This is a genomic window from Lapillicoccus sp., assembly GCF_025353065.1.
In the GTDB taxonomy this organism is placed as follows: domain Bacteria; phylum Actinomycetota; class Actinomycetes; order Actinomycetales; family Dermatophilaceae; genus Lapillicoccus.
Genome location: NZ_JANXRJ010000054.1, coordinates 1 through 41546 on the forward strand (window position 1 = coordinate 1; position 41546 = coordinate 41546).

General features: G+C 71.9%; 35 protein-coding genes and 1 pseudogene. 4 read left to right on the forward strand and 32 right to left on the reverse strand.

Annotated elements, in window-relative coordinates; genetic code table 11:
- From Q0R63_RS05175 to Q0R63_RS05220, 10 genes are all read right to left on the reverse strand, one after another.
- Positions 1-535 (reverse strand): DUF3180 family protein (locus Q0R63_RS05175; RefSeq protein ID WP_295694967.1); only part of this gene is annotated, 535 nt, incomplete at its 3' end.
- A complete protein-coding gene (gene folK, locus Q0R63_RS05180; RefSeq protein ID WP_295694969.1) occupies positions 529-1437 on the reverse strand; it encodes a 2-amino-4-hydroxy-6-hydroxymethyldihydropteridine diphosphokinase in 909 nt (302 codons plus the stop codon). The genes folK and Q0R63_RS05175, both read right to left, overlap by 7 nt.
- 47 nt (positions 1438-1484) lie before the next feature.
- The gene (gene folP, locus Q0R63_RS05185) at positions 1485-2336 is read right to left on the reverse strand and encodes a dihydropteroate synthase (protein WP_295694971.1); all 852 of its coding nucleotides are present in this window, start codon (positions 2334-2336) and stop codon (positions 1485-1487) included.
- A complete protein-coding gene (locus tag Q0R63_RS05190; RefSeq protein ID WP_295695041.1) occupies positions 2333-4126 on the reverse strand; it encodes a phosphatidylglycerol lysyltransferase domain-containing protein in 1794 nt (597 codons plus the stop codon). Before Q0R63_RS05190 ends, folP begins: the two co-directional genes overlap by 4 nt.
- Positions 4123-4695, reverse strand: coding sequence for a GTP cyclohydrolase I FolE (folE, locus tag Q0R63_RS05195; RefSeq protein ID WP_295694973.1), 573 nt, complete (start codon positions 4693-4695; stop codon positions 4123-4125). The genes Q0R63_RS05190 and folE overlap by 4 nt, the downstream gene beginning before the upstream one ends.
- 6 nt (positions 4696-4701) lie before the next feature.
- The gene (gene ftsH, locus Q0R63_RS05200) at positions 4702-6837 is read right to left on the reverse strand and encodes an ATP-dependent zinc metalloprotease FtsH (RefSeq protein WP_295694975.1); all 2136 of its coding nucleotides are present in this window, start codon (positions 6835-6837) and stop codon (positions 4702-4704) included.
- A 176-nt stretch (positions 6838-7013) separates the two neighbouring features.
- Positions 7014-7565, reverse strand: a complete 552-nt coding sequence (gene hpt, locus Q0R63_RS05205) for a hypoxanthine phosphoribosyltransferase (RefSeq protein WP_295694978.1) — start codon at positions 7563-7565, stop codon at positions 7014-7016.
- Between the two features lie 73 nt (positions 7566-7638).
- Complete coding sequence (gene tilS, locus Q0R63_RS05210) at positions 7639-8619, reverse strand: tRNA lysidine(34) synthetase TilS (protein ID WP_295694980.1); 981 nt, start codon at positions 8617-8619, stop codon at positions 7639-7641.
- On the reverse strand, positions 8616-9704 hold the full coding sequence (locus Q0R63_RS05215) for a zinc-dependent metalloprotease (protein ID WP_295694983.1): 1089 nt from the start codon (positions 9702-9704) through the stop codon (positions 8616-8618). Before Q0R63_RS05215 ends, tilS begins: the two co-directional genes overlap by 4 nt.
- A 55-nt stretch (positions 9705-9759) precedes the next feature.
- Positions 9760-11211, reverse strand: coding sequence for a D-alanyl-D-alanine carboxypeptidase (locus Q0R63_RS05220; protein ID WP_295694985.1), 1452 nt, complete (start codon positions 11209-11211; stop codon positions 9760-9762).
- 119 nt (positions 11212-11330) lie between these two features.
- On the opposite strand from Q0R63_RS05220, the gene Q0R63_RS05225 reads away from it, so the two are divergent.
- Positions 11331-11852, forward strand: a complete 522-nt coding sequence (locus Q0R63_RS05225) for an inorganic diphosphatase (RefSeq protein WP_295694987.1) — start codon at positions 11331-11333, stop codon at positions 11850-11852.
- Positions 11853-11979: 127 nt separating this feature from the next.
- Here Q0R63_RS05225 and Q0R63_RS05230 read toward each other — a convergent pair whose 3' ends face one another.
- From Q0R63_RS05230 to Q0R63_RS05260, 7 genes are all read right to left on the reverse strand, one after another.
- Complete coding sequence (locus Q0R63_RS05230) at positions 11980-12348, reverse strand: hypothetical protein (RefSeq protein ID WP_295694989.1); 369 nt, start codon at positions 12346-12348, stop codon at positions 11980-11982.
- 176 nt (positions 12349-12524) lie between these two features.
- Positions 12525-13958: a C40 family peptidase gene (locus tag Q0R63_RS05235; protein WP_295694991.1), complete on the reverse strand. Its 1434-nt coding sequence runs from the start codon at positions 13956-13958 to the stop codon at positions 12525-12527.
- Between the two features lie 408 nt (positions 13959-14366).
- Complete coding sequence (locus tag Q0R63_RS05240; protein ID WP_295694993.1) at positions 14367-15347, reverse strand: pirin family protein; 981 nt, start codon at positions 15345-15347, stop codon at positions 14367-14369.
- A gap of 88 nt (positions 15348-15435) precedes the next feature.
- Positions 15436-16890: an NAD-dependent malic enzyme gene (locus Q0R63_RS05245; RefSeq protein WP_295695044.1), complete on the reverse strand. Its 1455-nt coding sequence runs from the start codon at positions 16888-16890 to the stop codon at positions 15436-15438.
- A gap of 67 nt (positions 16891-16957) precedes the next feature.
- Positions 16958-17947 carry a BadF/BadG/BcrA/BcrD ATPase family protein gene (locus Q0R63_RS05250; protein ID WP_295694995.1) on the reverse strand — a complete coding sequence of 330 codons (990 nt, stop codon included), beginning with the start codon at positions 17945-17947 and terminating at the stop codon, positions 16958-16960.
- Positions 17919-18728 carry an SIS domain-containing protein gene (locus Q0R63_RS05255; protein ID WP_295694997.1) on the reverse strand — a complete coding sequence of 270 codons (810 nt, stop codon included), beginning with the start codon at positions 18726-18728 and terminating at the stop codon, positions 17919-17921. The genes Q0R63_RS05250 and Q0R63_RS05255 overlap by 29 nt, the downstream gene beginning before the upstream one ends.
- A gap of 297 nt (positions 18729-19025) precedes the next feature.
- On the reverse strand, positions 19026-19187 hold the full coding sequence (locus tag Q0R63_RS05260) for a hypothetical protein (protein ID WP_295695000.1): 162 nt from the start codon (positions 19185-19187) through the stop codon (positions 19026-19028).
- A gap of 296 nt (positions 19188-19483) precedes the next feature.
- Here Q0R63_RS05260 and Q0R63_RS05265 point away from each other — a divergent pair, with 296 nt between their 5' ends.
- The gene (locus tag Q0R63_RS05265) at positions 19484-21928 is read left to right on the forward strand and encodes a TetM/TetW/TetO/TetS family tetracycline resistance ribosomal protection protein (protein WP_295695002.1); all 2445 of its coding nucleotides are present in this window, start codon (positions 19484-19486) and stop codon (positions 21926-21928) included.
- A 5-nt stretch (positions 21929-21933) separates the two neighbouring features.
- Here the strand turns inward: Q0R63_RS05265 and Q0R63_RS05270 are convergent, their stop codons facing one another.
- From Q0R63_RS05270 to Q0R63_RS05325, 12 genes are all read right to left on the reverse strand, one after another.
- Entirely contained in the window at positions 21934-22530 is a 597-nt protein-coding gene (locus tag Q0R63_RS05270) for a hypothetical protein (protein ID WP_295695004.1), read from the reverse strand.
- 118 nt (positions 22531-22648) lie between these two features.
- Positions 22649-23830, reverse strand: a complete 1182-nt coding sequence (locus Q0R63_RS05275) for a cellulase family glycosylhydrolase (RefSeq protein ID WP_295695006.1) — start codon at positions 23828-23830, stop codon at positions 22649-22651.
- Positions 23823-25001, reverse strand: a complete 1179-nt coding sequence (locus Q0R63_RS05280) for a glycosyltransferase (RefSeq protein ID WP_295695008.1) — start codon at positions 24999-25001, stop codon at positions 23823-23825. The genes Q0R63_RS05275 and Q0R63_RS05280 overlap by 8 nt, the downstream gene beginning before the upstream one ends.
- Complete coding sequence (locus Q0R63_RS05285; protein ID WP_295695010.1) at positions 24998-26134, reverse strand: glycosyltransferase family 4 protein; 1137 nt, start codon at positions 26132-26134, stop codon at positions 24998-25000. Before Q0R63_RS05285 ends, Q0R63_RS05280 begins: the two co-directional genes overlap by 4 nt.
- Before the next feature lie 11 nt (positions 26135-26145).
- Positions 26146-26847 carry a hypothetical protein gene (locus Q0R63_RS05290; RefSeq protein WP_295695012.1) on the reverse strand — a complete coding sequence of 234 codons (702 nt, stop codon included), beginning with the start codon at positions 26845-26847 and terminating at the stop codon, positions 26146-26148.
- Positions 26837-30337 carry a hypothetical protein gene (locus Q0R63_RS05295; RefSeq protein WP_295695014.1) on the reverse strand — a complete coding sequence of 1167 codons (3501 nt, stop codon included), beginning with the start codon at positions 30335-30337 and terminating at the stop codon, positions 26837-26839. Before Q0R63_RS05295 ends, Q0R63_RS05290 begins: the two co-directional genes overlap by 11 nt.
- Positions 30334-30696: a phosphomannose isomerase type II C-terminal cupin domain gene (locus Q0R63_RS05300; RefSeq protein ID WP_295695017.1), complete on the reverse strand. Its 363-nt coding sequence runs from the start codon at positions 30694-30696 to the stop codon at positions 30334-30336. The genes Q0R63_RS05295 and Q0R63_RS05300 overlap by 4 nt, the downstream gene beginning before the upstream one ends.
- 171 nt (positions 30697-30867) lie before the next feature.
- Entirely contained in the window at positions 30868-32010 is a 1143-nt protein-coding gene (locus tag Q0R63_RS05305; protein ID WP_295695019.1) for a glycosyltransferase family 4 protein, read from the reverse strand.
- Between the two features lie 71 nt (positions 32011-32081).
- A complete protein-coding gene (locus tag Q0R63_RS05310; protein ID WP_295695021.1) occupies positions 32082-32780 on the reverse strand; it encodes a class F sortase in 699 nt (232 codons plus the stop codon).
- Positions 32777-33781 carry a DUF4397 domain-containing protein gene (locus tag Q0R63_RS05315; protein WP_295695023.1) on the reverse strand — a complete coding sequence of 335 codons (1005 nt, stop codon included), beginning with the start codon at positions 33779-33781 and terminating at the stop codon, positions 32777-32779. The genes Q0R63_RS05310 and Q0R63_RS05315 overlap by 4 nt, the downstream gene beginning before the upstream one ends.
- Positions 33778-35055 carry a glycosyltransferase family 4 protein gene (locus tag Q0R63_RS05320; protein WP_295695025.1) on the reverse strand — a complete coding sequence of 426 codons (1278 nt, stop codon included), beginning with the start codon at positions 35053-35055 and terminating at the stop codon, positions 33778-33780. Before Q0R63_RS05320 ends, Q0R63_RS05315 begins: the two co-directional genes overlap by 4 nt.
- On the reverse strand, positions 35052-35987 hold the full coding sequence (locus Q0R63_RS05325; protein ID WP_295695027.1) for a glycosyltransferase family 2 protein: 936 nt from the start codon (positions 35985-35987) through the stop codon (positions 35052-35054). The genes Q0R63_RS05320 and Q0R63_RS05325 overlap by 4 nt, the downstream gene beginning before the upstream one ends.
- A gap of 530 nt (positions 35988-36517) precedes the next feature.
- Between Q0R63_RS05325 and Q0R63_RS05330 the strand changes: the two genes are divergently transcribed.
- The gene (locus tag Q0R63_RS05330) at positions 36518-38389 is read left to right on the forward strand and encodes a hypothetical protein (protein ID WP_295695029.1); all 1872 of its coding nucleotides are present in this window, start codon (positions 36518-36520) and stop codon (positions 38387-38389) included.
- Positions 38390-39066: 677 nt separating this feature from the next.
- Here the strand turns inward: Q0R63_RS05330 and Q0R63_RS24500 are convergent.
- Positions 39067-39366 (reverse strand): annotated as a pseudogene (locus Q0R63_RS24500) (hypothetical protein); the annotation flags it as partial.
- 186 nt (positions 39367-39552) lie between these two features.
- Between Q0R63_RS24500 and Q0R63_RS05340 the strand changes: the two are divergent.
- The gene (locus Q0R63_RS05340; RefSeq protein ID WP_295695034.1) at positions 39553-39951 is read left to right on the forward strand and encodes a PaaI family thioesterase; all 399 of its coding nucleotides are present in this window, start codon (positions 39553-39555) and stop codon (positions 39949-39951) included.
- Positions 39952-40014: 63 nt separating this feature from the next.
- On the opposite strand, the gene Q0R63_RS05345 is transcribed toward Q0R63_RS05340, so the two are convergent.
- Both Q0R63_RS05345 and Q0R63_RS05350 read right to left on the reverse strand, forming a co-directional pair.
- Entirely contained in the window at positions 40015-40479 is a 465-nt protein-coding gene (locus Q0R63_RS05345) for a DUF6158 family protein (RefSeq protein ID WP_295695037.1), read from the reverse strand.
- Positions 40472-41389, reverse strand: coding sequence for an amidohydrolase family protein (locus Q0R63_RS05350; protein WP_295695039.1), 918 nt, complete (start codon positions 41387-41389; stop codon positions 40472-40474). Before Q0R63_RS05350 ends, Q0R63_RS05345 begins: the two co-directional genes overlap by 8 nt.
- Positions 41390-41546 lie beyond the last annotated feature (157 nt).

Here is a 41546-nt window from a genome sequence, read left to right on the forward strand (position 1 = left end):
TGCGGTCCAGCTGGTTGCGGTCGCGATGGTTGCGGTCGGGGTGATTCTGGCCGGGGTACTGGGGACCACCGGGGCGGTCGGGGCGGTCGTTGTCCAGGCGGCACATCCGCTGCACGAGCAGCCCGGCGACCGACAGGAGGATGGCTCCGACGCCGAGCAGGCCCAGCTCGAGGATCGTCTGCTGCTGCGAGGCGACGTCGGCGTCCGGGAGGAGGTGGATGATCTGCGCGACGTACCAGCCGAGGATGACGGCGCCGGTCAAGGCGGCGGCCTGTGCCAGCGCGAGGATACGCGCGGCATAGAGCGGGTGGACGGGCTTGACCGCCGTGCCGGCGACGAGCTGCTTCACCGGCCGACCGGAGAAGTAGAGGCCGGCCGCGGCCGCCAGGAGGATCGGGAGCGCGGCCCAGCTGACCACGGGGGCCGGGTGCCCGGAGTTCAGCCACAGCTGGAGGCCGATCCAGGCGATCGCGCCGGCGATGACGGCCACCGCCACCAGCAGTCGAGCCCGTATGCCGTGTGCCTGGGTCACCATGTCGGGCTCCATTCCGGTCCGGGACGCACCCCGGTGTCGTCGAGGTCAGCGAGCAGGTCGCCGATGCGGCGTAGGCCCGCCGAGGCCGAGACGTCATCGCGGACGAGGGCGTCGGGATCCACCATGGACCATGGCGCCAGCACGAACGCCCGCTCGTGCGCGCGGGGGTGCGGCACGGTCAGTCGAGGATCGCTCGAACGCAGCTCGGTCGACGTGCCGGGCCGACCGACCTGGATGATGTCGAGGTCGAGCGTTCTCGCCCCCCAACGGATCTCGCGCACGCGGCCGTGCGCTGCCTCGATCGCGTGCAGACCCGCGAGCAGGTCACGGGGCGCACGCGTCACGTCGGCGAGGAGCACCGCATTGAGGTAGACCGGCTGCTGGGGGCCCCCGACGGGGTCGGTCTCCACCAGTGGTGAGACGGCCCGCACCCGCACGCCGGGGAGGTCGGCGATCTCGCCCACCGCGTCGGTGAGCACGGCGAGCACGGCGGACGCACGACCGAGGTTGGCGCCGAGGGCGATGACCACCGGCACGCCCCGCTCACGGCGGACGTGGACGGCGACGTCGGTGAACGGCTGGCCGACCGGCGCCTGGGGCTTGTGGACGGTGACCTCGACGGCGTCGACGAGGGGCCGGTCGAGGACGTCGGCGGCGATGACCCCGGCCAGCCGCTCGATGAGGTCGAACGAGGGCCCGGTGATCCGGGCCATGACGTCGGTGGCGATGTCGGCGTAGGACACGGTGTCGTCCAGCGAATCGGTGCGACCTGCCCGAGACAGGTCGAGCTCCAGGACGATGTCGACGACGAAGGGCTGGCCATCGGCCTTCTCGAACGCCAGCACCCCGTGGTGACCGATCCCCTCGACCCCGGCCAGGAGGATCCGGTCGGAGCCGCTCACCGCGCGCCGCTCTGTCCTCGGCGGCTCTGCTGGCCGCACCGTCGTCATCACTGGTGCGCCGCCGTTGACGCGACAACAGCCAGGGCATCCACCGTCGAGGGCACGTCGTGGACGCGGACGCCCCACACACCGGCGAGGGCAGCGAGCACGCTCGTCGCCGCCGTCGCGGCGTCACGGTCCGCCGGGGGTCTCGGGGGTGCACCGTCGAGGACGCCGATCCGGCCGAGGAAGGTCTTGCGGGAGGCTCCGAGCAGGACGGGGTGGCCGAGCGCCCTGACGGCCTCGAGGTGGGCGATGAGGGACCAGTTGTGAGCCGGCCCCTTGGCGAAACCGAGCCCCGGGTCGAGCACCAGGCTCCCGGGCCGGATTCCGCCGGCCAGCAGGACGTCACGACGCTCGGCGAGCTCGCGGCAGACATCGGCGACGACGTCGTCGTAGACGGCCCGCGACTGCATGTCGGTGCTGTGGCCGCGCCAGTGCATGGCGACGTAGGGACAACCGACCTCGGCGACGAGCGGCACCATGTCGGGGTCGGCGAGACCACCGCTCACGTCGTTGACGATCGAGGCGCCCGCCTCGAGGGCCTGGCGCGCGACGACGGCCCGCATCGTGTCGACCGAGACGACGGTGCCGTCGGCCGCGAGGGCGGCGATGACGGGCAGCACCCGGCGCAGCTCCTCCTCGACCGAGGGACGCTCGGCGCCTGGCCGGGTGGACTCACCGCCGACGTCGACGAGGTCCGCCCCCTGGGCCACGATCTCGCGACCGTGGGCGATGGCGGCGTACGGCTCGAACGACTCCCCGCCGTCGCTGAAGGAGTCGGGCGTGACGTTGACGACGCCCATGACGACCGGGCGGCCCACGGCATACGGGAGGGGTATCGGGACGATCGTGCTCATGCCTGACCCTCCCTCAGCCGACGCCAGGTGGGACGGACGAGGTAGGCCTCGGCCTGCAGCGCCGCGATCGACACCCGTGGCAGATCGGCCGGCCCGGGGTAGACGAGGAAGCGGCTGCTCCAGTCGGGGTGGAACTTGGCGTTGAAGCGGTAGAGGCTCTCGATCTGGAACCAGCGCGACGCGAGGATGAGCACGGAGCGACGGGCGCGCAGGAGCGGACCGGCGCCGAGTCGCTCACCCCGCTCGAAGACGGCGCGGAAGGCCGCGAAGTTCAGCGACACGCGGCGCACGCCCAGCCCCGGCGCCGCGGCCATCGCCGCGGCGATGAGCAGCTCGTTGATGCCGGACGCGGCCTCGCCGTCACGCCGCATCAGGTCGAGCGACATGCCGTCGGACCCCCACGGGACGAACTGGAGCAGGCCTCGCACGCGACCACCCTCCCACGCCGTGACCAGCACCGCGTCCGGGTCGCGCGGGTCGGCGACGCGACCGAGGGCCATCGAGAAGCCGCGCTCGGTCTCGCTGTTGCGCCAGGCCCGGGCGTCCCCGAGTACGACGGTGCGCACCGACTCGGGCACGTCGGCGATCCGGGCGACCTGGGTCTCGTAGCCCGCTCGCCGGATCCGCGCCACCATCTGCCGGACGTTGCGCATCGCCCGCCCGTCCAGGCTGAAGTCCGCGACCTCGAGGATGGCCTCGTCGCCGAGCTCCATCGCCGACAGGTCGGCCGTCTTCGCCCACGCGAGACCGCCCACCTCGGAGCAGCCCAGCACCGCGGGGGTCCAGGCATGGGCCCGCGCCTCCGCGAGGAACGCCTCCATCGCGTCGGGCCACGCGTCGGGCGGGCCGACGGGGTCGCCGGTGGCGAGCATGACGCCGTTGACGACGCGGTAGGCGATGGCGGCCCGGCCCGAGGGCGACCACATGACGCTCTTGTCGCTGCGGAGGCTGAAGTAGCCGAGCGAGTCGGCCGAGTCGGCCAGCAGCAGCCGGAGGCGGTCCTCGTCGTCCGGGGTGATCTCGGGACGGGGCTCGGGCGTGCGCAGGGCCATGTATGCCGTGGCGAGGCCGGTCAGCAGCCCGAGGCCGGCGATCGCGGTCCCGACGACGTCGGCGACCCGCTCGTTGACGAAGGTCAGCGGTCCGTCGAGGCCGAAGAGGCCGGCGCCGACCTCGCCGAGCGCCTCCGTGAGCGCCGGGGTGCCGCCGGCGAAGGCTCGACGCGCGGAGTAGACCAGAGCCAGTCCCACGACGAGATCGACCACGAGGAGCTGGACGAAGACGCGGACGGCGCGCCACCGCGTCGTCGGGTCGCCGAGGGCCCGGAAGTCGTCCCGCCGCACGACGAGGGTCACCAACAGCGCGGCCGAGACCAGGGTCGGGACGGGCTCGAGGCGCAGCAGCGACGAGATGCTGCTCAGCGCGAGGAGGGCGACGACCGTGCGCCAGGCGCGTCGCTTGCGTCGGCGCAGCCCGTGCCCGAGAGCGAGCAGCAGCACCCCGGTAAGGATGGAGGCGGCGAAGGACACCGTGATGGCGCCCGGGACGACGTCCATGAGCGTGTGCAGCCGGGGTCGCCACACCCGCACCAGGCCGGTGCTGAGATCGAGGAGGCCGACGGCATACGTCATCGCTCCGAGCAGGCGGGGCGCACCGGCGCGTAGGTCGCCGGTGGAGGAGGTTGCGCCCCCGGGTCTCGCGGGCCCGGGTCCCGGACCCGCTGCTCGACCCGACGACTCGTCGGGCGGCGGGGTCGTCCCGGAGGAGCCCTGGCTGGTCCCGGTGGTCAGCGCTTGCCCCCGAGCAGCAGCGACATCGCCTCGGCCCGGGTCGCGGCGTCGCGCAACTGGCCACGCACCGCCGAGGTGATGGTGCGGGAGCCGGGCTTGTGGACACCGCGCATCGACATGCACAGGTGCTCGCACTCGACGACGACGATGACGCCCTGCACACCGAGGATGTCGACGAGGGCGTCGGCCACCTGGGTCGTGAGCCGCTCCTGCACCTGGGGCCGCTTGGCGAAGACGTCGACCAGGCGGGCGATCTTCGACAGCCCGGTCACCCGGCCGTCCTTGGCCGGGATGTAGCCGACGTGGGCGACGCCGTGGAAGGGCACGAGATGGTGCTCGCAGGTGCTGTAGACCTCGATGTCGCGCACGATGATCATCTCTTCGTGGTCGATGGCGAAGGTCGTCGACAGGACGTCGATCGGCGTCTGGTCGAGACCGGCGAAGATCTCGGCGTAGGCCCGGGCGACGCGTCCCGGTGTCTCGCGCAACCCCTCGCGGTCGGGGTCCTCCCCGACCGCGATCAGCAGCTCACGGACCGATGCCTCAGCCCGGTCCAGGTCGACGGGCACCGGGGGTCAGTGGTCCTCGGCCGGGTCCACCCGGCCACCGTCGGGGACCTCGACGACCTGCGTCCTCGGCTCCTGCTCGGCGAGCGGGTGCGCACCGGCGGCAGCAGCCTCGTCGATCTTCTTCCCGAGGTCGACGTTGCCGCTGGCGTCCTGGGTGATGTAGCCGTTCGACACCATGGACCCGTTCGGGCTGGCGAACCCGTTGGTCCCGTTCTGGGCGGCCTGCTCCGCGGGCGTCAGCACCGGCGGGCGGTCGCTGAGCAGCCGCGACTCGCTCGAGAGCCAGGTCGGACGCATCGGACGCTTGACGATGGAGGTGAAGAGCGCCGCCAGCTCGGCCTGGTTGAGGGTCTCCTTCTCGAGCAGGTCGAGGACGAGCCGGTCGAGGACGTCGCGGTTGTCGTTGATGACGTGCCACGCCTCGTCGTGGGCGTTCTCGATGAGCTTGCGCACCTCCTCGTCGACGACCCCGGCGATCTCCTCGCTGTAGTCGCGCTGGTGGCCCATGTCGCGACCGAGGAAGACCTCGCCGGTGGACTGGCCGAGCTTGATCGCCCCGACCCGCTCCGACATGCCGAACTCGGTCACCATCTTGCGAGCCATCGCGGTGGCCTTCTCGATGTCGTTGGCCGCGCCCGTGGTCGGGTCGTGGAAGACCATCTCCTCGGCGACGCGTCCGCCGAGGGCGTAGGCGAGCTGGTCGAGGATCTCGTTGCGGGTGGTGGAGTACTTGTCGTCCTGCGGCATGACCATCGTGTAGCCCAGCGCACGGCCACGCGGGAGGATCGTCACCTTGGTGACGGGGTCGGTGTGGTTCATCGACGCGGCGACCACGGCGTGGCCACCCTCGTGGTACGCCGTCATCTTGCGCTCGTGCGCGGACATGATCCGGGTGCGCTTCTGCGGGCCGGCGATGACGCGGTCGATCGCCTCGTCGAGGCCGGCGTCGTCGATGACCTTGAGGTTGTTGCGCGCCGTCAGCAGGGCGGCCTCGTTGAGGACGTTGGCCAGGTCGGCTCCGGTGAAGCCGGGGGTGCGACGGGCGACGGCCAGGAGGTCGACGTCGGGCGCCATCGGCTTGCCCTGCGAGTGCACCTCGAGGATGCGGTGGCGACCGAGCATGTCCGGGGAGTCGACGGCGATCTGCCGGTCGAAGCGGCCCGGGCGCAGCAGCGCCGGATCGAGGATGTCGGGACGGTTCGTCGCGGCGATGAGGATGACGTTGGTCTTGACGTCGAAGCCGTCCATCTCGACGAGCAGCTGGTTGAGCGTCTGCTCGCGCTCGTCGTGACCGCCGCCCATGCCGGCGCCGCGGTGCCGGCCGACGGCGTCGATCTCGTCGACGAAGACGATGGCCGGAGCGTTGGCCTTGGCCTGCTCGAAGAGGTCGCGGACCCGGGAGGCGCCGACGCCGACGAACATCTCGACGAAGTCCGAGCCGGAGATCGAGTAGAACGGGACGCCCGCCTCACCGGCGACGGCTCGGGCGAGCAGCGTCTTGCCGGTGCCCGGCTGGCCGTAGAGCAGCACGCCCTTGGGGATCTTCGCCCCCACGGCGAGGAACTTCGCGGGTTCCTGGAGGAACTCCTTGATCTCGTGCAGCTCCTCGACGGCCTCGTCGCACCCGGCGACGTCGGCGAAGGTGACCTTCGGAGTGTCCTTGGTCGCGAGCTTGGCGCGGGACTTGCCGAACTGCATCACCCGGCTGCCGCCGCCCTGCATCTGACCCATCAGGAACCAGAACAGCCCGACGAGGATGATGATCGGCACGATGCTCACCAGCAGCGAGCTGAACCAGCTGGGCTGGTCGATCTGGTCGGTGAAGCCCTGCGTCGGCGGTGTCGCGTCGAGTGCCTTGACGACGTCGGGGCCGCGCGCGGTGACGACATAGGCGTAGACCTTCGTCGCGTCCTTGACCTGGTCACCGTCGGAGTAGGGCGAGTTCAGGGTCAGCTGCACCTGCTCGTTGTTGAGCAGCACCGCCGACTTGACTGCACCCTGCTGGTTGATCAGGGCGATCGCCTTGGAGGTGTCGATCCGGGAGTACCCACCGCCACCGGAGAGGAGCAGGGCGAAGATGGTCGCCGCGATGAGGACGAGGATCCACACCATGGGGGTGCGAAGAATGCGCTTGAAGTCCATGTACGTGCGGGGCGTCGCCCCGACCTTCCACTCGGCGGATGATCGCGGCCGACGAAGGCCGCGGTCCCATTCTCGCAGGTGAACGAGCGGGGGTCACCCCATGTTCCGGACGGGGGTGCGCGGCCACGTGAGGGGGGTCACGCGCCGATCCGGTGGCCAGGGCGTGCCAACCGTGCCTAGGCGTAGACGGAGGCCGCCAGGGTGCCGACGCAGCGCAGGTTGCGGTAGCGCTCGTCGTAGTCGAGGCCGTAGCCGACGACGAACTCGTTGGGGATGTCGAAGCCGACGTACTTCACGTCGATGACCACCTTGGCGACCTCAGGCTTGCGCAGCAGGGTGCAGATCTCCACGGAGGCCGGGCGGCGCGACTCGAGGTTGGCCTTGATCCACGAGAGCGTCAGGCCGGAGTCGATGATGTCCTCGACGATGAGCACGTGCTTGTCGGTGATGTCCGCGTCGAGGTCCTTGATGATGCGCACGACGCCAGAGCTCTTGGTACCCGAGCCGTAGGAGGAGATCGCCATCCAGTCCATCGGCGCCGTGCCCGGCAGGGCGCGCATCAGGTCGGCCATCACCATCACCGCCCCCTTGAGCACGCCGACGAGCAGCAGGTCCTTGCCCTCGTAGTCCGCCCAGATCTGCGCTCCCAGCTCGTCGAGCTTGGCGATGATCTGCTCCTCGGTGATGAGGACCTTCTCGAGGTCGGCCCCCATGTCGGCGGCATCCACGGGCGTGCTCCTCGGGTCGGGGGCTGACTGTCTGTGCCCATCGGCCGGCGATCAGGTCGTCGGGCGGGCGCGCCTATTCAACCGGACGCGCCGCCACCATGCTCACGTGGTCTCCGCTCCTAGCCACCCGCACGTGTCCCGGGAGGTTGAGCGGACCCTGCCCGTGCCACGACGTGAGCAGCGCGTCGGCCGACTCGATGTGGGCCGAGCTCAGCTGGCCGCCCCCCGACCCGGCCTCGAGGGCGAGCAGGCGCCACATCCGGGTGCGCAGCGCCCGGGGCAGCTCGAGCAGCTGGTGCACCGACCACGGCTGCTCCCCGAGCAGGGGACGCAGGTCGCGGACCTCCTCGTCGAGCAGGTCGGCGTCCTCGCGCAGCATCTCGGCGCTGCGGGCCAGTGCCCCCATCACTCCCGGACCCAGCTCGTCCTCGAGCCGGCGGAGGAGAGCACGCGCCCGCACCCGGGTGAAGCTCGTGTCCTCGTTGTGGGGGTCGTGCCACGGCTCGATCCCGTATGCCGCGCACGCGGCCTCCGTCTCGAGCCGGGTCACGCCGATGAAGGGACGCACGAGCAGGCCCCGGCGACGCGGCATACCGGAGAGGGAGCGGGATCCCGACCCGCGGGCCAGGCCGAGGAGCACCTGCTCGGCCTGGTCGTCGCGGGTGTGCCCGACGAGCACCGCTGCGGCGCCGAGCCGCTCGGCAGCACGGTCGAGGGCCTCGTAGCGCGCCACGCGGGCGGCGTCCTCCAGCCCCGTGCCCCCGCGCTCGACCTCGACCCGGACGACCTCGACGGGGTCGAGGCCCAGGGTGCGGGCGTGCGCGGCGGCCTGCTGGGCGACCTGCCGGGAGTCGGCCTGCAGACCGTGGTCGACGACGAGCCCGGCCGCCTTCATGCCGACCCGGCCGGCCTCGAACGCCACCGCACCGGCGAGCGCGAGAGAGTCGGGACCGCCGCTGCAGCCGACGAGGACGGTACTGCCCTCGGGCAGGAGGGCGAGCTCGGAGCGCACCGCGACCCGGGTGGCGGCGACGGCCGGGGCTGGGCCCGTCATGACGGGATCGAGCGCCCGTGCACGCGCTCGACCCACGCCTTCGGCCGGGCGATCTCGGCGGGCGTGGGGAGGGTCTCTGGGGAGCTCCAGATCGCGTTGAAGTCGTCGAGACCGACGCGGTCGATGACGCTGCGGACGAAGCCGGCGCCGTCGGCGTACTGGCGCATCTTGGCCTCGAGCCCGAGGACCCGGCGGATCACCTTGTCGAGCCCGGAGACGCCGCCGCGGCGCTGGCTGAACTTCGCCCGGATGTCGGCGACCGTGGGGATGACCTGGGGGCCGACGTCGTCCATCATCACGTCGGCGTGGCCCTCGAGCAAGGACATGATCGCGGTGATCCGGGCGACGCCGTCGCGCTGCTCGGGGGTGAGGAAGACCTCGCCGATGCCCTGGCTGCCGGCCTGGAAGGCCTCGGGCAGCCGTCGCGCGATCTCCTGGATGCGCGAGCTCAGCTCGGCCGGCGTCGGGGCGAGGTCGGTGCTCAGCGTGCGGGTGCGGTCGATCATGTGCTGGCGCAGCCAGGGCACCGCGGTGAACTGCACGCGGTGGGTCTCCTCGTGCATCGCGACCCAGAGCCGGAAGTCGTGCGGGTCGACGCCGAGCTCGCGCTCGACCTGGACGATGTTGGGGGCGACGAGCATCAACCGCGGGACGCCCTCGGGTGCGAGGTCGTACTGCCCCAGCACCTTGCTGGCGAGGAAGGACAGCACGGCTCCCGCCTCCGCGCCGGTGACCTTGCTGCCGATGGCCGTCGCGGCCGACGGGCCCGACCGGCTTCCCGCAGAGACTTTCTCGATGATCGGCACCATCAGGGTCTTCATCGAGTCGATGTTGGCGGCGATCCAGCCGGGCCGGTCGACGACGATCGCCGACGGGGCGTCACCCGGGCTGTGCAGACGGGCCGTGCGGGCGATCGGCTCCTGGGCGGCGAGGGCGACCTCGCGCAGCCGTCCGACGATCTCGGCCGCCTCCGCGGCGCCGACCTTGGGGCCGGGGTTGACCAGTCGTCGGCCCGTCGCCTTGGCGAACTCCCAGTCGACGAACTGCGTGTCGCCGGCTCCTGCGCTGTCGGCCCTGTCCGTCATGCTGGTCCTCTGCCTGTCCTGGTCGTCCTGCTCGGCACCCGCTCGCACGCGACGCTCACGCTCGACACCCACATTGTGCGAGCGTCGCCACGAACTCGTCCAACGCGTCCCTCGCCCGCAGCGTTCCCACCCCGCTCGGCACGGCGTTGGCGATGACGACGAAGGTCAGCAGCCGTCCCTCGGCGGTGACGAGCGTGCCCGCGAGGGCGCCCACGCCGGTGAGCGTGCCCGTCTTCGCCCGCACGACGCCCGCTGCCACCTGCGTCTTCGGGTCGTCGAAGCGTGTGGCGAGCGAGCCGCTCAGCCCGGCGATGGCCAGCTGCCGGAGGGTGGCGCGGAAGGTGGGCAGCCGCGTACCCGTCCCGAGGGCGATGACGTCGGACACCATCCGGGCCGTCACGACGTCCTCCCGGGACAGCCCCGAGGCGTCGACGGCGGTGAGGCCGGTGACGTCGATGCCGAGCGTGCCCAGCGTCGCGCGCAGCCAGGCCCCGGTCGGCGCGAAGCCGCCGGTCACTCCCCTGTTGTATGCCGCCTGCCGGGCCAGCGTCTCCGTGAGGGCGTCGTCGGAGTCGCTCAGCGCGAGGGCCAGCTGGTCGCCGACGGACGCCGAGGTCACCGACGCATAGACGGGGGCGCCCTTCGGCGCGGCTCCGGCGCCGGGTGTGCCAGTGGTTTCTGTGGTGTCGATGGCGACGGTGACACCCGCGGTCCGCAGGGCCGACGCGAAGGCCGAGCGGGCGCTTTTCGCAGGGTCCGCCGGACCCGGCCGGCCCGGGACGGCCCGCTGCGTCGACAGCCCGATCGCCGAGACGGCGCCGGTGAGGCCGGTCGGCTGGTAGGACGATCCCCACGTCGGCGCGACGAGCGGGCCCGGGGCGTAGGACAGGTCGACCGACAGGGTCACGGCGCCGATCCCCTTGGCGCGCAACGCCGTTGCCGTCCTGGTGGCCAGGTCGCCAAGGCCCGCGCGACCGGCGACTGACGCGGGGTCACCGGCACCCGGTGCGAGGAGGGTGTCGCCGCCTGCGACGAGCACCAGGCGATCCGGGGTGGCGCCCTGGACCGCCCTTGTCGTGAGGGTGGCCCCGGCGGGAAAGACCGAGTCGACGGCCGCGGCCGCGAGCAGCTTGAGGGTGGACGCGGCGATGTGGGGCGTGGCCGCGCTCTGGTCGAGCAGCACCGCGCCGGTGCCCGCGTCCCGGACCACCACCGCGGGCGAGGCACCCAGACGGGCGTCCGAGAGGAGGCCCCGGAGGGCGGTCTGCAGACCGGCGCGGGTCGGCAGCGGCGCTGTCGTCGTGGTGCCGGCGAGCGGCATACCGGCGGGGGCGGCGTGGGGTTGCGGTCCGGTCGTCGCGGCGACCGTCGGCGTCGTGAGGGTCGGCGTCGGGGTAGCGAGCGGCACCCGGGTGAGCACCCCGGGGACGACGTCAGCAACGTCGAGGGTGAGGTAGCAGACCGAGAGGAGGACGACCGCGCCCACCACCAGAGCCGGACGACGCATGAACCCCCCTTGCCACGAACCGGTCACCATGCGGGACACTGGGCCCGGCTGCTCACCGAGCCTAGGTCATGTCCGCGTGCCGCAGTCGTCGCGCAGAACGTCGAGCCCAAGGGGGCACAGTGGAGTTCTACATCACCGTCGAGATCCCGAAAGGGCATCGCAACAAGTACGAGGTCGACCACGAGACCGGTCGGATCCGGCTCGACCGGCTGCTGTTCACCTCGATGAGCTACCCCGCCGACTACGGCTACGTCGAGGACAGCCTCGGCGAGGACGGCGACCCGCTGGACGCGCTCATCCTCCTCGACGAGCCGACCTTCCCCGGCTGCCAGGTCCTCGCGCGCCCGATCGGGATGTTCCGGATGCGCGACGAGGCCGGCGGCGACGACAAGATCATCTGCGTCCCGGCGGGCGACCCCCGTCAGGCGCACATCCGCGAGCTCGAGCACGTCAGCGAGTTCGACCGGCTCGAGATCCAGCACTTCTTCGAGACCTACAAGGACCTCGAGCCGGGCAAGTCCGTCGAGGGCGCCCACTGGACCGGCCGCGAGGGCGCCGAGCAGATCGTCATCGAGTCGATCGCCCGCGCCCAGGATGCCGGGATGTCGACCGCGCGGTGGCGGCAGCAGGACTCGCACTGAGCCGCTTCACGCCCAAGCCTCCATGCCGGATCTCTCGCAACGAGGGTGTGGCGCGAGTCGGCGGGCCGAGGTCGAGCGAGTCGGCACGCAGCCAACGAGTCGTGGTGTCCACACCCGGTCGGATCGACTAGCGAGGCACCTTGGCCATCAGCCACCCGACGGCCACAGCTGCGGGAACAAGGGTCCATGCGTAGCGCACCGCGACACCCACCCGGCGTCGCAGCGGATCTCGACGCCAGGGCGCCGTGGCGAGCAGCCCCGGGCGAAAGTAGAAGCCATAAGACACGCCCACCAGGGCGCCACCACCTACGGTCGCCAGTCCGAGCCACCGGAATCCGGCGCTTGCCCGGCCGTCGGTCATGGTCTGGAATCCCCAGCCGAGCATGCACAGAAGGACCAGCAGGACCAGGAGGACGGTTCGGGCGTTCGCCCGCAGCTCCTCGTCGAACCGCGGCACATGTGGCGGGACGGGTAACGACCCACGATGTCGCCCCATGCTCGCATCCTCCGCTTCGGGCGCCACACGCTCAGCGTGGCACACCCTCGACCGCGATGAGCCCCCATGACTCCTAGAACTCGCGGGCACTCGACTACGCCTGAACCACGAGACGCCTGAACGATGAACGGTAGATCCCGCAGCAGCTCCGCAACAGCCGGACGCGAGCCCCTTCGTCAGGGGCGGCCGCCGTAGGGCAGCAGGTCCGACATCGAGTAGATCGACGAGATCTGGACGACGGTGCTGGGGTTGGGCGCGTGGATCATCTGGCCGCCGCCGATGTAGAGGCCGACGTGGTGACTGTTCTCGCCGGAGGTGCCGAAGAAGACGAGGTCGCCCGGCTGGAGCTGGCTGATCGGCACCCGCGCCGTCTCGGAGTACTGGTAGCCGGTGTAGTGCGCGAGGCTCACGCCGGCCTGCCGCCACGCCATCAGGGTCAGGCCGGAGCAGTCGAAGGCGTTCGGACCCGAGGCGCCCCAGACGTAGGCCTTGCCGAGCTGGGCGTAGGCGTAGGCGAGGACGGAGGAGACTCCGCCCGAGCTGGGGGGCGGCGGTGGCGGCGTGTAGACGACCGGGGACGGCGAGTTCGAGCTGCCACCCGACGAGCTGCCGCCGTTGTTGCCGCCGTTGTTGTTGGCCCGGTCGGCGGCCTGCTGGGCGGCGTTGGCCGCCGCTTGGGCTGCGGCCCGGTCGCGCGCCGTGCGGGCCGACCGCGCTGCGGCGTCGGCAGCAGCCTGCTGCGCCGCGGCCTGTGCTGCGGCAGCAGCCTGGGCCGCTCGTGCGGCCGCCTCCGCCCTGAGCCGGTTGGCCTCCTCGATCCGCCGCTGCTCCTCGGCGGCGAGACCGGCCTGACGCTGCTGCTCGAGCTGGAGGGACGTCTTCTGCAGGGCCGCCAGCTGGACGGTGACCCGCTTCTCCGCGGCCACGAGGTTCGCCGTCTGGGTTACTGCCGTGGCCGCGTCCTGCTGGGCCTTGTCGGCGGCCCGCTTGGCGGCGGCGGCGGCCGCCTCGCGACGGGCCTCCGCCTCGGCGGCCTGCTGCTTCGACGTCGCGGCGAGGTTCGAGGCCGTCGCCGCGTCGGTCATCATCCGGGCCCGCTCGTCACCGACGGCCTGGACCCCGGACGCCCGGTCGAGCACGGCCTGCGGGCCGCCCCCGCCGAAGAACACATCGAGCTGGTCGGTCCCGCCGCCGCCGCTCTGGTAGACCTCCGCGGCATACCGCGAGAGAGTCAGTCGCGCGTCGTCGGCGGCGGTCTGGGCGGCCGAGGAGGCCTGCTGGGCGGTGGTGGCTGCGGCGGTGGCCGCATCGAGCGCGAGCCTGGCGCCACTGGCCGCCTCCTGGGCGTCCGCGGCCTGCTGGCTGAGCTCCGCCACCATGGCGCGGGCGGCTGCGAGCTGGCGGTCCAGGGTCGCGACCTGACCGGCGGCCGACTGTGCCGCCGCCTTGGCGCCGGCGACCTGGTCGGCCGACGGGTAGACGGGGATCGGCTGGTCGGCCCGGGCACTCAGCACGGCGCCGGACAGCATCGCCACCCCCGTGAGCGACGCCACGGCGACCCGGACGCCCCGCACGAGCGTGCGGGAACGGGGACGCTGGAGGTCGGTCACGACGGGGAGTCCTTCGGGTCTCGGGGGTGTCTCCCCACAGGACCCGGACCGGGTCCGGATCGGGGCCCGGGCGTGTCGGCGCTCGGTTCGGGGGACGAGCACGACAGTAGGACTCATTCGTCACATGCGAAACAGCGACAACTCCAATCCCATTGGAAATAGGGTGGATTCGCGAGTTACACGTCTGAGATTAGGCGAATGACACGGCTGTTTTTCCGCAGGTCACGGGACGTATTCGTTCAGGTGTCCACCCTTGGTCACAGTCCGGTAACGATGTCCGATTTATGCCATATTTGGGGTAGATCGGACGCAAACGGACAGGAGGGATATCTCGGGCGTCCCACGTCCAGAAGTGGTCAGCTTCCCGGTTCCGAACGCCGCCGACGACACTCCGCTGCCGGACGCCGGTCAGCCGGCGGAGTAACCGCCGATTCCCTTGTGCGGCAACGGCTGTCCGAGGCGGCCGGCCTGGAAGTCCTCGAAGGCCTGGCGCACCTCGGCGTTGGTGTTCATCACGAACGGGCCGGCCCAGGCGACGGGCTCCCGGATGGGGAGGCCACCGAGGATCATGACCTCGAGGCCCGCGGCATACCGCTGCTGCTGGGTCTGGGCGGCCGAGAGCCGCATCGCGTCGCCGCGACCGAGGACCGCGAGCTGACCGGCACCGATCGGCGTCTGCTGCGGTCCGACGAAGCCGTCTCCGGCCATCACGTAGACCAGCGCGTTGAAGTCCCGGCGCCACGGGAGGTCGAGCTGCGCACCGGGGGACACTGTCGCGTGGACCATGGCCATCGGGGTGTGCGTGGACCCGGGACCGACCAGGCCCGCGACGTCACCGGCGATGACGCGCAAGAGGCTGCCGCCGTCGGCGGAGGTCGCGAGCGCGACGTCACCGGAGCGGAGGTCCTGGTACTTCGGGGCGATCATCTTGTCGGCGCTCGGGAGGTTGACCCAGAGCTGGAACCCGTGGAAGAGCCCGCCGGACACGACGAGGTGCTCCGGCGGCGCCTCGATGTGGAGCATCCCGGAGCCGGCCGTCATCCACTGGGTGTCACCGTTGGTGATGGTGCCGCCGCCACCCTGCGAGTCCTGGTGGTCGAAGATCCCGTCGATGATGTAGGTCACGGTCTCGAAGCCGCGGTGCGGGTGCCAGGGCGTGCCCTTGGGCTCCCCCGGCGCGTAGTCGACCTCGCCCATCTCGTCCATGTGGATGAAGGGGTCGAGCAGGGAGAGGTCGACCCCGGCGAAGGCCCGCTTCACAGGGAAGCCCTCGCCCTCGACTCCCGAGGGAGCGGTGGTCACGGAGACGACGGGTCGGACCACGGCGGCCGGTGCGGACTGCGGCACTCGGGGAAGCACGGTCAGGTCGGGGACGGTCACTGCAGGCATCGTGGGCCTCCTAGATAGTTTGCTTTTCAACTATCCCATGAACGCGGGGCCGCGGCAACCCATTCCCCCGAACGCCTGCTGCCGCCGGTCAGTCGGCCCGGGGGCCGACGATCGCGGCGGCGACGGTCTTGGCGATGTCGGGGTCGAACACGCTGGGGATGATGTAGTTCGGGTTGAGCTGCTCGGGCCCGACGACCGAGGCGATGGCGTCGGCCGCCCGGATGAGCATCTCCGTGGTGACCTGGGTGGCCCGGGCGTCGAGCAGCCCGCGGAAGACACCAGGGAAGGCCAGCACGTTGTTGATCTGGTTGGGATAGTCCGAGCGGCCGGACGCCACGACGGTCGCCCGCTTGGACGCCTCGGCGATGTCCACCTCGGGGTCGGGGTTGGCGAGCGCGAAGACGATCCGCTTCGGGGCCATGTCGTCGATCCACTCGGGGTGCAGGACGTTGGGCGCGCTCACGCCGATGAAGACGTCGGCGCCACGGACGGCGTCGTGCAGGTCGCCCCGGATGCCGCGGGGGTTGGTCCGGCCGGCGAGCGCGAGCTTGGCCGGCGGCAGCGTCGTGTCGTCGCGGTGGAGGATGCCCTCCTTGTCCCAGACGACGACGTCGTGGGCCCCGGCCGCGAGGAGGAGCTGCACGATCGCCGAGCCCGCGGCCCCCGCACCGGAGACCGCGATGCGCGCGTCCGCGAGCGACCGGTCGATGCACCGCAGGGCGTTGCGCAGGGCGGCGAGCACGACGATGGCCGTGCCGTGCTGGTCGTCGTGGAAGACGGGGATGTCGAGCCGGGCGCGCAGCTTGGCCTCGATCTCGAAGCACCGGGGCGCGGCGATGTCCTCGAGGTTGATGCCGCCGAAGCCCGGCGCGATGATCTCGACGGTGCGCACGATCTCGTCGACGTCCTGGGTGTCGAGGCAGATCGGCCAGGCGTCGATGCCGGCGAAGCGCTTGAAGAGCGCGGCCTTGCCCTCCATCACCGGCAGCGCGGCATACGGGCCGATGTTGCCGAGCCCGAGCACGGCACTTCCGTCGGTCACGACGGCGACGCAGTTGCCCTTGATCGTGAGGCGCCGCACGTCCTCGGGGTGCTCGGCGATGGCCATGCTCACCCGCCCGACCCCGGGCGTGTAGGCCATCGAGAGGTCGTCGCGGGTGCGCAGCGCCACGGTCGGCTCGACGCTGATCTTGCCGCCGAGGTGCAGCAGGAAGGTCCGGTCCGACACCTTGTGCACGCTCACCCCCGGGATCACCCGGAGGGCGTCGACGACCTCGTTGGCGTGGTCGCCGTTGGAGGCCGAGCAGGTGAGGTCGATGACGAGCCGGTCGTGCCGGGACTCCACGATGTCGAGCGCGGTGGTGATGCCGCCGGCGTTCGACACGGCGGTCGCCAGCTGCCCGACGACGGCCGGGTCGGTGCCCGTGTGCAGGCGCACGGTGATGGAGTAGGACCCCGTGGTCGCGCGGGCGCGTTGGATCGACTGGGTGCGCGTCGCGGCGGCTTGGTCCGGCGTCTGGTCGTCCGATGTCGACAGGGGCATGCCCGGCATCCTTCCACCTCCCTGCTGGTGCACGGGCCACCTCCCTGCGGCTGCACCGACCCGTGCGTCAGTCGCGGGTGAGGGCGGCGTGCAGGGCGGTCGGTGCGGCCGGGTCGAGGGCGAGTGCGGCGAGCCAGGCCGCACCGCCGGCACCGTTGGTGGCCCTGCGGACCGGGGCTCCGGGCCAGTGCTTGCGCAGACGCCCCGACACGGACTCGAGGAGGTAGGCCGAGGCGAACATGCCGCCACTCAGCACGACGGGGGTCTCCAGTCCGGGACCCCGCACGGCGGCCGTCGACCGTTCGAGCAGCGCCGCCGCGTCGTCGAGGATGCGGCGCGCGTCGGGGTCGCCCGACTCCGCGGCGCCGACGACCACCCGGGTGAGGGTCGTGAGGCGGATGGGCGAGCCGGCATACAGGTCGCGCACGACCTCGTACCGAGTGCCCGGACGACCGAGCAGGTGGGTCGTCACGGCGAGGCTCAACGCGTCGTCGGGTATGCCGCGCAGCGGGCGCACGGTGTGCCGCACCGCCTCGCGGCCCACCCAGTAGCCCGAGCCGTCGTCGCCCAGCAGCCAGCCGTTGCCGTCGGCGACGAGGTCCGGCCGCAGGTCGACGATGCCGACGGCCGCCGCCCCCGTGCCGCTGACGACCACGGTGCCGCTGCCCTCGTCCGTGCCGGCGGCGAAGGCGACGAGAGGGTCGCTCACCATGGTGGCGTCCACCCGGAGACCGAGAGCGGCCCACATCGCGAGGAACGCCGGCCCCGGGTCGTGCTGGTCGCCGAACCCCGCCGCCCCGACGACGGCGACCGCGACCGCGGTGGGGTCCACGCCGTGCAGCGCCGCCTCGAGCGCCGTGCGGATGTTGGCGACAGCCGTGTCCATGCCGACGGCGTTGGGGTTGCCGCCACCGGCTCGGCCGGCGCCGAGGCGGGTTCCGGCGAGGTCGGACACCTGCGCTCGGACACTCGTGCCGCCGATGTCCACCCCGAGGAGCAGGGGGGAGACGCCGGGGCGGGGCGGGGGCTCAGAGGTTGCGGCGGAGGCGGCCGGCATACCGGTCCTCGAGGGCTCGGTTGTGCTCGTCGCCGCCGGGGATGTTGGCGGAGAGGTAGACCGGCGGGGTGAGGCCGGCGGCAAGGAGGTTGGCGATCGCGTCGGCGACGATCATCTGGGCGAGGAGGGCGGCGGTGATCGAGGAGATGCCGCAGGCCGCGCCACCCCCCGGCAGCGGCAGGACCGCGTCGCCGTAGGGCGCGCCGTTGTCGAGGACGAGGTCGGCCACCTCGAAGAGGCGCTTGCCGCTGGGGTGGCGCGACTCGATCCCCTGGGTGTGGGCCATCGACGTCACGGCGATGAGCGGGTGTCCCTGGGCCTTCACGTGGGTCGCGAGCTCGACGATGCTGCCGTTGCCCCCGGAGTTCGAGGCGATGACGAAGACGTCGCCCGGGCGCACCTGAGGAGCCTGCTCGTAGATCCGGAGGCCGGTGCCGGGGTCGCGCTCGAGGAACTGGTTGGAGACGGCCTTGCCCTCGGGGTCGAGCAGGGCGACGTCGCGCAGGCTGAGGCGGTTGGTCGGGATGAAGCCCCCGGCGCGGCCGGCGATCTCCATGGCGAACGCCTCGGAGTGACCCGTCCCGAAGGCCTGGATGACGCCGTCGGCGGCGATGCAGTCGGAGAAGAGGCGGCCGGCGGCCGCGACGTGCGCGCGCTGGTCGGCGGCGACCTGGACGACCGTCCGAGCGGCGATGGCGGCGAACTCCGCGGCGGACACGGGGTTGGGCACGGGGTTGGGCACGGGGTTGGGCACTGCGGCGGCGGACACGGGTTCGGTCACAGGGGGGTTCCCTTCGGGACGGCATACCGGCGGTTGCGGCGGCTCCATCATTCACCCTCGTCCGGACCCGACACGCAGCACGCCGCCGACCGGTGCGGGGGCAGCGGTCGGCGGCGTTGGCGGCGATCGACGTGGGGGATGCCGACCGCTCTCCCGGTCGACCTTGGGGAAGCCGACCGGTGGTGTCGGTCTCCGTGGGGGCGGGACCGACCGGGAAGTCCGTCGGGATGGGGGAGCCGGACGGACGGATTCAGTTGTGGGGAGCGGGTGGTGCGAGGGGAGGGAAGAGCTGGTGGCTCAGGCGGCGCAGGGCTCCACGCCGAGGGCTGCGTCGAGTTCGGAGGCACACATCCGGCCGTGGCACGAGGCCGCGGCGACCACGAGGGCTCCGACGAGCTCGATCTCGTCGCCCAGCGCGCTGTCGAAGAGCTCGCCCAGACCCAGGTTGGTGGAGTTCATGAAGGGAACGTTAGGCGGGGGAATACGGCATTAGTTCGATTTTTACCCTCTCTTTACCTTGCCTGTGGAAATCTCATCCGTTCGGACGAGGAAGGGGCTCGCAGCCCTTGAATCCTCAACCATCACGGGGGAATCCGGTTGCCCCCGGCGGCAGCGTCCTGCTGCACTGGGCCAGTCGTGGCCCGCCGCCACGCCGAGCCCACCCCGGTCTCAGCCGAGCCCACCCCCAGCCCAGGAGCACCCGTGCGCACAGCTCTCATGTCCCGCAACTTCCCCACTCACGGACATGAGGCTCCATGCAGACTCTCAACCTGGGCGTCCTCGCCCACGTCGATGCCGGCAAGACCAGCCTGACCGAGCGGCTGCTGCACACCGTCGGGGTGCTCGACGAGGTCGGCAGCGTCGACGCAGGCAGTACCCGCACGGACACCCTCGACCTCGAGCGGCGGCGGGGCATCACCATCCGGTCGGCCGTCGTCTCCTTCGTCGTGGACGAGGTCGCCGTCACCCTCATCGACACACCCGGGCACCCCGACTTCATCGCCGAGGTGGAACGGGTCCTCGGCGTGCTCGACGCCGTCGTGCTCGTCGTGTCGGCGGTGGAGGGCGTGCAGGCCCAGACACGCGTGCTGCTGCGCGCCCTGAAGCGCCTCGGGATGCCGACGGTGCTGTTCGTCAACAAGATCGACCGCGCCGGGGCCCGGGAGACCGACCTGCTCGAGGAGATCCGAGTCCGTCTCACTGCCGACCTCGCCGTGCTGGGCGGGGTCACCGGACTGGGCACGTCCGGAGCGGCCGCGGTGCCCCACGACCTCGACGACCGGGCCGTCCGGGCCGGGCTGGTCGAGGCCCTGGCGGGGGTCGACGAGGGTCTCGTCGCGGCATACCTCGAGGACGGGGACGTCAGCCGGCCACGGCTCTGGCGGGCCCTCCGCGAGCAGGTGGCCGCCGCGCGGGTCCTGCCCGTGCTGTTCGGTTCCGCGATCACCGGGGCGGGGGTCGACGACCTCGTGCGGATGCTCACCACCCTGCTCCCCCGGGCCACCGCCGACACCGCGGCGCCGCTCTCGGGCACGGTCTTCAAGGTCGAGCGGGGCGCGGGCGGCGAGAAGGTGGCGTGGGCCCGGATCGTGACCGGAACCCTCCGCGTCCGTGACCGCGTCGCGATCGGGCCGGACCCGGGCGGTGACACCGGACCGGTCCCGACCGGTGACAGGATGACCGCGATCCGGGTCGCCGACGGCGGCCTCGAGGTGACCCGGGTCGCGGTGGAGGCCGGCCGCGTGGCGCAGGTGTGGGGCCTGCACCGGGTCCGGGTCGGCGACTGGCTCGGGAGCCCGCCGGCGCGCAAGGGACCCGACCACCAGTTCGCGCCGCCGAGCCTCGAGACCGTGGTGGATCCCGTCGACCCGGCCGACCGCGGGCGGCTTCGGGTGGCGCTCACCCGGCTGGCGGAGCAGGACCCCCTCATCGGACTGCGCCAGGACGACCGGCGCAGTCCGACGAGCGAGCTGTCGCTGTCGCTCTACGGCGAGGTCCAGAAGGAGGTCATCGCGGCCACCCTGGCGGCCGACCACGGCGTCGACGTCGTCTTCCGCGAGACGACCCCCATCTGCGTGGAGCGGGTCGTCGCCACCGGGAGGGCGCACGAGGTCATCGCGACCGACACCAACCCCTTCCTCGCGACCCTGGGGCTGGAGGTCGGGCCGGCGCCGGTCGGGGCCGGCCTCGAGCTGCGGCTGGGCGTCGAGCCCGGGTCGATGCCCGCGGCCTTCTTCACCGCCGTGGAGGAGGGGGTCCGCGAGCTGCTCGACCAGGGGGTCCACGGGTGGCCGGTGCCGGACTGCGTCGTGACCGTCGCGCGCTCCGGTTACTGGGCGCGCCAGAGCCACGCGCACGGCACCTTCGACAAGGGGATGTCGAGCACCGCAGCGGACTTTCGCGCCCTGGCCCCGCTCGTGCTGATGACGGCGCTGCTCCGAGCCGGCACGCAGGTGTTGGAGCCGGTCCAGCGGGTGCGTCTCGAGGTCCCCACCGACTCCGTCGGCAGCGTCCTCGCCCTCCTGACCCGGCTGCGCGGCATACCGGGCAGGACCGACGAGCTCGGGTCCGGGCACGTCATCGACGGCGAGATCCCCGCGGCAGTCCGTCCACGAGCTGCAGCAACGCCTGCCCGGACTGACCCGTGGCGAGGGGGTGGCCGAGACCTTCGTCGGCAGGCACCGGCCGGTGCAGGGTGTCGCCGCGCCCGAGCGGTCCCGCACCGACGACGACCCCCGGGACCGCCACCGCTACCTGCTGGCCACGACCCGGGCGGCGGGACGCCCGATGCCCCCGGCGTGACCGGGGGCGGGCGGACCTGTTCATCTTCAACCAGTACCGTCGGTGACGCCCGGCTGAACAGCGGGCATCCACCAGTCTTCGCTCAAGGACGGACCATGGCCGCCGCCGCCCCTCCCCTCGACCAGTTCTACAAGCTCGCACGTGAACGGCTCGAGGTCGCGCTCGACGGGGACCGCGTCACCAGCGTCGATGACGTCACGGCCTGGTCCGACATCCTGACCCGGATCCACTCGCTCGACCCGGACCGCAACCCCAAGCGCCTCGCCGCCACCGTCTACCGGCTCAGCCAGCAGCTGGTCCTCGCGCAGGACGCGACCGACCCGGCCGACGTGGGATCCGTCCACCGGCTCGCCGTCGCCGCGACGTCGCTCGCCGACCTGATGGGTCGGCTGGCCTAGCCGCCTCAGGCGAGCCCGGCCGCCAGCCGCAGCACCTCGTCGGCCGCGCCCGAGCAGATGTGCATGGTGAAGAGCGGTCCGGGATAGCCGTTCGGCCTCGGGGCCACGATCACACAACCGGGGTAGGTGGACCCGACGGTCGAGGTGACGAGCATCCGGTAGTCGTGCCCGGAGGTCCCCACGGGCTGCAGGGTCCACTCGTCGTATGCGGGGTTGGGGGTGGTGGAGCAGGTGGCCGAGCGCAGGCCGAAGCGGTACTTCACGACGCACTGCCCCGAGGCGCTCGTGCCGATCTGGTAGGTGCCTGTGGGGGCGCCGGCCACCGGAAGGAAGGTGAACGACTGCGGGGCGGAGCCGTTGCACGGGTTGCCGTAGATGTCGAGGAAGGAGTAGGCCGGATCGGTGGTGCTGACGTCGAGGCAGGTGTGGACGACCGTCGACGCGATCCGGCTGGCGCGCGGCGCGGCGCCCGAGGCCGTGGACGCGGCCGTGGCCGGTGAGCCGGCGGCGAGGGCAGGGGCCGCGACGCCGGACAGGGCGAGCGCGGCGAGGGCGGCGAGGCCTCGGCGGACAGTGGGGGTTCGGCGCGGGGACGGGCTCATTGGTGCCTCCTGGTTGGGGCGTGACCGGGACCGGCGTGGACCCGGGGCCCAGCCTGTCCGGCCATTCTCGGAGGTTCATCCGAGAGCTCGGCCCGACCCTGCTCCGGGGGGCGGCCGGTCAGGCGCTCGGGTCGAGGGACCGGGCCCGCTGCTGCATCACGCCGAGGAGCGGGTCGCCTCGGGACGGCACGACGTCGAGCTGGTCGGTGTCGGCGATGTTGAGGTGCCAGACGAGGTAGCCCGAGGCGCCGGCGGCGAAGGCCGCCTCCATCTTCGCGCCGAGCAGCTGCGCCCGACGTGCCCGCCCCGCCTCGTCGGTGGCCTGGATGCCGGCCTCGCCGACGACGATCGGTTTGCCGAGCTTTTTCGCGATGGCGAAGGAGCAGCCGATCTTGGCGTCGCCACGCTGGCAGTCGGACGAGTCCGCAGCGGGCAGAGCGCCGTTGACGCTTCCCGGCATCGCCTCGGTGTCGGAGCCGTAGCGGGCCCAGTCGTGCACCTCGGTGAAGTCGAGACCGGCCTGGCCGTAGATCGCCGCGAAGTCGGTGCCGCTCCCCCCGGGTGCGCCGTTGGCCTGGGTGCCGAGGGTGACCAGGTGACGCGGGTCCGCGGCCTTGATGACGGACGCGATGTCGGCGGCGAACGGCACGAGGGCGGAGGTGCCGGCGGAGTCGCGCTCGCTCGTCTCGGCCTCGTTGACCATGGTCCAGCCGAGGATCGTGGGGTTGTCGCGGTAATGGTCGGCGATGACGCGCACGTAGTCCCGGTAGGACAGCTTCGCGTTGCCGAGCGGCTGCCGGTAGCCGGTGGAGTACCACTGGCCGCCGGCCGCCTGGGCCAAGGACATGCCGCGCTGCCCTGTGGAGCAGTCGCCGGGGCCGTCCTCGAGCACGGGCATGACACGCAGACCCGCCTTCGAGGCCGCCGAGATGATGCGGTCGGTGCCGGACCAGTCGGTGCCGGCGGCGGTGTAGGTCTGGTAGGCCCAGAAGCGGACGACCGTGGCGCCGGCCCGGTCGTGGATCGTGTGCATGATGTCGGACAGCGCCGAGTCGTCGAGTCGCGTTGCGGGAGAGCAGGAGTAGCCGTCGGTGGCGGCGGCGTCGTAGAGGTTGAAGCCGACGAAGCGGAACGGCGCACCTCCGACGAGCAGCTGCGTGCCCGAACGGGTCACGAAGTCCGACGCGCTCCCCGAGCAGGCCGAGAGAACACCGGTCAGCAGAAGCAGGGCGGCGACCAGCGCTGCGGCAGAACGGTTCCGCGCTGAGCCGGTGTGCCGACGGGAGCGAGGGTCACGCACGAGACTCCGACAGGGGTCTCGTGACGAGGGACGCGTAGACGTCGTCGACCCGGCCGGCGGCCGCCTGGGCTCCGTAGCGCTGCGTCAGCACCGTTGGTACGGGCCAGCGGTGGACGTCGACGAGCGCCTCCTCGACCGCGGCGCCGAGGCGCCGCTCGTCGGCGGCGCGACCGACGGGGTCGGCGGGGTCGGCGGCGGGCACGACCTGGACGGCCTGGGTCGGCGCGGCGTCGAGCTCGTCGAGCGCCGGGGCCTCGACGTAGACGACGGGCAGCCCGCTGCCGATCGCCTCGACGACCGCCATGCCGAAGGTCTCGTCGGCGGACGCGCTCACCAGCACGTCGACGGTGCTGAGCACCGCGGCGATGTCGCCGCGTGGACCGAGCCAGTGCACCGAGTCGGTGACGCCGAGGTCGGCCGCGACGGCCTGCAACGTCCCGAGCAGCGGGCCGGTCCCGGCGACGACGAGCACGGCACCGGCGCGCAGGGCCGGCGCACTGGCCCGCAGGATGGTGTCCATCCGCTTGACGGGGTCGAGCCGGCCGACGGCGCCGATGACGTGGGTCGTCTCGGCGATGCCGAGCTCGGCCCGCACGCGATGCCGGGCCTCCGCGTCGAAGGCCAGCGCCTCGAAGTCGATCCCGTTGTCCGCGACAGTGATTCGTGATCCCTGGACGCCCCACCGACGCAGCCTCAGCGCTGTCGTCGACGACACGGCGACCGTGTGGGTGGCGAGCCGCTCCAGCCCGCGATAGAGCAGCCGCAGCCACCACGTGTGCGGCCGGCCCTCGATGGTGTCGTCCATGAGCGAGTGCTCCGTCGAGACCACGACCGGGACGCCGGCGAGCCGGGCCGCCGGGATGCCCCAGAGCTGGGCCGAGAGGAGGTGCACGTGGACGACGTCGGGGCGGTAGTGCCGCAGTCGCCGCGCGAGGACCACCGAGGTGAGCAGCCGTCGCCAGCCCACCAGGTCGAGGACCTCGACCCGCTCCCCCGCGGCGCGCATGCTGTCGGCGACCGGGCCCCCGGCATACAGGGCGATGGTGACGGAGTCGTGGGCGGAGCGGCGCACGAGCATCTCGAGCTGGCGCTCGGCGCCGCCCGTGGTGAGCGAGGTGATGACGTGGACGACCCGCAGCGGGCGGGCGGGCCCGACGGTGCGACCGGTCATCGACGTGCGCGCCGGGCCAGCACGTCGCGATAGACCGCCTCGACCCCGTCGGTCGTGGTCTCCCAGGTGGGCAGCGGGATGTTCAGGGGCTGGTGCGGGGTGCCCTTCAGAGCGGTGGCGCGCAGCGCCGTGGTGAGGGCAGCCGCGATCGCCTCGGTGGAAGCGTCGACCGGGATGCCGGTGACGAGGTGGTCCTCGACGAGGTCGCCGGTGCCGGCGACGTCGAGCCCGACGACGGGCAGGCCGAGGGTGACCGCCTCCATGATGCCGACGGGGTGGGCCTCGTAGGTGGAGAGCGCAGCCATCACGCTCGCCGTGCCGAGCTCGTGGGCCATGGCCGCACGGTCGGTCGGCGGGAGGTGCCTGATCTGGACGGCATCCTCGACGTGCAGGTCGCGGGCGAGGGCGCGCAGCTGAGGCTCGTAGTCTCCGCTGCCGAGGATCAGCAGGTCGGCGCCGGGGATCTGCTCGCGGACCAGCGGCAGGGCCTCGATGGCGCGGTGGTGGCCCTTGTAGTGCTCGAGCCGGCCGCTCGAGACGATCCGGCCGACCTGCGGCACCACGGCCGCCGGCGTCTGCGGCAGTGCCCCGCCGTTGCCGATCACGACGAAGCGTGAGGCGTCGATCCCCGTCGCCTCCGAGAAGTGCGACCGTTCGAAGCGGCTGACCGCGATGAGCTGGTCGGCCCCGGCGAGCAGTGGTGTCAACACTTTCCACTGAGTGGAGCGCACACCCGAGCGCACTGCGGAGGAGTGCCCACCGCTGTGGAAGGTGAGGACGTAGGGGGTGCGCGAGGCGCGGGCCGCGAGCATCGCGACGGGCGGCACGAGGGTGTGCACGCCCTGGACGTGGACGAGGTCCCAGTGACCGCGGGCGATCGCACCGGCGACGCCCGGGGAGAGGTAGTAGTCCTTCTCGCGCGGCCAGGAGCGGCGCCGGATGACCTGGTAGCCGTGCATCGGCTCGCGCTTCGGGAGCTGCCCGGAGCGGTCGGTCGCGAGCACGGTGACGTCGAACTCGCCGCGCTCGGCGAGCCGCGAGGCGACCTCGCCGACGACCGTCTCGGTCCCGCCGATCTCGGGGAAGAAGCGCTGCACGACATTGAGGACTCGTGGGCGTGGGGTGGTTGCCATGAGGGGAGGGATCACCGATCGAGGGTCAGGGTGCGCAGCGGCTGCGCCTGGTCCGGGTAGTTGAGGGTGATGACGTAACGGCCCTTCACCGGGACGGCGAGCGTCGTCGTGACCGAGCCGCCGGCAGGCACCGAGAAGAGGGGATAGCTGAGGTCGTTGCCGTTGGTCGTGGTGCGCATCTCGAGGGGTCCGACGGCTCGGCTCGAGGTCACCACGATCTTGACCTGCGTGCCGGTCACGGAGCCGATCGACATCTGCACGGGCGCCGCCTCGGTGGGGGCGACGGAGCGCACCGACATGGTCACGGCCACGACGACCACCACGAGCGAGGCCGCCAACCAAGGCACGGTGCTGACGACGGAGAGGTGCGTCCCACGGTCGTATGCCGCGGGCTTCGGCCGCGGCTGCGTCCAGGACACCGCGATCCCGAGCGCGGCGACGAGGGACAGCGCGACCGCCCAGGTGGTGGGCCGCAGCCCGATCGGCGAGGCGCCGAGCACCAGACCGACGAGCACCAGCGTGACGAGCAGACCGCCGAGGACGAGGAGCAGGCCGTCGAGTGCGCCGAGTCGGCGCAGCCGCACGAGTCGTTCGCCGACGAGGACGAGGCCGGCGAGGACGAGGCCGCCGGTCACCGCGGTCGGCGCGCCCACCAGGGAGCAGACCAGGGCGGCGAGGACGACACCGGCGCGCCAGATCAGGTCAGGACGCATCGAGGGCTCCCAGGTCGTAGATGACGATGGAGCCGTTGTCGTAGAGCACGTCGACACCCGGCACGGTCGAGAACTTGCGGAGCGCTGCGGCGGGCACCGGCGTCGTGCGGTTGTCGCCGCCGAACTCGCCGCTCTCGATGTAGACGCCCTGGTTGGGCAGGCCGAAGGCGTCACGCCGGTCGGCGATCAGGTAGCGGATGTGGGCCGCCTTGATGACCTCCACGTCCTTCGCCCCGAAGTCGGGGTCGAGCAGGAGCCGGGAGGCATCGACCCCGGTGCCGATGTGGGTCACGGAGTACTGGCCACCGTCTGCGGCGGCGAGCAGGCCGCCCACGCGGTCGGCGTACGTGATGCTCTCCGGCGGGAGGTGCGCGGCCATCCAGCCCGCCGCGGCGAGGTTGTCGGCATCGATGCTCCGGGCGTCGTCCGAGACACGGAACGGACCGGGGAGCTGCTGGGTGATCGAGCCGGCACCGAGGACGACGCTGCCGATGAAGATGACCGTCGCGCCAGCGGCGAGCACCGTCGTCTTCCACCACGTCATGCGGTGCTGCCAGACCCACCAGGCGACGACGAAGGCGACGCCGAGGAAGACGAAGCCCGCCGACCGGTCACCGACCTCGGCCGTCGACACGGTGAGGTGTCCACCGGGGATGAGGGGGTAGAGGATCGCGACGAGCAGCAGGAGGAGCACCGAGGCGACACGACGCTTGAGGAAGCGGCGCGAGCGGATCACGGCCGGGAGGAGGACGGCCAGCGTGAGCACGAGCGAGGCGATGATCGCGTACTTCTCCCACGGCGCGGTGACGACCCCGGCCGAGTTCTGGAAGACCTTGCGCGTCTGCTTCCCGCTGAGGACGGCGACGACGGCGTCGACCGAGCTCTGCCCGATCGAGCCGAGGTAGCTGAGCAGGGTGTTGCCCGGGTTGGCCAGGCTGACCGCGAAGCTGCCGGCGGCCACGACGACCATCGCCCCGAGCGAGAGCGAGGCGTTGCGCGTCCTGCGGTGGAGCACGAGCTCGAGCACCCACCAGACGAGGTATGCCGCGATGAGCAGGGCCGCGGTGACGTGGTGAGAGAAGGTCACGGCGACGGTCGCGAGCATGCCGGCCACGAGGCTCGTCCGCGACCCCTGGCGGCGACTGACGACGAGGTAGACCGCGAAGACCGCGAGCGGCAGCGCGATGGTCTGGTAGGAGAACTGCGAGTTGAAGAAGAGCATCTGCGGGTTGCAGGAGTAGATGATGACGGCCGTCGCGCCGATCCGCGGCGACAGGGTGATGTGGCTGACGACGAGGAGGACCGCGAGCGCGATGACCACGCGGGAGGCGAGGAGGATGACCACGCCGGATGCGTAGGCGGACAGGCCGGTCAGGTCGTGGATCGCGTTGGTCGCGATCTCGAGACCGGGGTAGTACGCGGTGACGGGCAGCAGCGAGTTCTCGGTGAAGAGGTGCCCCGTCTCCCCCATCAGGCGCAGCACGTTGGCGTGGATCAGCTCGTCGTGGAACATGAACCGGGTGGGGTAGAGCACCAGCCGGCTGAGCTGCAGCAGCACGGCCATGCTCACCGCAAGCAGGATCCGGGTACTCGCGCGGGCCTTGGGGAGGAGGACCCCGATCGCGGCCGGGAGGAAGATGACGACCAGCCCGAGGACGTAGAGGCTCTGGGCGGTCGTGCTGCCGCCGTCGGTGCGCGCCAGGGACACCGCGGCCGCCATGGAGATGAGGCCACCGGTCATCAGCAGGACGACGGGTCCGGCCCCGACGACGCGGGCGACGTTGCGGATCAACCCCATCACGGCGGACTGCGACGTCGGCGGCAGGTCGGTCCCGTCGCCGTCCCGGTCATCCGTCATCCCGAAGGGACCGTCGTGGTCGTCCTTCTCGTCCGAGGCGATGTCGGGCGCGGCATCGGGCAGGGCGGCCGGACTCAGGGTCTCTTGCTCCACGCCGTCCTCCTCGGTCGTCCCGATCCTACGCGCGGGCGTTTCGGCCGGATATGTCGTCGGCGCCCGAACCAGCAGCGCGGCGACGTCGACGGGGACCACGGCAGCCTCGACGGGGAGCGGAGCAGCCTCGAGGGTCGCGGAGGCGGACGCGTCGCCCGGACGGGCGGTACGGGTCATCCGCCACAGCGGGACGGCGAGGATGAGCGCCTCGACGACCAGGACGCCGACCCAGGCGAGACAGAGTCCGACCGCGCCGTCGAGCCGCACCCCGGCATACGCGGCCGCGAGCTCGATGACGGTGGCGCCGACCATGACGCCGGTCGCCTCGGTCGTGCGGCCCTGGACCCGGCGCAGCGCGACGAAGTGGTCCTTGACGACGAAGGGCAGCCCGGCGAAGGCGAGGATCCGCAGGATCTCGACGCCCTGCGTGGAGTACTGGGACCCGAAGACCGACAGGACGTAGGGCGCCAGCGGGAACAGCAGGAGGTTGGCCAAGAGACTGACGCCGAAGGAGAGCGGAATGGTGAAGCGCATCCGCTCGAGCAGGCTGTCGGTGGCGCCCTCGGCCGAGGCGAAGAGCGCGACGCTGATGGAGTAGGGCAGCGCGAAGACCACCCCGGTGACCTGCAGCGCGGTGGTGAAGACGCCGTTCTGCTCGCTCGAGACGAGGACGAGGACGAGGAGCGGGAGGATCTGCAGCGGCGCCTGCAGGGTGGTGTTGAGCGCGTGGTGCGAGAGCGCCTGCCCCCCGAGCCCGCGCATCGTCCGGAAGTCGATGAGACGGGTACCAGGATCCTGGAGGGCCCGACCGCCACGGGTGCGCACGGCCACGAGGGGGAAGGACAGCAGCGTGCCGATGCCCCAGGCGAGGAAGATCGTCATCCCGCCGGACTGCCCGGCGAGGGCGAGACCGGCGAGGGCCGCGAGCTTGACGCCGCTCGCGATGGCGTTGCGCTCGAGCTGCAGGGACCCCGAGCCGAGCACGAGCACGGCCTGGTCGACCACGAGGGCGACCGCCATCAGCCCGGTGCCGATGGCGAAGATGAGGGCGTTCGTCGGTCCGCCGGCGATCAGGTCGAGGTTGCCCACGTGGAGCACCTCGATGGCGACGAAGGGGACGGCGACCGCGAGCACCGTCGCCACGCCTCCGGCGACGACCAGCGCCGTCCGGGTCAGCGCCCGGCGGCGGCCCTGCTCGGTGACCGGGAACCGCGCGATCAGGAGGGTGCCGAGGCCACACGTGCCGAGGGTGCCGAGGAGCGTCATCAACGAGATGGCCGCACCACCGACACCCACCGCGCCGACCGAGAACTGCCGGGCGGCGAGCAGCCAGAAGGCGAGGCCGAGGACGCTGGTCAGGGCGTAGGTGCCGACGAGGGAGGCGCTGATGGCCGCCACCCGTCGCAGCCCGCTCCGGGCGTCAGGGGCGTCGGGGGCGCCGGGCATCGCCGTCGCGCTCTGTGCCATGTCGTCCTCCCCCTGCTCGGTCTGCTCGGTCTGCTCGGTCTGCTGGTGGCGCGGTGTCTCGGTGATGCTCACCTCGAGTAGTCGTCCTCGAGTCGCTCGATGTCGAGCTCGTCGAAGTGGCCGTAGGCGATCTCCAGGATGCGCGCCGGCTCGCTCGTGGGGTTGCTCATCCGGTGGGTGGCACCCTGGGGGACCCAGATGTCATCGCCACTCTGCGCCATCCAGCTCTCGCCGTCGACCTCGATCTGCATGGGGCCGTCCAGCACCTTCCAGAACTCGCCCCGGTGGTCGTGACGTTGCTTGGACAGCCGGGCGCCCGGCTCGACGGTGATGACCTTGACGGTCGTCCGCTCGTTGAGGGTGAACTGCTCGAAGTCGCCCCAGGGGCGCAGCGAGCGGAAGGGGGTCGTGCGCGAGATCATCTCGGTCATCGGGCTGCTCTTCTCGGATGTGGTGGAACGGGCGGCTGTGGTGGACAGGGCGGTCGGTGAGGAGGGTCCGTCGGGTCGATCGCAGTGATCGAGCCCTCCGGGCCGGTTGATCCCCCATACGACGCAGGACGGGGTGCTGCCGTCAGGCGCCGTGGCGCCCGCGGTCGCAGGTCAGCGACGTTGCGGCGCCATCGCCGCGAGTACGGGGGTCATCCGGTCGATGACGTGGGACCAGAGGAAGCGCTCTTCGACGCGCTGCCGCCCGGCATCGCCGAGCTGCGCGGCACGAGCCGGGTCCAGGAGTAGTTCGGTGAGGGTGGCCGCGACGGATGGGACCATCGCGTCGTCGCGTGGGACCATCACGCCGGTCTCGCCGTCGACGACGATCTCCGGTACGCCGCAGGTGCTCGTCACGACGCACGGCAGGCGGTGCGCCATCGCCTCCATGAGGACGAGCGGGAACGGGTCGAAGAAGGACGGCAGGCAGAACACCGAGGCCTCCTCGTAGAGGCGCGACATCGCGTCGCGGCCGTCGACGCGGCCGATGGCCTCGACACCGTCCTGGGGTGGGATCGGGTGCGGGGTACCCACGATCAGCAGCCGCGCGGTCGGGACCTGCTCGCGGACGAGACGGAAGGCCTTGAGCAGCTGGAGCCCGCCCTTGCGCTCGAAGTCGTTGCCGATGAAGAGCACGGTGGGGGGCGCCGCGCGGCGACGCTCGAGGTCGACCTCGGGCATGGTGCCGAAGTTGCACCCGGCACCGACGACCGTGACCCGGTCGGCGGGCACCTGGTAGTAGTCGACGAGGGAGTCGCGCGTCTCCTCGGAGAAGGCGAACAGGTGCGCGGCAGAATGGTACTGGCGTCGCTCGCGAAGGAACCACCGCTCCAGCGCGGCTCCCCGCAGGGGGTTCCAGTCGGGCCACTGATCGGCGGACTGCCGGTGGGTGCAGTCGATGTAGAGGACGGCCCGTGGGTCGGTCAGCTCGAAGAGCGCGTGGGTCTGGAAGACGACGTCGAAGGGGACGTCGACGTCGCCCAACGTCTGCGCGGCCCGACGGGAGCGCAGGGACACCGCGAGGTTGCTCTTGTGGAAGAGCTCGATCCACGCGCGCCGACGCGGACGGAAGGTGGTCGCCGCCACGAGGAGACGTTCGGCCTGGGTGATCTCGGCGTCGATCTGGGCGACGACTCGGAACCGCTCGTGCATCGCGCGGCTCAGGTGGGAGACGAGCGCGTCGCCACGGTCGGCGAGGACGATCCGCGGCGCGGTTTCACGGCTCGCGGGCACTGACGGGTGATGGGCCACTGGCATGGCGGCCATTGTGTCCCGGTCGAAGGGCCGGACAGGGCGAATGGGCGAAAGAAGGGTTCCTGGGCCGGCGCTCATGACGCGAACACCACGACGTTGTCCTGGTAGCCGCCCGCCGACTTGACGTAGGAGCCTCCGCAGGTGATCAGGCGCAGGGCCGGTCCGGGGACGGGCCCGTAGGTCTCCTGCGTCGGGAACGCCGTCTTGGCGTAGGTCTGGACCCCGTCCACGGTGAACGACACGGTCGTGCCGTCGCGGCGCGTGACCGTGATGGCGTCACCGACCTTGAGCTGCTTGAGATGGAAGAAGACGGCCGGCCCGGTGAGGGAGTCGACGTGCCCGGCGAGAACAGCAGGTCCCTGCTGACCGGGGGCGGGGGTCGTGTCGAGCCACCCCACCCGCGACGGGTTCGTGGGGACCTCGATGGCCTTGTTGGCGCCGATGCCGAGGTCGACGAGGGTGGAGTCCACGCCGATGGCCGGGATCTGGACCCGGGCGGGCCGCAGGCCGGTGGCCACCGTGGTGGCGGAGGCAGCGGGGCCGGGGATGGCCGCCCCCGCCGGACCGCTCGTCGCGTCCGGCCCCGACGTCGTCGTGGTGGGCGACGCGCTCGCCGAGGCCCGGGGTGCCGAGGTCGTGGCGACTACGGCACCCGGTGCCGGAGATGCTGAACTGCACGCCGCCAGCCCCACCGTCACGGCAGCAGCCGCGACGGCATACGAGATCCGCGCGAACGCGGTCCTCGTGCGGGGCGGGCGGAATGAGGGGTTCATCGGCCCGAGGTCACCCGGACCGGCTGACGAGCGGTACGACGGACCGCCGCGCGCAGCAGCGCGGAGCCGAGCAGCAGCGACCCGAGCAGGGCCGTGACGGCGGCCCAGACGATGCCCTCCGAGGTGTCGTGCGAGGTGGCCTGCGACGCCGTGACGGCCTGCTGGGACGCAGCGCCGCCGAAGCCCGTCGCTGCCGCACCGACCGGGGTGGCCACGGCGCCGGCGGCGTCCGTGATGACCTTGATCGTGACGGCGGTGAGCCCGGAGTCGAGAGCGACCGCGGTGTAGACGCTGCCGCTGGCGAGCGTGACGGTCTGCTTCGAGCTCATCGAGGAGCCGCTGAGGTTGAGGGTCCAGGCGCCGTCGGGCACGGTGGTGTAGCCCGTGGTCGTCCCGAGGACGGCGTCCGTCGCGATGGTCGGACCATTGACCGCCATCACGTTGACCATCGGGGCGAGCGAGGAGGCGGACAGCACCCGGACACGGGCCGAGCCGGCCGCCGGTGGGGTGAGGTCGTCGCTGAGGATGGCCAGCCGCGGCGCGCTGGCCGTGCCGATCACGGCGATGGTCTGGGCCTTGCCCGACGCGGCGGTGAAGGACCGCGACAGGGTGGGCGTCGCGTCAGCGGGGGCAGTGGCGTCCCAGATGCTCACGGTGTAGGTGCCGGGGTCGAGCTTCTGGTAGGAGGTCACGTCGCCGTATCCCGCGTTGGGGGACATCACGATCGAGCCGGTCGAGCCGGACGCCGGCTTGAGGTCGACGCGCGCGGCGCCGAAGCCGGGGATGAAGTGGCCGGCGCGGATCCAGGCCTTGCCGGGCGGGGTCGCGCCCGCGGCACCGACGGAGTCGGCGTTCGCGGGACCGGCGCTCAGGGCAGTGACGGCGATGAGCAGCAGTCCGGTCAGAACGGACCAGAGCAGGCGGCGGTGGCTGACGCTGGTGGTGGTTGTCATCGTGATCTCCAGTGAGGACGAGTGGTGCTCGGGACGAAGGGTGGTCATGTGGTCGCCTGCTCGTGGCCGCACTGAGCGGCCTCGGTGACGGGCGTGATGTCGGGGGCCGCGGACACGCTGTCGGAGTGCGGGTCGGGGGCGAGACCGAGGTGGCGGAAGATGCCCTGGTAGGCGTCGACCGTGTTCGCCCAGCTGTGCGGATCGGCATACCGTCGACCGCGCGACGCCCGCAGCGACGTCAGTGCCGCGGTGAGCGCCGGCACGTCCTGCGGCGGGACGAAGGAGATCCCCTCGTAGCCGGCAGCCGCATCGACCAGGCCACCCACGGAGGTGACGATCGTCGGCAGGCCGGCGCTCATCGCCATGTGGAGCGGGCCCGAGGAGGAGGACCTGCGATAGGGCAGGGCGACCGCGTCGGCATTGGCGAAGTGCTGCTGCGCCTCGGCGTCGGTGACGTAGCGGTTGACGACGGTGATGCGGTCGCGCGCCGGGCTGGCGGCGACGGCCTCGAGCGGCGCGTCCCAGCCCTCCCACGTCTCGCCGACGATGGTGAGGCGCATGGTGTCGCGGATCGCGGGCGGCAGGGCGGAGAACGCCTCGACGAGATCCTCGAGCCCCTTGTAGGGACGGATGATCCCGAAGTAGAGCACCGTGAAGTCGTCGCTGCGACGGACCGGCGGGGCCGCCACGGTGTTCGGGGTGTGCTCGGCGGGCTTCTGCTTCACGTGGTCGTAGGGGCCGTGGGGGACGATCGTCACCGAGCCGGCACCGTCGTCCTCGAGGCCGTAGGCCTTCTGGAGCAGGTCGAGGTCGTAGCGCGAGTGGACGACGTGGGCGTCGACCCGGCGGAGCAGCAGGTCCATCGCCTTGCGGACGTAGCGCACGACGCCGGGGATCCGTGCCTCACCGGTGTCCTGGACCTCGTGCCACTCCATGACGACCTTGGCGCCACGACGACGGGCGAGCGTCGCCAGGCGCAGGTAGCTGTGGAGCACGGCTCCGGTCCACCACTGGAGGACGACGACGTCGGGGCGCTCGTTCTCGATGAAGCGGCGGGCGCCGCGCATCGAGCTCCCCCAGAACCAGTCGACGCCGTCGTAGACGTCGATCCCCGGCGCGTAGTCGACGTCGTTGACCGGGCGGCCGACGCGGCCCCGACCCGGGTAGAGCGCCGTCGGCACGAGCTGACGCATGAGCATGACGTCGGTCGGCAGCTCCGACGCCAGGGCGTTGGCCAGCCGGCAGGTGTAGTAGCTGATGCCCGAGGTGAACCGCCAGCCCGAGCCCACGACGAGCACCCGGGGTGGGTGGCCCGTGCTCACGCCGTGTCCCGCTGCCCTGCGCTGACGGCCGAGCGTCGACGGAGCGGAGCCGGGTCGCGGTGGTGGGAGGACTCGTGGGCGTGCTCGAGGTGACGCACGGCGTGCGCCTCGGCGTGGACCGGTGCGTGGACCTCGAGGTCCACCGAGGCGTGGGCCTCGGGGGCCTGGGAGAGCACGTCGGCGGCCGGGACGGTGTCGACGGCTGCTGCGCCGCGGCGGAAGCGCTCGGTGACGATCGTGCGCAGCACCCGGGTGCCGTCGCGCCACGTGTTGAGGTTGCTCTCACCGTGGATGCGCTCGAGCTCGACGCTCGGCACCTCGTGGATCTGCAGGCCGCCCGCCGCGACGCGGCAGTTGATCAGGGTCTCGATCTCGAAGCCGTCGCCCCACTGCGGGCCCTCCACCGTCGAGGACGGGATGGCGAGCGTCGGCAGGATGTCGCGCCAGAAGGCGTTGTAGCCGTAGCAGAGGTCGGTGTAGCGGGTCCGGAAGAGGACGTTGGTGATGCCGGTCAGCACCTTGTTGCCGGCGTCCCGCAGCCAGGTGATGTCCTCGCTGCCACCGGCGGCGAGCACGCGGCTGCCCTTGGCGAAGTCGGCGCCGCTCTCGAGGGCGTCGACGTAGGCAGCGATCTCGGCGGCATCGGCGGATCCGTCGGCGTCGAACATGACGATGATGTCGCCGGTCGCCGCCTCGAAACCGCAGGCGAGGGCGTTGCCCTTGCCGCGTCGGGTCTGTTGGATGAAGCGGGCCGAGGGTAGTGTCCGTGACACGACGGCTGCGGTGTCGTCACTGGAGTGCCCGTCGACGACGATCACCTCGTGGACCTGCGGCAGCTGCGGCAGCACGATCTCGAGGTTGCGTGCCTCGTTACGTGCTGGGACAACGATAGTGATGGTTGGCGTGGAAGGGCGGCGTGGCGTGAGTGTCATCGAATTCTCCAATAGGACGGCAGCACCGATCGCAGACCACCCCTTTGGTGGTCAAGCTGTCCCCATTGACGGCCCGAGCGCGGTGTCCCCCACCGGCTGGTCCAGATCGTGTACCTCTGTGACAAGGGTTCGCATTCATCGTCCCGTCCGGATGGGGTTTCCGTTGCCATTTCTCGCAAATCTTCGAGGGATTCCCTCGAGAATTACCGCTAACTGGGCGAAATACGGACAAAAATGTCGGCCGATGTGACGGACCCGCCCTGCACCTGTGGTCACATGCTGGACACCCACCAGCACTTCCGGCCCGGGACCGACTGCGGGCAGTGCGGGAAGGTGGTCTGTCCGACTTTCACCCTGAAAGCCGAAAGGGCTGCTGCGCCCCGGCGACCCCTCTCATTGATGTCTGGAATCACCAGATTTTTCCCGTTCCGTCGAGGTGCGTGAAGGTCAAAAAGGGTATCCGTCCCCTTTCACCCAATTCACTTAAGTCATATTTGTCCGTTTTAGCCGGGATATACGGTGGACTCCTTATGCCGAGCCCCCGCACCGCGCGCACCGGAGGTCATCCACGCGCCGCCGTTGCCGTCCTGGCCCTTCTCCTGCCGCTGCTCGCGGTCGGCCTCCCGGCCGCCTCCCGGGCGGCTCCGGCGCCGGCCGGCAGGAGCACGACCGGCACGACCGGCAGCGTGGGCGACGGCTTCGTGCAGCGGGACGGGTCACGCCTGACGCTCGGAGCCGCCACCTTCCGGTTCGCCGGGGCCAACCTCTACTGGGCGGGGCTCGACGAGAACGTCGGCGGAGTCTCCCCGGCACAGGCCGGGACCGTCGACTACCCCAGCTTCTTCCGGATCCGCGACGGCCTCACCACGGCCAGGGCGATGGGGGCGACGGTCGTCCGCGCGCACACCCTCGGCGTCTCGCTGGGGACGCCCAAGGCACTGACGCCGAGCCTGGGGACGACCAACCCCGCGGCCTTCGCCACCATGGACTACTCCGTGGCCCAGGCGAAGCGCCTCGGGCTGCGGCTCGTCGTCCCGTTGACGGACAACTGGGAGTACTACCACGGCGGGCGGTTCGACATCCTGCGCGGCCTCGGGTTGAGCACGGCCGACAACGGCGCCCTCTTCTACACCGACAACCGAGCGCGGGCGGCATACCAGGGCGGTGTCCGGACGCTGCTGACGCACGTCAACCCGTGGACCGGCCTGACGTATGCCGCGGACCCCACGATCATGGCCTGGGACCTCGGCAACGAGCTGCAGGGGATGACCACGGAGTGGGTCCAGACGGACGCCACCTTCGTCAAGGGCCTCGCCCCCCACCAGCTCGTGGCCGCCGGGCAGGGTAGCGGGGTGAGCGGCGCCGTCCTCGGGGCGCCCGCGGTCGACATCAGCGACACGCACTACTACCCCGCGGACCCGCACCGGATGGAGACCGACGCGGCGAGGGTGACCTCCGCCGGAAAGGTGTTCGTGGCGGGCGAGTTCGGGTCGACGGGGGCAGCCGGACAGGACTGGAGCGCGGTGACCGGGGACGGGCGGATCAGCGGCGCCCTCTACTGGTCGTTGTTCCCGCTCGCCGACCACTACGGCTACGTCCGCCACGACGACGGCTACACGCTGCACTACCCCGGTGACACCACAGCGATGCGGGCGGACGTCGTGGCCCTGCGGAGGCTGGCCGCCGGGATGACCGGGCGGGCGAGCGCGGACCCCGGTGCCCTCGCCTCGACTCCCCTGCTGACGGGCATCGAGGCGGTCGACGGCCGCAACGTCCTGACCTGGCGAGGCAGCGCCGGGGCGGACGGCTATCTCGTGCAGCGGTCGGTCGACGGCGGCGGCTGGACGACGATCACGCCGACGCCGTTGTCTGCCAACGACGCTCCGTGGACCGACGCGACGACCCCGGCCGGCGTCGTGGGCTACCGCGTCCTGGGCGTCGATCCGGCCGGAGCCGTGCTGGACACGTCGGGCGACCGGTCGGTCGCCGCCGGGGAGAGCCTGGTCGTCGACCCGCTCGAGGACTGGTACCTCACGGCGGCGCACACCGACAACCTGCTCCGGACGCCCGTCGGGACGCAGATCGCCGTCTCGCCTCCGGCCGGGGCGCCCGGCTCCGTGACGTGGAACCGTCCCGGTCTGCGCTCCGCGACGTTCGCGGTCGCGGCGGCGGCGATCCCCGACCTGCGGGTGCTCGTCTCGCCCGATGGCGGCAGCACCTGGCAGGCCGTGGCTCCGACCGTGCGCCGGACCGCCGCCGGTGCGTTCGAGCTGTCGGTGTCGGGCCCGGGTGGATCCGGCGGGTCGGGCGGGTCGGGTGGGTCGGGCGCAGTCCGTCTCGAGTGGCCCGCCGGTGGCGCGGCCGCCGGGCTGACCGGCGTGGTGCTGACGTCCGGCTCGTAGCCGACGCCCGCCTCAACCCGCCGCGGCTTCGAGGAACGGCCGGGGGTCGCCGGCGCCGAGTCGGTGATCCCGTGGGTCCGGAGGGCGCCGATCGCCAGGGTCCGGCGCACGGCGGCGAAGGTGATGACGTGGCCGATGATCCCACCTATCGTGTGGGTGGTCGGCGGCGAGCAGGTCGTGTCGACGACGGTGTCGGAGAGGGTGCCCGCAGCGAGGGCCAGCGCCACCACCTCCCGGTAGTCCCGGCCGGAGACCTCGTGCCGGGCGGTCAGACCGGCGATCGTGCGGTGGCTCTCGTCCGGCCAGGGCCCCCCGCGGAGGGCGGAGACCCAGTGCTCCTCCTGGGTGACCATCGCGTTGATCACGGATCGGAGGGTGGGGTCGTCGTCGATCGTCTCGACGGACACCACGATCGGTGCGTCGAGGGTCTCGTCGGGGAGGGTGGCGGCGCGCTCGAGGACGGCGGTGAGGGTGTCGACGTGGTGATCGACGAGTTTCTGGAGCAGGTTCATCTCGGTCTCCTTCGTGGGGGCCGGGAGGCGGAGGCCGCCCGGCGGTTGGAAATGCACACCACTCGGGCTGGGCAGCTCCAGCTGGCGGAAGGTGAGCGGCGGCATGGCGCGCACCGCCGTGGGGGTCGTTCCGTAGGCCCGGGCGAACGCCCGGGTGAAGGCCTCGTGCGAGCCGTAGCGCGCCTCGACGGCGACGTCGAGGATGGTGCGCGCGACCGACCCTGGGTCGTCCATCCGCAGCAGCCGGTATGCCGCCCGCTCGAGCAGCAGCCGGCGCCGCATCGCCCCGGGAGGCTCGCCCGTCGCCGCGGTGACGATCCGGTCGAAGTGGAAGCGGGACAGGTGGGCTCGCGCCGCGAGGTCGTCCGGGCCCGCCTCGGGGTCGTCGAGACCCGCCTGAGCCAGGTCGAGGATGGTCGCCAGGTGGTCCGAGGAGCGGAGGTCCGGTGATGCTCTGTCGTCCATGGCTCCAGCATGCTGCCGCGACGCCGTTGCCGGCTTGACCGTCGTTGCGGCATCGGCCGGAGTGCCGAGCGGGTCCGACCGGGCTCACGGGGCTGCCGCCCGCCGGGCCGCGTCCTCGCGTTAGGTTGGCGGTCTCCGCATCCACGCCCACCCGTCCCGGATGCACGACACCCGAGGGGCCCCGTCATGCAGCTCGACCTCCTGGAGCAGGACGACATCCTCGGCGGCTTCGCCGCGCAGCTGGGCCTGCAGTTCGACCGGGCCGACGGTGACGAGGTCACGGCCCGCTGGGAGGCCGGCCCGGGACTGCACCAGCCCTACGGGATCGTCCACGGTGGCGTCCACTGCACGGTCGTCGAGACCCTGGCCAGCGTCGGCGCCGCGCTGTGGTGGGGCGACCGCGGGCACGTCGTCGGCGTGAGCAACTCGACCGACTTCTACAGGGCCGTCCGCGGGGGTGCACTGACCTCGAGCGCACTGCCGATCCACCGCGGGCGATCGCAGCAGGTGTGGGTCGTCGAGACCCACGACGCCGACGGGGTGCTCGTCTCGCGGGGGCAGGTCCGGCTGCAGAACCTCACCTGATCCGGGCGAGACCGTCTGCGGACACCGGCCGGACACGCGGCCCGGGCTCCGCGCCCGCAGCCCTCATTCGGTGGCGAGCAGCCTCGCGAGACGGGCTCGCCCGGCGTCGGTGAGCACCCGCTCGACTCCCTCGGTGCCCAGGGCCGGCGGGTCGCTCTTGTAGAGCCCGGCGAGCGACGTCCGGTCGAGGCCGGCCACCCGTGCTGCCTGGTGGGCCTCGAGCTTGTGGAGCCGACCGCCGGCCGCCTCGAGGGCCCGGAGGAAGGCGAGCTCCGGGTCGACCGTGACGTCCGGCGGGCTCGCGGCCACGGCGGGTGCGCCGCCGGACCCCTGCCAGGTGCGCCTCGGGAAGCGCCGGACGTATTCCGCCTCGAGCTCGAGCATCCGCGTCGTGTGCCGGGCGAACTGCTCCGCGCTGCCGTGGAGGAACACCCAGTTGCGTGTCGCATGCGCCTGGGTCCCCTGCTGCTCGAGCTCCTCGTCGGTCAGCTCGCCGGCGGGGCGGCCGGTCACCGGAAGGTCAGCCATCACGGTTCCTCTCGTCGTGCGCGGGCCGGGCAGGGGTCTGGTCCGGCAGGTCGGCCGGGTCCGGCAGCCCGGCATACAGGCTCATCGCGTTGCCACCGAGGACGAGCGTCGCGACGTCCTCCGGCAGCAGGTCGGCGACAGCGGCGGCGTTGCGGGCGATGCTGGGCACCCCCGGCCAGTCGGTTCCGAAGATCCAGCGACGGGCGAGGCGGGTCAGGTCGTGGCGCGCGTAGTACTCGGGCAGCCGCTTCGGGGGCAGCCCGGACAGCTCGATCCAGACGGTCGGGTGGGTCAGGGCCAGGAACGCGGCAGCGTCGTACCACCAGCCGCGGCCGCCGTGGGCGAGGACGATGTCGAGGCCGGGGAAGTCGCGCACGACGGGGAGCAGGTAGGTGGGGTCGGCGAACTCGTTGGACGAGCCGGGGAAGGTGCTGGTGCCGCAGTGCACGACGAGCGGCACGCCCCGCTCCTCGAGGACCGCGTATGCCGGGTAGAGACCTGCGTCGTCGCACCGGAACCCGCCGTGGACGGGATGGAGCTTCAGGGCCGCGGCGCCGTGGTCGAGCTGCCGCGTCAGCTCGGTCGCGATCGGGAAGTGGAGGTGGGGGTTGACGTTGGCAACGGGGTGGAAGCGCACGGGGTTGTGCTCGACGATCGGCAGGAGGTCGTCGAACTCCTGCATCCCGGTGGCCTTGGGGCTGTACTCGCAGAAGAGCATCGCGACATCGACACCCTCGTCGCCGAAGAGCGTGTCGAGCTCCGCCGGTCGCGGGCGACCGTCGGTGTCCCAGACCCGGTCGAGGAGGCCGTCCGGGCCGAAGTCGCGCGCCCACTGCACCCACGCCGGACGCAGGCTGCCCAGCACCGGCACGTGGACGTGCGCATCGACGAGGACGTGGCCGCCCTGCACGGCTCAGCGATCCGTCACCATCGGGGTGTCCACCCCGATGGCCCCGGTCTTGTGCGAACCGCCCGGGGCCCCGAGCGGTGCGTCGCGCCCGGGGAGTACCTCGACGAAAAACCTCCGGTTGTCCTCGATGAAGTCGGTGTCCTCGTCGGCGACCCGG

Excerpts from the sequence above, each read along its gene's own strand:
- Q0R63_RS05315 (WP_295695023.1), bottom strand. The coding sequence starts at position 33,781 with ATGACCACCCTTCGTCCCGAGCACCACTCGTCCTCACTGGAGATCACG.
- tilS (WP_295694980.1), bottom strand. The coding sequence starts at position 8,619 with ATGACGGGCCCAGCCCCGGCCGTCGCCGCCACCCGGGTCGCGGTGCGC.
- Q0R63_RS05260 (WP_295695000.1), bottom strand. The coding sequence starts at position 19,187 with ATGAACTCCACCAACCTGGGTCTGGGCGAGCTCTTCGACAGCGCGCTG.
- Q0R63_RS05330 (WP_295695029.1), top strand. The coding sequence starts at position 36,518 with ATGCCGAGCCCCCGCACCGCGCGCACCGGAGGTCATCCACGCGCCGCC.
- Q0R63_RS05215 (WP_295694983.1), bottom strand. The coding sequence starts at position 9,704 with ATGACGGACAGGGCCGACAGCGCAGGAGCCGGCGACACGCAGTTCGTC.
- Q0R63_RS05265 (WP_295695002.1), top strand. The coding sequence starts at position 19,484 with ATGCAGACTCTCAACCTGGGCGTCCTCGCCCACGTCGATGCCGGCAAG.
- Q0R63_RS05305 (WP_295695019.1), bottom strand. The coding sequence starts at position 32,010 with ATGCCAGTGGCCCATCACCCGTCAGTGCCCGCGAGCCGTGAAACCGCG.
- Q0R63_RS05300 (WP_295695017.1), bottom strand. The coding sequence starts at position 30,696 with ATGACCGAGATGATCTCGCGCACGACCCCCTTCCGCTCGCTGCGCCCC.
- Q0R63_RS05240 (WP_295694993.1), bottom strand. The coding sequence starts at position 15,347 with ATGCCTGCAGTGACCGTCCCCGACCTGACCGTGCTTCCCCGAGTGCCG.
- Q0R63_RS05340 (WP_295695034.1), top strand. The coding sequence starts at position 39,553 with ATGCAGCTCGACCTCCTGGAGCAGGACGACATCCTCGGCGGCTTCGCC.
- Q0R63_RS05230 (WP_295694989.1), bottom strand. The coding sequence starts at position 12,348 with ATGGGGCGACATCGTGGGTCGTTACCCGTCCCGCCACATGTGCCGCGG.
- Q0R63_RS05280 (WP_295695008.1), bottom strand. The coding sequence starts at position 25,001 with ATGACCGGTCGCACCGTCGGGCCCGCCCGCCCGCTGCGGGTCGTCCAC.
- folP (WP_295694971.1), bottom strand. The coding sequence starts at position 2,336 with ATGAGCACGATCGTCCCGATACCCCTCCCGTATGCCGTGGGCCGCCCG.
- Q0R63_RS05285 (WP_295695010.1), bottom strand. The coding sequence starts at position 26,134 with ATGGCAACCACCCCACGCCCACGAGTCCTCAATGTCGTGCAGCGCTTC.
- ftsH (WP_295694975.1), bottom strand. The coding sequence starts at position 6,837 with ATGGACTTCAAGCGCATTCTTCGCACCCCCATGGTGTGGATCCTCGTC.
- Q0R63_RS05310 (WP_295695021.1), bottom strand. The coding sequence starts at position 32,780 with ATGAACCCCTCATTCCGCCCGCCCCGCACGAGGACCGCGTTCGCGCGG.
- Q0R63_RS05270 (WP_295695004.1), bottom strand. The coding sequence starts at position 22,530 with ATGAGCCCGTCCCCGCGCCGAACCCCCACTGTCCGCCGAGGCCTCGCC.
- Q0R63_RS05250 (WP_295694995.1), bottom strand. The coding sequence starts at position 17,947 with ATGCCGGCCGCCTCCGCCGCAACCTCTGAGCCCCCGCCCCGCCCCGGC.
- Q0R63_RS05325 (WP_295695027.1), bottom strand. The coding sequence starts at position 35,987 with ATGACACTCACGCCACGCCGCCCTTCCACGCCAACCATCACTATCGTT.
- Q0R63_RS05345 (WP_295695037.1), bottom strand. The coding sequence starts at position 40,479 with ATGGCTGACCTTCCGGTGACCGGCCGCCCCGCCGGCGAGCTGACCGAC.
- Q0R63_RS05290 (WP_295695012.1), bottom strand. The coding sequence starts at position 26,847 with ATGCGTCCTGACCTGATCTGGCGCGCCGGTGTCGTCCTCGCCGCCCTG.
- Q0R63_RS05220 (WP_295694985.1), bottom strand. The coding sequence starts at position 11,211 with ATGCGTCGTCCGGCTCTGGTGGTGGGCGCGGTCGTCCTCCTCTCGGTC.
- Q0R63_RS05245 (WP_295695044.1), bottom strand. The coding sequence starts at position 16,890 with ATGCCCCTGTCGACATCGGACGACCAGACGCCGGACCAAGCCGCCGCG.